The sequence below is a fragment of the Bacillus sp. XT-4 genome (genome assembly GCF_050864245.1).
In the GTDB taxonomy this organism is placed as follows: Bacteria; Bacillota; Bacilli; order Bacillales; family Bacillaceae; genus Bacillus; species Bacillus altitudinis.
In genome coordinates, this window is the sequence record NZ_JBPAFI010000012.1 from 1 (window position 1) to 55,395 (window position 55,395).

A 55,395-nucleotide genomic window follows, 5' to 3' on the forward strand; every position below is an offset into this window, starting at 1 on the left:
CTTCAGCGCCGATGGTAGTTGGGGGTTTCCCCCTGTGAGAGTAGGACGCCGCCAAGCTTTTCAAAGGATCAGTTCCAATCGGAACTGGTCTTTTTTGTGTTTTAAAAAAGGAACAAACACTCGATCTGGCATGGATACATATACTAAACTATCATCTAAAACATTCTTAATTTTGTATACAATTGAAAGCGCTAGGGCATACTGAAGCTATAAGTGGAGGTGTCACAATGAGCAAAAAAGAGCGAGAAGCAATTTGTTTGATTTGTGAAGAGAAAAAAACAAAGGGAATTTATTTATATCATCAGTTTTTATGCCGAGATTGTGAACGGAAGTTAATTTCTACATCAACCTCGGATCCTAGTTATGCTGATTATGTAAGAAAGCTTAAAAATCTTCATACGCCGCCTTTGTATTCATAGACCATTAGATGGTCTTTTTTTATGGGCAATCGGGGATTGGGCCTGTTTTTTGGAACTTAGTTTGGACATCAACCGTAATAAATAATAAGATAAACAGAGAGCCTGATTATTCATAGGAGTCGATGAACATGAAATCAATTTTTTACACATTTGTATGGGCCGTTCTCTCTACTCTTTTTTCGCTGGTGATTTTAACTGTCAGTATTGGTGTTTTCCATCATCATGTTGGATTGTCGATACTGTATGCGATGATTGGGTGGGGTGTGATGTTTGCAGGAAGCCGATGGGCTGCCTTCCAGTTGTTTTTGAAGAAACACGGACTGTCTCGCAGTGATTATGTATATATTAAACAGCACTTAAAAGAAGCTGGGCAAAAGCTGGTTCGTTTGAAAAAAGCTTTATTTGCTGTGAAGAACGTACAGACGATCAAGCATAATTATGAAATTCTTCGGCTTGCACGACGCATCTATACGATAACAAAAAAGGAACCGAACCGGTTTTATGATGCACAGCGGTTTTATTTTGAGAGTTTGGATTCTGTTGTTGAATTAACTGAGAAATATGCACTGCTGTATAATCAGCCGAATCGTAGCCATGAGCTTGAAATGACATTAAGCCAAACTCGAGTTACGCTGACTGAACTGCAAAAGCAATTGACGAATGATTTACAGCAAGTTTTAGGAAGAGATATAGAAGCACTTCATATTGAACTTGAAGTGGCCGATAAAATGATTAAAAAATAGATATGAAAGGAGTCAAACTCGATGAAACCAGAAGATCCAGTCATACCACCAGCCCCATCTACTACAGATCTTCCGTTTCGGGTGTTTGATACCTTATCTGATGAGGAAAAGCAGGAGGCGCTACAGCGAGCTGAGAAGATCCCTGACCATCCACAAAAACTGCTTTTCTATGGCACACGTGTGCAGGAACGATTGTTAGAACAATCAAAACAAATGATGCAATATGTGGAGAAAAAAGATATTGACCAAATCGGAGACGTTCTAGAAGCTTTTTTACAGCAACTGCATTTAGTGGAGCCAGAGGATTTGTTGCCAAAGAAGCGAGGCTTTTTTTTAAGGTTGTTTCAGCGAGAAAAGCGTTCAACTCAGGAGATCATATCTCGTTTTAAACAAGCAGAAGCACAGATAGAAAGATTGTCAGCAAGGCTTCGTTACGCAAGAGGCGTGCTAATTTCGGACCATAAGTTATTGGAGCGTTTATTTGAAGAAAATCAATCATACTTTCAAGAGATGACGTTACAGGTTGCAGCAGTTGAAGCAAAATTGACGCTGTTAGAGCAACATGCCCTAACAGAATCAATACAATCACATGATCGGACATTAGAGGAACAATTGATGAATCGGGAAGTCGATGAAGAAGAATATATGGAGAGATTAAAAGAACGGAAGTATGATTTGTTGTTGAGCCGTCAAATCGCACTGCAATGTAATGCCCAAATTCGAATGATTCAGCATACAAACCATACATTAGCCAATCATATTCAATCAACTGTTTCCGCATCAATTCCTTTATGGATCAACCAAATGTCGATTGCGTTCAATCATATTCAGCAGCGAGCCAATACAGCGCTTGAACAGCGTATCCAGCAAACATATGAACAGGTATCGAAGCAGCAAGGACAGTTTCTTGAAGATGCATCCTTAACGCCTATAGATACGTTGAAAAAGGTTCAGCGCCAATTGGCCGAAACATTGCAGGAAACGTTGCAGGTAAAAGAACATGGGAGCCAAGAACGAGCTCAATTAAAAAGCAGGATGCATGAGGCAGAGCAGAAGCTGGTGAATCATAAACCAATAAAGGAATGAGAATCCATCTTTCAGTTCACTTGTTTGAACGTTATAATAGATATGAGATATCGTTTAAGTGAAAAGGGTCGATTTGTTTGAAAACACCTTTATATACAGCATTATCACAACATGCGGAAAAGAAGCCCTATTCTTTTCACGTTCCGGGACATCACAATGGAGATGTCTTTTTTGATGAGGCACGGTCCTATTATGAATCCATTCTTCAGCTGGATGTGACAGAACTTGAAGGTCTAGATGATCTTCACCATCCGACTGGGGTGATTCAAGAGGCAGAGGATTTATTGGCAAAGCTATATGGAGCTAAACAAAGTTTTTTCCTTGTGAATGGCACAACCGTTGGCAATTTGGCAATGGTGATGTCTGCGTGTCAGGCTGGGGAGGGCATTTTCGTTCAGCGAAATTGTCATAAGTCTGTGTTCCATGCGATTGAGCTTGCGGGAGCGACGCCTATTATGCTAGAAACCGAGAGTGATCCGCACTTGCACGTCCCAACCCATGTGACGGAGGAAACAGTCAAACAAGTTATGGCGACACATCCTAACTGCCGGGCAATCGTTTTGACATATCCGAACTACTACGGACATGCAGCTGATTTATCAAGACTCATTCAAATGTGTCATGAAGCTGGCATCATAGTATTAGTTGATGAGGCACATGGTGCTCATTTTGTATTAGGCGGTGCCTTTCCTCCATCTGCCCTTTCCTATGGAGCAGACGTGGTGGTACAATCAGCACATAAAACCCTTCCGGCAATGACGATGGGGTCTTATCTCCATCTGCAAGGAGAACGAATTGATGTGAAGCGGATAAAGACGTTATTAACGATGCTTCAAAGCAGTTCACCTTCCTATCCAATTATGGCTTCGTTAGATGTGGCGAGAGCTTATGTGGAGGAGTTGAAGGGAAAAGGGTTAATGGACGAAATCATGAGAGACTTGGCAAAGCTGAAAGCACAGTTCAATATGATCTCCAATCTCGAAGTGGTTGAGTCTGACTCTTTACCTATGGATCCATTAAAATGTGTCATTCGTTCAACAAAAGGGCTGACAGGCTATGAACTCAAAAAGGTGCTTGAGTCGGTGGAGGTTCACCCAGAACTTGCGGATGAACATCAAGTCTTACTCGTTTTTGGTCTAAGGCAGACAAAGGACATTCCTTTTACAGCTATAGAGCAGGCTCTTCAGCAAAGTGATTCATTGCTTGTAAAAAAAGAGCCTCAAACGGGATCGCTCTTCTTAGAGGACGATCAGCAAAAGCGAGATGTAGAAGCTGTTCCATTCGAAAAAGCAGCTGGCCGGATTAGTGCAGAATCGGTCATTCCCTATCCGCCTGGCATTCCTTTGATGATTAAAGGAGAACCGATTGAATCAGATCAAATTGCGACGTTAAGCCGTTTACTTGGGCATCAAGTTCATGTGCAAGCAAGTCAGGTGATTCACCAGAGAAAATTATATGTTTATATAGAAGAGGAGACACTATGAGCGGTATGTTTATTACGTTTGAAGGGCCTGAGGGTGCTGGAAAAACGACAGTGATTCGAAAAGTGTACGAAGAAATGGAACGTCAAGGCTATGCAGTGATGGCGACACGTGAGCCCGGAGGCATTGACATTGCAGAGCAAATTCGTGAAGTGATTTTAAATGAAAAAAATACAAAAATGGACGCAAAAACAGAGGCACTGCTTTATGCAGCAGCTAGAAGGCAGCATTTGGCTGAAAAAGTAGAACCGGCATTGAAGCGGGGGGAAACTGTTTTATGTGATCGTTTTGTCGACAGCTCCCTTGCTTATCAGGGCTATGCGAGAGGGCTTGGGATTGAAGAAGTCAAATCCATTAATGATTTTGCCATTGATGGCACGATGCCACAAATGACCATTTACTTTTCCATTACACCAGAGGAAGGTCTAAAGCGAATTGATGCCAATCAAGGAAGAGAAAAAAATCGATTAGACATGGAAACACTGAATTTTCATCAAATGGTCAGAGAAGGATATGAGCTTCTGATTGCGCAATCACCAGAACGATTCCGTGTAGTAGATGCGTCTCAGCCTGTTCAGGATGTCTTTAATGAAGTGTTTCAGCTGATTCAGGACACATTAAAGAAAAATCAAATATGACCTCATTCCCAATCGTTGTTATAATATAGAGGAAGACATCGGCATGTCACCTGTGCCTAAAATGAAGGAGGCCAATCAAATGAAATTAATTGTTGCCGTTGTACAGGATCAAGATAGCAGCAAGTTATTGAAAATATTGACCGAACATCAATTCGGCGTGACAAAATTAGCTTCGACTGGTGGATTTCTAAAGTCTGGGAATACGACTTTTATCATTGGTTGCGATGATGTCCGAGTGGATAAAGCGTTACAGCTAATCAAGGAAAATTGCCGTAAACGTGATCAAATGATCGCGCCTGTATCACCAATGGGTGGAAATGCAGATTCATATGTACCATACCCTGTTGAGGTTGAAGTTGGTGGAGCTACCGTCTTTATTCTGCCAGTTGAACAATTTCATCAATTTTAAGGATGGGTTGCTGTGAAAATTAATCAAGATATGCGGCTGCTTTTAGAAAAGCGTGAACTTCAAGCGATGAAAGGAAGCCAAACTTCATCATCGTTTAAATCATCGATGGAGACACAAAGCGGTAAAATGCGTTTAGAGCAGCTGACAGTCATGCTGAGCGATATCGAAGTCTTCGGCAAGAAACTGACAAAGTCACGAAACCTTAAAGATTTGGCTAGGTTTAAAGGACTTGTGAAACGCTTTGTAAAAGAAACAGTCGATAATGGATTAAATATAGAGACATCAAGGAGCTTTGACATTTATGGCAACACGCGAACACTCGCTTTAGTCAAAGCATTAGATGAAAAGCTGATTGAGTTAACAGAGGATATGATGAATCAAGAGAAACCCTCGATTGATTTGCTTGAACGTATTGGAGAAATAAAAGGTTTATTGATTAACCTTTACACATAGAGAGTGATAACATGGCAATTAGCTGGGATGACATGAATGAGTTACAGCCGCGCGTCATGCGGCTGATTTTTAATAGTATTGATAAAGACCGACTGGCTCATGCTTATTTATTTGAAGGAAAAAAAGGGACAGGAAAGCTAGATGCTGCGATGCTTTTAGCGAAGAGCTTTTTTTGTTTGGAAGCAGGAGTGAAACCATGTGAGTCCTGTCAAAACTGCAAAAGAATTCAGTCTGGCAACCATCCAGATTTACATCTAGTGCAGCCTGACGGTCAATCAATTAAGAAGGCACAAGTGCAGGCTTTGCAGGAGGAATTTACAAAAGCAGGCGTAGAATCGCATCGGAAAATGTATATCATTCTCCATGCGGACAAAATGACGGTCAATGCTGCGAACAGTTTATTAAAGTTCCTAGAGGAGCCCAACCGGGAAACGATGGCAGTTTTAATCACTGAACAATCGCATAAAATGCTGGATACGATTATTTCAAGATGTCAGATGCTTAGCTTTCAGCCGCTACAGCCGCAATCTTTGGAGCAGCAGCTGTTACAAGAAGACGTGTCTCAGGATCTCGCAAGGCTTTTGTCGAATTTAACCAATAATTTAGCAGAAGCACTCGAATTAAGTCGAAATGATCAGTTTGCAGAGTCTAGAGCGAAAGTGATAAAATTGTATGAAGTCTTACACCAGCGAAAAGAACATGCATTTTTTTATATACAAGATCAATGGATGCCTTTTTTCAAAGAGAAAGACCTTCAAGAAACTGGTCTTGATATGCTTTTATTTATATATCGTGATGTATTGTCGATTCAAATAGGAAATGAAGATAAAGTCATTTATCAAGACTTATTCCAGACAATGAAGCAGCACGCGCTGCATTCCACACAGCAGATGGTGACGAATCAGATCCTTGCTGTATTAGAAGCGAAAAAGAGACTTCAATCCAACGTGAATGCCCAAGGGCTAATGGAGCAATTGGTGTTGATGTTGCAGGAGGGATAAGCTTGTACAACGTAATTGGTGTTCGCTTTAAAAAAGCGGGCAAAATCTATTATTTCGATCCTAATGGATTTCATATAGAAAATGATAGTTGTGTCATTGTAGAAACAGTCAGAGGTGTTGAGTACGGGCAAGTGGTCATCGCCAATAAAAAAGTAGATGAACACGATGTGGTTCTCCCTTTGCGTAAGGTGATTCGCGTCGCAGACGAACGAGACCGGCTCATCGTTGAGGAGAACAAAGAAGCAGCGATGGCAGCCTTTGACACATGTCTTCAGAAAGTAAGTGAACACGGCCTGGAAATGAAGCTGGTCGATGTCGAATTTACATTCGACCGCAACAAGGTCATCTTCTATTTTACAGCGGATGGCAGAGTAGATTTCCGTGAGCTGGTCAAGGATCTTGCATCTATTTTTAAGACGAGAATTGAACTTCGTCAAATCGGTGTAAGAGACGAGGCAAAAATGCTAGGCGGCATTGGTCCGTGTGGACGTATGCTTTGCTGTTCAACTTTCTTAGGAGATTTTGAACCTGTGTCCATTAAAATGGCAAAAGATCAAAACCTCTCGTTAAACCCTACCAAAATTTCAGGGCTTTGCGGCCGTTTAATGTGCTGCTTGAAATATGAGAATGATGAGTACGAAACAGCAAAAGAACAATTACCGGACATCGGTGAAACGATTCAGACGTCTAATGGCTCTGCAAAGGTAGTAGGGCTTAATATTTTAGAACGAATTTTGCAAGTTGAATTAACCGGGCAAGAAAAAGTGATAGAATATACTTGGGAAGAATTATTACAAGAAGGCGTTGTATCTGCACAAACAACTGAGTAACGAGGTGTGCCACCTTGGATAAAAAGGAACTATTTGATACGGTGATTAATTTAGAAGAACAAATCGGTTCTCTTTATCGCCAGCTAGGTGATTTGAAAAATCATATCGGTGAAGTGATTGAAGAAAATCATCAGCTGCAGATGGAGAATCAGCACTTGCGTGAACGTCTGGATCAATCCGGTCGAGATAAATCGTCTGAGGCAGAGCATGATTCTGCCCAGAAGCCAAGTCATTCTGATATAGGAGAAGGTCATGATAACCTCGCTCGTTTATATCAGGAGGGCTTCCATATTTGTAATGTACATTATGGGAGCATTCGGAAAGAGGGAGACTGTTTGTTCTGTCTGTCATTTTTAAATAAAAAATGAGAAAAGGCTTCCGCTGAATCGGGAGCCTTTTTCACAGGAAAAGAAAGGATACATCATGGTTTCGTTAAGAGAAGATGAACGTTTAGACTACTTGCTCGCAGAAGATATGAAAATTATTCAAAGTAAAACGGTGTTCGCCTTTTCATTGGATGCAGTGTTATTAGCAAAATTTGCGTATGTGCCGATTCAAAAAGGGGAGATTATTGATCTTTGTACGGGAAATGGCATCGTTCCATTGCTGCTTTCGACGAGATCTAAAGCCTCTATTACAGGGGTTGAAATTCAAGAACGCCTGTTTGATATGGCAAAGAGAAGTGTGGCGCATAATCAACTGGAGCAGCAGATTGAGTTGATCCATGGTGATTTAAATGATATGCCTAAACGGTACGGAAACCACAAAGTAGACGTGATTACTTGTAATCCGCCATATTTTAAGACTCCTTCTAAAGATGAAATCAATGAAAATGAGTATTTGGCGATTGCACGTCATGAGATTCATTGTACATTAGAAGATGTCATTCGTGTTTCTTCCACTTTGCTAAAGCAAGGAGGCAAACTGGCAATGGTTCACCGCCCTGGGCGTTTGCTTGAGATAATTGAAATGATGAAGAAATACCGAATTGAGCCAAAACGAATTCAATTTGTATATCCGAAACAAGGAAAAGAAGCGAATACCATTTTAGTGGAAGGGATGAAAGATGGAAAGCCGGATTTGAAAATCCTCCCGCCGCTTTTTGTTTATGGAGAAGACCAAGAGTATACAAAAGAAATCAGGACGATACTGTATGGAGAAGCATAGTCATTATTTCTATGTATTGAAATGTGCAGATGGCAGTTTGTACGCTGGGTATACAAATGACTTACAAAAAAGGCTGACTGCCCATAATAGTGGGAAGGGTGCAAAGTATACGAGAGCTAGACGGCCGGTGGAACTCTATTACCATGAATGCTTTTTAACCAAAAGAGAAGCCATGCAACAGGAATATCGTTTCAAAACATGGACACGTCGAAAAAAGGACATGTATATAGAAGAAAAGCGAATCAAAAAGGAGGCGGCACATGAAAAAGACACAGAAAAGCTTTGATGGTCAATCAGAAATGGGTATTCTTTATCTCGTACCAACCCCGATTGGAAACTTAGAAGATATGACATTTCGAGCGATACAAACGTTAAAAGATGTAGACTATATTGCCGCAGAAGATACGAGACAAACGAAAAAGCTTTGTCATGTCTATGAAATTGATACCCCATTAACGAGTTATCATGAACATAACAAAGATAGCAGTGGTCACAAGTTAATCGAATGGTTAAAAGAAGGAAAGAATATTGCACTCGTGAGCGATGCCGGTTTACCGACGATCTCTGATCCAGGAGCCGAAGTGGTTCGAGACTTTACGAACATCGGAGGCTATGTCATTCCGTTACCTGGTGCAAACGCAGCACTTACGGCGCTTATTGCGTCAGGAATCGCACCACAGCCATTTTTCTTTTACGGTTTTCTTGATCGTCAAAAAAAGGAAAAGAAAAAACAGTTGGAAGCATTGAAGAAACGCCAAGAAACAATTATTTTCTATGAAGCGCCCCATCGGTTAAAAGAAACGCTGACTGTGATGAAAGAAGTGTGGGGGAACCGGAATATTGCCATTACGAGAGAACTGACAAAGAAATTTGAAGAGTTTATTCGTGGAGATTTAGAATACGCGCTGACTTGGGTGACAGAACAACAAATCCGTGGTGAGTTCTGTCTCGTCGTACAAGGAAATGATCAGGATGAAGAAGAACTGAATGAAGAAGCTTGGTGGAATTCTTTATCTGAAAAAGAGCACGTCATCCATTACATAGAGGAAGGGTTAACGTCAAAAGAGGCTATTAAACGTACTGCGGTCGAACGTGGTGTGCCAAAGCGGACGATCTATGATGCGTATCATATTGAACAATAAAGAAAGGTTCTTGCAAACGGTGCAAGAACCTTTTTATATAAAACTTATTTTTGTGATTGAAGTTGGTTTTGGATTTCGTTAATGATTTGCTCTGCACCTTCACGGCTAAGAACTAATTTACCATTAGCAAGTTTAAGGTTATCGTCTGATACTTCACCTGTTACTTGGCAAGTCATGTTTGGTTTATATTTTTTTAGGATAATTTTTTCATCATCAACATAAATTTCCAAAGCGTCTTTTTCTGCGATTCCTAACGTACGGCGAAGCTCGATTGGAATCACCACGCGTCCTAATTCGTCAACTTTACGTACAATACCTGTAGATTTCATCTTCATTCTCCTCCCAAAAAGTTCTTATTCTTAATATAATATTATCTTCGTCATTATTCGACAAATTCCTTACATTCCTAGCATAACAAGGTTTCCATAAATCGTCAATCATTTTGTTTACTATTGTTTGTAAAATATGACTCTTAAAGTCAAAGGACCTTGAAACTACCGGTTTATAAGGATTTTTCAGAATTTATCTATAAAAATATGAAAAATGACGATAACAGATTAACAAGACTTTTGCCCTAATTTAGCCAATTGTAAATCTGGAAATAGATTTAATACGACAATATTCGACAAAATGTCGAGCGGTTTGTCGTTTTTTTCGAAAAACTCATCTTTTTCGTTCATTTCAATCTGTTCTATGTATATATGCTTGATCTTAAAGGCTAAGATGGTATCATAGAGAAAGCACAAGTGCAAAACATAATGAAATGATCTGACACATTTTAATGAAGTATGATGACCGCTCTCGTCCATTGGGCGGGAGTTTTTGACATTTACACACAAGCAGGAGGTTCCGACATGCCGGAAAAGAAAAAAACGTTTTATCTGACTACACCAATTTACTATCCGAGCGGAAAATTACATATTGGACATGCTTATACGACAGTGGCAGGGGATGCCATGGCTCGTTATAAACGTCTGCAAGGCTATGATGTGATGTATTTAACGGGTACTGATGAGCACGGACAAAAAATTCAGCAAAAAGCTGAAGAACAAAATATTACACCGATTGAGTATTTAGATCCGGTCGTTGCTGACATTAAATCATTATGGAAGAAACTCGACATTTCCAACGATGATTTCATTCGTACAACGGAAAAAAGACATACGAAAATCATTGAACAAGTCTTTCAAAAGCTGCTTGATCAAGGAGATATTTATTTAGATCAATATGAGGGCTGGTACAGTATTCCTGATGAAACATTCTATACGGAAACACAGCTTGTTGATGTTGAGCGAAATGAGAAAGGGGAAGTCATTGGAGGGAAAAGCCCAGACAGTGGACACCCTGTTGAATTGATTAAAGAGGAATCATATTTCTTCCGTATGAGTAAGTATGCTGATCGCTTACTAGACTATTACGAAAAGAACCCGTCGTTCATTCAGCCTGAATCAAGAAAGAATGAAATGATTAATAACTTCATTAAACCGGGGTTAGAGGATTTAGCTGTATCAAGAACAACCTTTGATTGGGGCATTAAAGTACCTAATAATCCGAAGCACGTCATCTATGTATGGATTGATGCGTTATTCAACTACTTAACAGCGATTGGCTACGGAACCGATCAAGATGAAAAATATAAAAAATATTGGCCTGCCAACGTACACCTAGTCGGGAAAGAAATTGTACGATTCCATACAATTTACTGGCCAATTATGCTGATGGCACTTGATCTGCCGTTGCCAAAACAAATTTTTGCACATGGCTGGCTACTCATGAAAGATGGCAAAATGTCTAAATCAAAAGGGAACGTAGTAGATCCTGTTACATTAATTGATCGCTATGGTCTTGATGCTCTTCGTTATTACCTGCTACGCGAAGTACCATTTGGTGCAGACGGTGTGTTTACACCAGAAGGATTCGTGGAACGTGTAAACTATGACCTTGCCAATGATTTAGGAAACTTGCTTAATCGTACAGTGGCGATGGTGCAAAAATACTTCGACGGTACATTAAGCAGCTATAAGGGACCAGTCAATGAGTTTGATGAGGAACTAAAAGCTGTAGCTGAACAAACGGTGAAAGCCTATGAAGAAGCGATGGAAAACCTCGAATTCTCAGTGGCTCTTTCAAATGTTTGGACATTAATCAGCAGAACGAATAAATATATTGATCAAACAGCTCCTTGGGTATTAGCGAAGGATGAAACAAAACGAAAAGAACTGCATTCTGTGATGTACCATTTAGCAGAATCACTTCGAATCACAGCTGTATTGTTAACACCATTCTTAACAAAAACACCTGAGAAAATCTTCTTCCAGCTTGGAATTGAAGAAGAGAAACTCAAAAGCTGGGAAAGCATTCTTTCTTTCGGTGCGATTCAAAAAGCGACGGTACAAAAAGGTGAGCCATTGTTCCCTCGTTTAGAAGTTGAAGAAGAAGTGGCATACATTAAAGAGAAGATGCAGGGAAGTGCGCCTAAGGTAGAAGAAGAGACAGTTGAAATAGAAGAAACTGAATTACCTGAGCTGGGTGCCGAAATCGCCTTCGATGATTTTTCGAAAGTTGACCTTCGTGTAGCACAAGTATTGGAAGCAGCACCAGTGAAAAAAGCTGATCGTCTCTTAAAGCTTCAGCTTGATTTTGGATTTGAAAAGAGACAAATTGTCTCAGGGATTGCCAAGCATTATCAACCAGAAGAATTGGTAGGGAAGAAGCTCGTCTGCGTAGCGAATCTCACACCAGTTAAACTAAGAGGGGAAATTTCCCAGGGAATGATTTTAACTGGAGAAACTGGTGGTAAATTGCAGGTTCTTGAAGTAGATCAATCTCTAGCAAATGGAACAAAAATTTTATAATTCAACAAAGGTGTTCCACGTGTAACATTTCGTCGAACACCTTTTGTTTTTCAGAAGAATTGTCGAAAGGAGCAATCAACCATGTTATTTGATACACATGCCCACTTAAATGCTGAACAATATAATGAAGACTTAGAGCAGGTGATTGAAAGAGCCAAAAGTGAAAAGGTAGAGAAGATTGTGGTGGTCGGGTTTGATCGTCCAACCATTACGAGAGCGATGGAGCTAATTGAAGCATATGATTTTATGTATGCAGCCATCGGCTGGCATCCTGTTGATGCCATTGATATGACAGATGAAGATTTGGCTTGGATCAAAGAATTATCTCAGCATGAAAAGGTTGTTGCCATTGGAGAAATGGGTCTAGATTACTATTGGGATAAGTCGCCAAAAGATGTGCAAAAAGAAGTCTTTAGACGTCAAATTGCTCTTGCAAAAGAAGTGAATCTGCCAATTATCATTCATAACCGTGACGCTACGGAAGATGTAGTGACGATCTTAAAAGAAGAAGGAGCGGCAGAAGTCGGAGGAATTATGCACTGCTTTACTGGCAGCCTCGAAATTGCAAAAGCGTGTATGGAAATGAACTTTTATATCTCATTCGGTGGACCTGTGACATTTAAAAATGCGAAAAAACCGAAAGAAGTTGTCAAGGATATTCCAAGTGATCGTCTTCTGATTGAGACAGACTGCCCGTATTTAACTCCAGCGCCATTTAGAGGGAAACGAAATGAGCCGAGCTATGTGAAATATATCGCAGAACAAATTGCTGAATTGCGAGAAATAAGCTTTGAAGAGCTTGCTGCATTGACAACAGAAAATGCGAAAAAAGTTTTCCGTATAAACTGACAGTATATGATGTCAATCCTTGTTTAAGCTTGTCCAATTGTGAAACATAACGAAAAAGTTCTACACGTTTGCGCCTCCTCATAGGATAAGTTGTCGATAAGTCTTTCTTCCCTTCCTTCCAAAAATCTCCCATAATAGGTTTACAATCGAGCATTTTTGTACAGTGGGTGGAAGGGTTGACAGGTTTTGAGATACTCTATATAATCTCTCCGAGGAGAAGGAGGCGTTTTTCATCGTACAAAAAATGAAAAATCTGTTTTCTGTCAAGCTAGGAAAAGGCAAGGTTTTATTTCTAGTCGCTTGCTTGCTTTTAGCTGGAACTGGGACGGCTTACGGTGCGCATGAGCTCACTAAGCAGTCTATTACCATTTCAATCAATGGCAAAGAGAAGACAATTCGTACACATGAAGAGACAGTAGCACAGCTGCTTTCAGATCTTGGAATAAGGACCAGGGCGGAGGATCATATCTCTCCAAGTCTAAATACAAAGATTCAAGACAACATGAACATTGTGTATGATGCGGCTATACCGGTTCATCTCACCCTAGATGGGAAAGAGAAAACGATATGGACAACAGATCAGACGGTTGGAGCATTATTGAAGAATGAGAAGATAGATATTGGGAAGCACGATCAAGTAACTCCAGGAAAGAATGACAAGATTAAAAAGAATATGGATCTTGTGGTTCAGCAGGCCTTCCAGGTCAGCTTAAACGATGGAGGAAAGGATAAGAAAGTGTGGACCACTTCGACTACGGTCGCTGACTTTTTAAAGCAACAAGAGCTGAAGCTCAAGAAGCACGATAAGATCAAACCTGCGTTACATAGTCACCTTTCTAAAAAAAGCGCAGATGTGAAGATCACTCGGGTGGAAAAAGTCACCGATGTAGTGGAAGAGAAAATTGCTTTTGATACCAAACATAAAAAGGATCGATCTCTTGAAAAAGGAAAAGAGAAGGTGCTTGAAAAAGGTGAAGAAGGTAAATTAAAGAAGCACTATGCCATTGTGAAAGAAAACGGCAAAGTGGTGTCTAAAGAATTAATTAAAGAGGTTACTGCAAAAGACAGTAAGGATCGTTTAGTGGCCGTTGGTACACAAGTGTCCAAGAAAGAACCTAAAGCGTCACCTGCGGTTTCAAGAAGTAATGAATCGTCAGGAAAAGAGTTCTATGTGACGTCTACAGCCTATACAGCGAGCTGTGCTGGATGTACAGGTAGAACGTCTACAGGCTTTAATTTAAAAGCAAATCCGGGTGCAAAGGTCATAGCAGTAGATCCGAGTGTCATTCCGCTGGGCTCTAAAGTGTATGTGGAAGGCTATGGGTATGCCGTTGCATCAGACACTGGATCTGCTATAAAAGGGAATAAAATTGATGTGTTCGTCCCAAGTAAGTCGGCAGCTTATCAATGGGGAAATAAACGAGTGAAAATTAGAGTGCTCAAATAAACACATCAAATCATTTATATGAACAGAGGGCTTTGCGCACCCTCTGTTTTTTTGGTTATAATAGAAGCACTGTTTTCTAATTAATTAGACGCAAAAACAGCATGGAAGGTTTCATTTTTTGACAAAAAAATGTAGATTGTTTTTGCAAGCGGAGGAATACATGAAAATCAAAGAAATCATTGTGGTGGAGGGTCGTGACGACACTGCTAGAGTAAAGATGGCCGTTGATGCAGATACGATTGAAACGAATGGATCTGCCATTGGCGATACAGTCATTCAACAAGTGCGTCTTGCTCAGGAGACGAGGGGGGTTATCATTTTAACTGATCCTGACTTCCCTGGGGAAAAGATCCGTAAAACCATCGCAGAGGCTGTCCCTGGCTGTAAGCACGCCTTTTTACCAAAACACCTTGCGAAAGCGAAGCGGGACAAAGGAATTGGTGTCGAGCATGCTTCCTTGGACAGTATTCGAGAATGCCTTGCACATGTCCATGAGGAAATGGAAGAATCAGAAAGCGAGATTACGTTAGACGATTTATTTGACGCAGGCCTTATCGGAGGCGAAGCATCAAAACGCCGCCGTGAACGATTAGGTGTGCTTTTAAATATAGGATATACAAATGCGAAGCAGCTGCAAAAGCGTCTTCACATGTTCCAAATAACGAAAGAGGATTTTATTGCGGCCTTAAAGACCGTCATGCAGGAGGAAGCCGATGAATAAAGATATTGCGACGCCCATCAGAACGAAGGAAATACTGAAGAAGTACGGTTTCTCTTTTAAAAAGAGCTTAGGTCAAAACTTTTTAATTGATACGAATATTTTAGATCGCATTGTCGATCATGCAGAGATTACGGATGAGACAGGTGTGATTGAAATTGGCCCTGGTATCGGTGCGTTGACTGAACAGCTCGCCAAACGGGCAAAGAAAGTCACGGCTTTTGAAATCGACCAGCGCCTATTGCCGATTTTAAACGATACGCTTTCTCCATATGATAATGTCACCATTATTCATCAAGACGTATTGAAGGCAGATGTAAGAAAGGTGATTGAAGAACAATTTGCTGACTGTAAAGAAGTAATGGTCGTAGCAAACCTTCCTTATTATGTGACGACACCAATTATTATGAAATTGCTTGAAGAAAACCTTCCATTGAAAGGAATCGTTGTCATGCTTCAAAAAGAAGTAGCAGATCGCATGGCTGCTGTTCCTTCATCAAAAGAATACAACTCTTTGTCGATTGCAGTGCAATTTTATACAGAAGCGAAGACGGTCATGGTTGTGCCGAAAACGGTTTTCGTCCCACAACCAAATGTGGATTCAGCGGTAATCAAACTAACTGTTCGTGAAACACCTGCGGTCTCAGTAGACAATGATACGTTTTTCTTTCAACTGATTCGTGCGAGTTTTGGCCAGCGCCGGAAGACATTGATGAATAACTTGATGAACAATCTGCCAGATGGCAAGAAACATAAAGCCATCATTGAAGAAGCCCTTGTAACAGCTGAGGTTGATGGGAAACGCCGTGGTGAATCATTATCAATCGATGAATTTGCCCGTTTGTCCAATGTTTTACACAAAGCCCTTTCATAAGGGCTTTTTTCTTTTGGTTTTCACCACTTCACCTGTTCAGGCATAGGCTAGAAAGAACAACACACCTGAAAGAAGAACAAGTGTAGCGTAAGACGATACCAACAGGATAAGAGCCTGATTGTGGAGTGAAAAGCATGCAATTTCAAATAGGAGATATGGTGACGAGGGCATCCTATCAGATGGATATTATGTTTCGTATCATTCGAATTGATGAGACAGACCAGCACGAAGCCACCGCCATTTTGCATGGGAATGAAGTGAGGCTGATTGCCGATGCGAAGATGTCAGATTTGGTCTTGATTCAAAAAGAGGAGCAGCTGACAAGAGAGAAGGACGATGAACGGAAAATTAACGAATCGCTCGACTTACTCAGGCAAGATTATCAGCTGCTTCGTGAAAAACAAGAGTATTATACGTCTGGACAATATCAGCATCAGGAGCAGTATTTTCATATGCCCGGAAAGGTTCTGCATTTAGATGGAGATGCTTCATACTTAAAGAAATGCTTAGATGTATATGAAAGAATCGGTGTACCTGTGTATGGTGTGCATTGCCACGAGAAGAAAATGCCAAGCATGATTGATTCATTAATTGATCAATACCGGCCTGATATTTTGGTCATCACAGGACATGATGCGTATTCTAAACAAAAGGGCGGTGTACACGATATCGGTGCATATCGTCATTCTCGTCATTTCGTTGAAACGGTTCAAAAGGCAAGAAGGAAGGTTCCGCATTTAGATCAGCTCGTGATCTTTGCAGGTGCCTGCCAATCTCATTTTGAATCATTAATTCAAGCAGGTGCTAATTTTGCAAGCTCACCCTCACGTGTCAACATTCATGCACTTGACCCCGTCTATATTGTTGCCAAGATCAGCTTCACTCCATTTGTAGATCGAATCAACGTGTGGGATGTGCTCCGAAATACGCTGACGAGAGAAAAAGGTCTCGGAGGGATTGAAACAAGGGGCGTTTTAAGGGTAGGTATGCCATATAAAAGAGACCATGAATCGACATAACCCGACTGATTTCAGTCTGGTTTTTTTTATGCTCAAAAAGAAATTTCATATGAATACATAATTCACCGGAATTTGAGAAAAATAGGGAGGAGAAAAGGTAGAAGTTTGTCAAAATTATTTTGTTGACAATGGCTCGTGTTGGTTGATATAATTTAATTTTTATTTGACAAAAATGGGCCGTTGTTGTATAATTATCTCAGTGAGGTGGATGCAATGGCGAAGACTTTGTCCGACATCAAAAGATCGCTTGATGGTAACTTAGGTAAACGTTTGACGTTAAAGGCTAACGGAGGCCGCCGAAAAACAATTGAGCGTTCGGGCATTTTAGCTGAAACGTACCCTTCTGTTTTTGTGATTCAATTAGATCAAGATGAGAATTCGTTTGAAAGAGTTTCTTACAGTTATGCAGATATACTGACTGAGACGGTCGAATTAACGTTCGATGATACCGCTAGCTCAGTCGCCTATTAATGGGCAGTGAACTTTTTGTTTACTGCTTTTTGTTTTGCCTTTTTTTCTGTATGGGAGGCTGTCCATTATTTGAAAGGGGTAAAAGGCAGGAATCGATGCAAAATAAGAAAGCCACAAATGAGTGGCGATGATTCGAATTCTCGACCAAAGGGGCTGTTTCGTTTGGGTAGACGCCGAGGCATTATGTCAGATGAGTTCAAATACGAGCTGGCGAAGGATCTTGGATTTTATGATACCGTCAAAAATGGAGGCTGGGGAGAGATTCGTGCGCGTGACGCAGGAAATATGGTCAAGCGTGCCATTGAATTAGCTCAACAGCACATGGCTCAAGAAGAGAATCAACGATAAAGAAATGATCAGGGATACCTCGGGTGTCTCTGGTCTTTTTTGCTTGAAAAAGTGAGTGTGCTGGGGGCAAAAGCCAATATTCATCAGATCCATCAAATGTGATACAATATTGATACTTATGTTTAGATGGAGAAGTAGGTGAAATGTTTGCGTATTTTAGAAAAAGCACCGGCAAAAATTAATCTCTCACTTGATGTTCATGGAAAAAGACCGGATGGATATCACGAAGTGGAGATGGTGATGACAACAATAGATCTTGCAGATCGACTAGAGCTGACGGAGCTGGACAAAGACGAAATCCGTGTATCATCTCATAATCGTTTTGTGCCAGATGATCAACGGAATTTGGCTTATCAGGCAGCTAAATTATTAAAAACAAGATTCGGTATTCAAAAAGGTGTATCGATTGTCATCACAAAAGCAATTCCCGTCGCAGCAGGTTTAGCTGGAGGCAGCAGTGATGCCGCAGCAGCGCTTCGCGGCTTAAACCGTTTGTGGAAGTTAAATCTCACGTTAGATGAACTAGCTGAGCTTGGAGCGGAGATCGGCTCAGATGTCTCTTTTTGTGTACACGGAGGGACAGCGCTAGCGACAGGACGTGGAGAGAAACTAAAGCATATTGCGACACCGCCGCATTGCTGGGTGATTTTAGCGAAGCCGGTGATTGGGGTATCTACAGCTGAGGTCTACAGACAATATGACGCAAGCAAAGTAGAACACCCAAATGTACAGCGTATGATTGAAGCAATTGAAGCGAAAGATTATAAAGAGATGTGCGGCTCACTCGGTAACGTGTTGGAATCTGTGACATTAAAAATGTATCCGGAAGTCGATATGATTAAGAGACAGATGAAGCGTTTCGGAGCAGATGCTGTATTAATGAGCGGCAGCGGGCCAACTGTATTTGGCTTGATTCAATATGAATCGAAGGTACAAAGAATATATAACGGACTGAGAGGATTTTGTGATCAGGTTTACGCTGTCCGCATGATCGGCGAACAAAATACCCTTGATTAAATCCGTATATTAAGTTATATTATTCATAAATTATTCGGGTTCTGGGGGTAAGTTCATGAAGTTTCGTCGAAGCGGCAGATTGGTGGACTTAACAAATTATTTGTTAACCCACCCGCACGTACTAGTACCTTTAACTTTTTTTGCAGAGCGATATCAATCTGCAAAGTCCTCTATTAGTGAAGACTTAACGATTATCAAACAGACCTTCGAACAGCAGGGAATAGGGACTTTACTTACTGTACCTGGCGCTGCTGGCGGAGTGAAATATATTCCAAAGATTCATTTAAAAGAAGCAGACGAAGTGGTCAACGATATCGGAGAGGCATTATCAACTCCTGAACGTGTGCTTCCTGGCGGCTATTTATATTTAACTGATGTTTTAGGCAATCCATCGATTCTTGCGAAAATCGGTAAGCTTTTTGCGACCATTTTTTCGGATCGACCGATTGATGTTGTCATGACTGTTGCGACGAAAGGTATTCCGATTGCCTATTCTGTTGCAGGGTATTTAAATGTGCCTGTTGTGATCGTTAGAAAAGATAATAAGGTAACTGAAGGATCAACTGTGAGTATTAATTATGCATCAGGTTCTTCTAACCGAATTCAAACCATGTCACTTGCAAAGCGGAGCTTAGATAAAGGATCCAATGTGTTGATTATTGATGACTTTATGAAAGCAGGCGGAACCATTAATGGCATGATGAATCTTCTAGAGGAATTTAATGCAAATGTTGCAGGGATCGGTGTTTTATTAGAAGATGAAGGCGTAGATGAACGTCTTGTCGATGAATATGTATCACTTTTAAAGCTTTCAACCATTGATATGAAGCAGAAAATCATTGAGATTAATGAAGGTAATTTCCACGAGTTTTTTCATTCGAAAGCTTAAGCTTTGATCAAACATGTATTTGAATGGGAGAGATTGATATGACAAAAGTTGTTCAAACCAAAAACGCGCCAGCAGCCATTGGACCTTACTCTCAAGGGATTATCGTCAATAACATGTTTTACAGCTCAGGGCAGATTCCATTAACGCCAGCTGGAGATTTTGTGAATGGAGATATTAAAGAACAAACACATCAAGTGTTTCATAATCTTAAAGCCGTTCTTGAAGCAGCGGGTGCTTCCTTTGAAACAGTCGTGAAAGCAACGGTTTTCATTAAAGATATGGAACAATTCGCTGAAGTGAATGAAGTGTACGGTGAATACTTCCATACACATAAGCCAGCTCGTTCGTGTGTAGAAGTAGCCAGACTTCCAAAAGATGCACTTGTAGAAATTGAAGTTGTGGCATTAGTGAAATAAACAGGCCATCTCTTTGGAGGCCGTTTGGTTTCATTATATGTATGAAAAGGCATCGTCATGATGTCTTTTTTCACGTAACGGATGTAAGCGCCGTCATTAAAATGACAAAAAATGTATAAATATCCCGATATTTCAAAAAAAGTTTAAAAAAAGAGCAGGAGAATCACCACAATCGTTGAATACCTAATTAATGCTTTTATATTGGGAAAAGGTGGTGAACTACTGTGGAAGTTACTGACGTAAGATTACGCCGCGTGAATACCGATGGTCGCATGAGGGCGATTGCATCCATCACGCTGGACCACGAATTTGTTGTTCATGATATTCGTGTGATTGATGGAAACAATGGCTTGTTTGTTGCAATGCCTAGCAAACGTACGCCTGATGGAGAGTTTCGCGACATTGCACATCCAATTAATTCAAGCACTCGGGGTAAAATCCAAGATGCTGTTTTAAATGAGTATCATCGCTTAGGCGAAGAGGAAGAGACAATTGAATATGAAGAAGCTGGAGCTTCTTAAAGATATGTGAACCTAAAAAGACAGCTTTAAGAGAAAATGAATGTTTTCTTTTAAATGCTGTCTTTTTTGCGTTTTTCCTCATGATTCTTCTAGGTTTCAACCATTAGAAAATTAATGTACTTCCTCTTGTATCCTTGAAATCAGTCCTTATTTAGGATATATTTTTCTATGGATAATAGGGATATTGGAGGCCAATCAATGGATAAGCGGTTCGCAGTGATTTTAGCAGCGGGAAAAGGAACAAGAATGAAGTCAAAGTTATACAAAGTACTTCATCCAGTTTGCGGAAAGCCAATGGTCGAGCATGTGGCAGATCAAGCGTTAAAGCTATCTTTAGCCAAGCTTGTGACGATTGTCGGTCATGGAGCAGAGGACGTCAAGAAGCAGCTTGGGGACAGAAGTGAATATGCACTTCAAGAAGAACAGCTGGGAACAGCACATGCCGTCAAACAAGCTAAATCGTTCCTCGCGCAGGAAAAGGGAACAACCATTGTCATTTGTGGAGATACACCATTATTGACAGCGGAAACAATGGAAGCCATGTTAAGCGAGCATCAAAAACAACAAGCGAAAGTGACGATTTTGACAGCACACGCGGATGATCCAACAGGTTATGGACGTATTCTTCGTGATGAAACAGGTGCTGTAGTAAAAATCGTCGAGCATAAAGATGCAAGTGATGCTGAACGTCAAGTGAATGAAATTAATACTGGAACCTATTGCTTTTCAAATGAAGATCTCTTCCGTGTGATTGAGCAAGTGTCAAATGAAAATGCACAAGGTGAATACTATTTGCCGGATGTCATTGAAATTCTAAAGAATGAAGGACAGACGGTTGCAGCGTATCAAACACCGCATTTTGAAGAAACACTTGGAGTTAATGATCGTATCGCTCTATCACAAGCAGAGCAATTCATGAAGCGACGTATTAATCATCAGCATATGAAGAATGGTGTAACCTTGATTGATCCTGAGAACACGTATATCTCGCCAGATGCAGTCATTGGTGAAGATACAATGATTTATCCTGGGACGGTCATCAAAGGGAATGTAAAGATTGGTGCAGATGCCACAATCGGTCCGAACACTGAAATTGTTGATAGCGTAATTGGAGATCGGACAGTCATTAAGCAGTCTGTTGTCTGCGATAGTGAAGTTGGGGTAGATGTGACAATTGGACCGTTTGCTCATATTCGCCCGTTGTCGAAAATTGGCGATGAAGTGAAGATCGGAAATTTTGTCGAAATCAAGAAAACAGTTTTCGGTGACCGAAGCAAAGCGTCTCATCTAAGTTATATTGGAGATGCAGAGGTCGGAACGGATGTAAACCTTGGTTGTGGATCCATTACAGTTAATTATGATGGGAAGAACAAATTCTTAACGAAGATTGAAGATGGCGCATTTATTGGCTGCAATTCAAATCTCGTTGCACCAGTCACTGTCGGAAAAGGGGCATATGTTGCAGCCGGTTCAACGGTTACAGAAGATGTACCGCAGGATGCATTGTCTATTGCTAGAGCAAGACAAGTCAATAAAGAAGATTATGTGAAAAATATTCATAAAAAATAATCCAAATACCCGGAGGTTTACCATGTCTAATCGTTATGCTGATGCGAATTTAAAGATATTCTCTTTGAATTCAAACCCTGAACTTGCCAAAGAAATTGCCGATCGTATCGGAGTTGATGTAGGAAAGAGCTCTGTTAAACGTTTTAGTGACGGTGAAGTCCAAATCAATATTGAAGAAAGTATCCGCGGCTGTGATTGTTATGTCATTCAATCTACTAGTGCGCCAGTCAATGAGCACATTATGGAGCTACTCATTATGGTAGATGCACTAAAACGCGCTTCTGCGAAAACGGTCAATATTGTCATCCCTTATTACGGATATGCACGTCAAGATCGTAAGGCGAAACCTCGTGAGCCAATCACAGCGAAGCTGTTTGCGAACTTACTTGAAACAGCAGGTGCTACACGTGTCATTGCACTTGATCTTCATGCGCCGCAAATCCAAGGTTTCTTTGATATTCCAATCGATAACTTAATGGCTGTGCCAATCTTAACAAACTATTTCGAACAGAAAAACTTGAATGATATCGTTGTTGTGTCTCCTGACCACGGTGGTGTTACGCGTGCGCGCAAAATGGCGGACCGCCTGAAAGCACCAATCGCAATTATCGACAAACGTCGTCCGAAGCCGAACGTGGCTGAAGTGATGAACATCATTGGGAACATTGAAGGCAAAACGGCGATTCTCATCGATGATATCATTGATACAGCTGGTACGATTACACTTGCTGCAAATGCACTTGTGGAAAATGGGGCGGCTGAAGTCTATGCTTGTTGTACTCACCCAGTATTGTCTGGACCAGCAGTAGAACGTATTACAAACTCTAAAATTAAAGAATTAGTTGTGACAAACAGTATTCACTTAACAGATGACAAGAAAGTTGGAAAATTCATTCCGCTTTCAGTTGGGCCTTTGCTTGCAGAAGCCATCATCCGTGTACATGAAGAAGAATCTGTGAGCTACCTTTTCAGCTAATTTTCTGATTGGAAAAGGCCCTAGGCATCAGCTTGGGGTCTTTTTGCTGTGATAAATGAAAGGCAAACATGTTTAAAATGATTCAGTTATGGGTATTTATGAAAGTAGTGACAAAAAAGAAATAGGATGGTGCTGAATATGGCAACTTTAAAAGCAAATAAAAGAACTGATTTCAAACGTTCCACACTGCAAAAAATCCGTCATTCAGGACACGTTCCTGGTGTCATATACGGAAAAAATACAGACAACCTTGCTGTTTCATTAGACAGTATTGATTTATTAAAGACATTACGTGATGAAGGAAAAAACACAATCATCACATTAGACGTTGGCGGTGAAACAAAATCTGTGATGGTAACAGAACTGCAAACAGATCCGTTGAAAAATGAGCTAGTCCACGCTGATTTCCAAGTGGTCGACTTACAGCGAGAAATTGACGCAGATGTACCTGTACAACTCATTGGCGAATCCAAAGGTGTAAAGGATGGCGGTGTGCTTCAGCAGCCACTATTTGAGCTATCCATTACAGCGAAACCAAAGGATATCCCGCAAAATATTGAAGCTGATATTACAAACTTAGAAGTAAATGACGTACTAACAGTTGGTGATCTGTCTGTTCAGTCTACGTATCAAATTAATAATGATCCAGAAGAAGTTGTTGCTTCGATCTTACCGCCTCAGCAATCAGAGGTTCCAGAGCCAGATAGTGAAGAGGAAACGCAAGAGCCTGAGGCCATTAAAGAAAAAGATGACAGCGAAGAATAACTGGTCAATTAGAGACGTAACCCTCCCGCGGTTACGTCTTTTGTGCTAGAATGAAAAGAATTCATACGTTTTGCATGAGGCAATCACATTGGCTCATTTTTTAGGCGTGTGCATGTGCGACAAAGGAGGTTATTGGTTTCATGATTGCGTTCGTTGGATTGGGTAATCCAGGAAAAGAATATGAAAAAACAAGACATAACGTCGGGTTTATGACAATAGATGAACTATCAAAAAAATGGGACATCCCATTAAATCAATCAAAATTCCATGGACAATATGGAACTGGGTTTGTTTCGGGGCAAAAGGTTCTACTTGTGAAGCCTCTTACATATATGAACTTATCAGGGGAATGTGTGCGTCCGCTGATGGATTACTATGATATTCCCCTTGAACATTTGAAGGTCATTTATGATGATCTTGATTTGCCAACGGGCCGGATTCGTTTGCGTACTAAAGGAAGTGCAGGCGGACATAACGGAATCAAATCGTTGATTCAGCATTTAGGTTCACCTGAGTTTGACCGATTCCGTATCGGCATCGGCCGTCCACAAAACGGCATGAAGGTCGTCGATTACGTACTAGGACGCTTCTCAGAGGAAGAACAGCCTGATATCTCATCTGCTATTCAAGCATCTGTTGAAGCTTGTGAAGCGGCTTTAACAAAGCCATTTTTAGAAGTGATGAATGATTTTAACAAGAAGGTATAAGAATGATAAGCAAAGCACATACTGATCATAAAATCTCAGCATGGGAGGATCACGTATGGCTTTGCACTATTACTGCCGGCACTGTGGTGTAAAGGTTGGCAGTCTAGATGAATCCGCTGTCCAAAGTGAAGCACTTGGATTTCATCACTTAACAAATGAGGAAAGAAACGATATGATTTCTTATAGGGAAAATGGTGATTTACATGTACAAACCATTTGTGAGGATTGCCAAGAGGCGCTCGAAAGAAATCCTGATTACCATCAGTATCATACCTTTATTCAATAAAAAGCTTTGGTGTAGATAATAGACCAAAGCGTTTTTCTGTTTTAAACAAGCAGGGAGGAGGAGCCAAATGAAAAATATACAATCATTTATCAAACAAAGTGATGATTTTCAGTCCATTTTTAATGGGCTAAAGGAAGGTTTAAAAGAACAACTGCTCGCCGGACTATCAGGCTCCGTCAGATCTTTATTTACAGCCGCCATATCAGACGAATTAAAGCGGCCGATGTTTATTGTGACACACAACTTATATCAAGCGCAGAAGGTCACAGATGATCTAGCAAGTGTGATGCCAGATCGCTCGGTTCTTCTTTATCCTGTCAATGAACTCATTGCATCTGAAATTGCTGTGGCAAGCCCGGAGCTTAGAGCGCAGCGTCTTGATGTATTGAATCGTCTCGCGAATGGAGAAAATCCGATTGTCGTGACCCCAGCAGCTGCAGTGCGTAGAATGCTTCCTCCTGTTGAGCTCTGGAAGGAGAGTCAGATCCATTTAAAGGTTGGTGAAGAAATTGATTTGGAGGCGTTTTCAAAACAACTCGTGCAAATCGGTTATGACCGGACGTCCATGGTCGCTGCGCCCGGAGACTTTAGTGTGCGCGGAGGCATCATTGACATTTATGCGTTAACGGAAGACCACCCGATCCGTATTGAGCTGTTTGATACAGAAGTGGATTCTATTCGGTCCTTCCACTCTGACACGCAGCGTTCATTGGAAACACTTCAAGAAATCAAGATTGGCCCGGCGAAAGAGCTGATTGTAAGAGGGCCTGAACGAGTGAGAGCGATTGAACAGCTTGACGAAGGTCTTGCCAGCAGCTTAAAGAAATTCAACTCGGATAAACAAAAAGAACTGCTCCATCAGAATATTTCTGCTGATCGTGAGAAGCTGCTAGAAGGTATTGTGACACAAGAAATGACGAAGTATCTGTCCTATTTCTATGAAAAGCCTGCTAGTTTGCTAGATTATACATCGCAGGATACGATTATCATTCTAGATGAAATCAGCAGAATTCAGGAGATGGAAGAACAGCTTGAACAGGAAGAAGCAGATTGGACAATTAGTCTGCTGGAAGAAGGGAATATCCTGCATGATCTAGCCCTTTCCTTCCCATTTCAAGAGCTATTCAATCAGCAATCGAGATTGATTCTGTACTATTCCTTATTTTTAAGACATGTTCAGCAGACCAATCCGCAAAATATCGTCAATGTATCTAGTAAGCAAATGCAGAATTTCCATGGGCAGATGAATGTGCTTGCAAGTGAAATTGAACGCTACAAAAAGCAGAATTATACGGTTGTCTTTTTAGGTGCGGATGAAGAGCGGACAGAGAAGCTGTCATCTGTCTTGCATGATTATGACATTGAAGCAGCTCTTGCTAAACCTGATGCTGAGCTTGTCAGTGGGCAAGTATATATTTTACAAGGTGAGCTGCAAACCGGTTTTGAACTGCCTTTATCCAAAATTGCTGTCATTACAGAGGGTGAACTTTTCAAGAAACGTGTGAAGAAGCAGGCACGTAAGCAAAAGCTGACGAACGCAGAGCGAATCAAAAGCTATTCAGAGCTGCAAGTGGGCGATTATGTGGTGCACATTAACCACGGGATCGGTAAGTATTTAGGAATTGAAACGCTTGAAATTGGCGGCATTCATAAAGATTATTTAAATATTCATTATCAAGGAAGCGATAAGCTTTATGTCCCTGTTGAACAAATTGATCAGGTGCAGAAGTATGTTGGGTCAGAAGGAAAAGAACCAAAGCTATACAAACTAGGCGGTAGCGACTGGAAGCGCGTGAAGAAAAAAGTAGAATCATCTGTGCAGGACATTGCAGATGATCTAATTAAGCTGTACGCAGAACGTGAAGCAAGCAAAGGGTATGCCTTCTCGCCTGACCATGAGATGCAGCGCCAGTTTGAATCTGCATTCCCTTACCAAGAAACAGACGATCAAATTCGCTCGATTCATGAAATCAAGCAAGACATGGAGCGGGAGCGCCCGATGGATCGTCTGCTTTGTGGAGATGTGGGCTATGGAAAAACAGAGGTGGCGATTCGAGCGGCCTTCAAAGCCATTGCTGACGGGAAACAGGTGGCACTGCTTGTACCAACAACGATCTTAGCGCAGCAGCATTTTGACACGATTATGGACAGATTCCAAGACTATCCTGTTAAAATTGCTCAGCTTAGCCGCTTCCGTACACGAAAAGAAACAACAGAAACATTAAAAGGGCTGAAAAACGGAACGATTGATATGGTCATCGGGACGCATCGTCTTCTTTCAAAAGACATTGTGTACAAGGATTTAGGACTGTTAATTATCGATGAAGAGCAGCGCTTCGGTGTGACGCATAAAGAGAAAATTAAACAAATGAAAGCCAATATTGATGTGCTGACGTTAACGGCAACGCCAATTCCTCGTACGCTTCATATGTCGATGCTTGGCGTACGTGACTTATCTGTTATTGAAACGCCACCTGAGAACCGTTTCCCAGTTCAAACCTATGTTGTCGAGTACAATGGTGCGTTAGTTAGAGAAGCCATTGAGCGAGAACTGGCAAGAGGCGGTCAAGTGTACTTCCTTTATAACCGAGTGGAGGATATTGAACGAAAAGCAGATGAAATCTCGATGCTTGTTCCAGACGCAAAAGTAAGCTACGCACATGGGAAAATGAGTGAGAACGAGCTGGAATCCGTGATGATTAATTTCCTAGAAGGTGAATCGGATGTACTCGTCAGTACAACCATTATCGAAACGGGCGTAGACATTCCAAATGTGAACACGCTCATTGTTCACGATGCTGATAAAATGGGGCTTTCGCAACTGTACCAGTTAAGAGGACGAGTTGGGCGCTCGAATCGTGTGGCCTATGCTTATTTCACTTATCGAAAAGATAAAGTGCTTTCTGAAGTAGCTGAGAAAAGACTTCAAGCTATTAAAGAATTCACTGAGCTCGGATCAGGCTTTAAGATTGCGATGCGTGACTTAACGATTCGAGGAGCAGGAAATTTACTTGGTGCACAGCAACATGGATTTATTGATTCTGTTGGATTCGACCTTTACTCTCAAATGCTGAAAGAAGCCATTGAAGAAAGAAGAGGCGATACGACTGCTCAAGAAAAATTTGAGCCGGAAATTGATCTCCAAATTGATGCCTACATTCCAGATAGCTATATTTCTGATGGCAAACAAAAGATCGAGATGTATAAACAGTTTAGAGCGATTGGATCTATAGAAGAGCGGAAAGAGCTTCAAGATGAAATGATTGACCGATTCGGAGAATATCCGCAAGAAGTGGCTGATTTGTTCACGATTGCGACGATGAAGGTGTACGCTGTGCAGGAACGTGTCGAGTTGATCAAGATGGAGAAAGGCATTGTCAGACTCACTCTCGATGAAAAAGCTAGCAGCGACATCGATGGTCAAAAATTATTTGAGCTTGGCAGTCAATATGGCCGTGATATCGGTCTTGGCATGGAAGGTAGCAAGCTGATTATTTCTGTCCAAACAAAAGGCAAGAAAACGGAGGAGTGGCTTGAAGTCGTTCTTCGTATGCTTCGAGGTCTTCAAGATGTGAAAAAAGAAACCATTCCATCTTCATAAAATTTTGTTGGTCTCTCGTGTATATTACGTTTGATGTGACGGATACTAATCTCAGGGTCAAGTGGTGAATGTTGCATAAAGTGGACGCTTTTGTTCCATTCACCCAACACATCATCAAACGAAAGAGAGGCAGCAGTGAATGAAAGCAACTGGAATTGTACGCCGCATCGATGATCTAGGTAGAGTGGTTATACCGAAGGAGATTCGCAGAACATTGCGCATCCGAGAAGGAGATCCACTTGAGATTTTTGTCGACCGCGATGGAGAAGTCATTTTGAAGAAGTATTCACCGATTAGTGAGCTAGGAGACTTTGCGAAGGAATATGCTGATGCTTTATTCGACAGTTTGGGTCATTCTATCCTCATCTGTGATCGTGATACGTATATTGCTGTATCCGGCAGTTCAAAAAAAGAGTACTTAAACAAATCCATTAGTGATTTACTTGAACGAACAATGGATCAGCGTAATTCTGTATTAGAGGACAGCAAGAAAGAAATTCAGCTTGTGGATGGTATTGATGATGATGTATCAGCTTATACCATTGCACCTATTGTTGCAAACGGAGATCCAATTGGCGCCGTCGTCTTATTTTCTAAAGAGCGTTCAATGGGAGAAGTGGAGCATAAAGCGGCAGAAACGGCAGCTGGCTTCTTAGCCCGTCAAATGGAACATTAGGTCTAATAAATCTATATCATTTTGATAAAACGAAAGAATGCCGATGAAATCATCTGATTTTGTCGGCGTTTTTTATATGGAATGAAACAAAATAATGAATGTATCGTCTACTCCTTAGAAAGAAAGGGCTCGCCAGTCACGTATGATATAATGAGTGCGTTTGAATGCAGGTATATTTTTTGATTGAACATAAAGGAGTCATCCATGAAAAATGCTGTGAATCAGCCGCATTGGCTTTTCCAAGGTGCGGTGATTTTAACCATCGCAGGCTTGTTATCAAAGGTACTGAGTGCCGTATATCGTGTCCCTTTTCAAAATATCGTAGGAGACACAGGTTTTTATATTTATCAGCAGGTCTATCCCTTTCTTGGCATTGCGATCATGCTCGGCACCACTGGTTTCCCTGTGATGGTGTCCAAGCTCCTGAGCGAGCATGGTGAGGAGAATCGCCGAATCATTACAAAGGTATCCTTGGTGTATATCACTTTGCTGAGCTTGGTCTTATTTCTTTGTTTATATATAGGAGCAGGCACAATTGCGAATCTCATGGCAGACAGTCAATTAATGCTGCTCATCCAGATGAGTTCGTTTGTGTTTCTATTTCTGCCGCTTACCGTGATGCTGAGGGGTGTTTTTCAGAGTGATGGGCTGATGCTCCCCACCGCGGTCTCTCAATTGGCTGAGCAGCTCATCAGAGTAGGCGTCCTGCTTGTTTTATCTTTCTATTTTGTGAGACATGGCTATTCGCTTTATGAAACAGGAGCGGGTGCGGTGTTCTCTTCTATAGCTGGAAGTGCGGCTTCACTCATATTGCTTCTTTTCCTTTGGCTGAACTATCGGAAGCGGTCGTCAGCGAGCAAGACATTAAAACAGGCTACACTGCGGAAAAAAGATGTGCTGAAGAGTTTGGTGCTGTATACATTGACGATTTGTGTGAGTGGATTGCTGATCCTATGGATGCAAATGATCGATGCTTTTCACTTGTATGCGCTACTGCGCAGTGAGGGACTGAGTGAAGCAGCTGCAAAGGCGGCGAAAGGCGTATATGACCGAGGTCAGCCGTTCCTGCAGCTCGGGACGGTGTTTGCAATTAGTATCGGGACGTCTCTTGTTCCGTTTTTGTCGTCGGCCTTAAGAAAAGGGCAGCATGGAGCAATTCGTGAAAAAGTACGTACATCGTTTAAGGCAACATCGGTGCTGGGGATTGGTTCAGCTGTCGGTCTTATATGTATTTTATCGTCTGTGAACATTATGCTTTTTCGTAATGACTTAGGGACAGATGCGCTGCAAATATTTTGCATATCCATTGCCTTTACATCAATGGCGATTACGCAAACCGCTTTACTTCAGGGTCTGGGACATACCGTGTATCCGGCTGTCGTAGTCCTGATTAGTGTACTGGTGAAATGGGGTCTGACGCTGGCTCTTGTCCCGTTATTCGGCATTTATGGAGCCGCATGGTCGACTGTTTGTGGGTTTCTCGCCGCCGCTGCGCTCAATGCGGTGTATTTGAAGCATAAAGGGTGGATTTCAATAAGAGAGCTATTCCCAGTGAAAATTCTTTTATCAGCAGCATTCATGGCTGTCGTTTTAATTGGATATCAGGCATTGTTTTCTTGGGTCATTCCCTTTGAGAAACGTCCGTTTTCTGTTTTAGAGAGCCTGACTTCAGTTTTTATTGGTGGTTTCGCCTTTTTATATAGTATTCTTAAGCTAGACGTATTTACGGAAGAGGAATGGAGACTCATTCCATTAGGAGAAAAGATTTTATATTTTAAACAGATGAGAGGGAATCGAAATGGCAGGTAAGATTACAGTCGTTGGTCTTGGGGCAGGCGACATGGATCAGCTGACGCTCGGTGTATATAAGCAGCTGAAGCAGGCGAAAGAAGTATACATGAGAACGCAGGATCATCCACTCACCGCAGAATTGATGCAGGAGGTCCCGTCTCTGACCTTTTTTGATGAGATTTATGAAAAGCATGATCAGTTTGATGCAGTGTATGAGGAAATCACAGACATTCTCTTCCGAGAGGCTGAGGAGAAAGATATTGTGTATGCAGTACCAGGTCACCCGTTTGTGGCGGAAAAGACAGTGCAGCTTCTTGTTTCACAACAGAAGAAGCGCGGGGTTGAGGTGTACGTGGCTGGTGGACAAAGCTTTTTGGATGCGACGTTTAATTCCTTACAGATTGACCCAATCGAAGGGCTTCAATTCGTTGACGCAGGGGATATGAGAGCGGATGATCTGAAGTTGACCCAGCATGTGCTGATCTGTCAGGTATATGATCAGATGACAGCCTCGAATGTGAAGCTGACCCTCATGGAAAAGCTACCTGACGATTATGAAGTCTTTATCGTAACGGCAGCTGGAAGCAGTCAGGAGCAGATTACAGGTGTTCCTTTATTTGAACTTGATCGAGATGTGTCGATAAATAACTTAACGAGTGTTTATGTACCTCCCATTCAAGATGAAAAGCTGCTCTATCAGCAATTTGACACTTTCCGCGAAGTCATTCGTACATTAAGAGGTCCTGGCGGCTGTCCTTGGGATCAAAAACAAACGAATGAGTCGCTCAAACCATATTTAATTGAAGAATGTTATGAGCTGCTGGAAGCCATAGATGAAGACGATCCAGATCATATGGTTGAAGAACTCGGAGATGTACTGCTGCAAGTTTTACTCCATGCCCAAATTGGTGAAGATGATGGTTATTTCTCAATGGATGACGTCATCCAGCATGTCACAGAAAAAATGATTCGACGACATCCGCATGTGTTTGGTGATACGGATGTGTCTGAAGCATCAGATGTCGTCGCCAACTGGGAAAAAATCAAGCAGCAGGAAAAACCGGAGCGTGCAGCTTCTATTTTGCAATCCATTCCAACGACTCTTCCAGCTTTAACAAAAGCCTATAAGCTCCAAAAGAAAGCAGCAAAAGTGGGCTTCGACTGGACAGAAGTAGAGGATATTTGGAACAAATACGAAGAAGAAAAGCAGGAATTCCTTGTGGAAGTGGCAGATAAGACGGATGAAGGTGCAACAAAGCAGATGAAGGATGAATTTGGGGATCTTTTGTTTGTTCTCGTCAACATTGGTAGATTTTATCATCTAGAGCCTGAAACCGCCCTCTCTTCTGCAAACACAAAATTCATGCGGCGCTTTCAGCATATTGAACAAAAAGCAAAGGACATAGGGCGTTCACTAGAGGACTTGACCCTAGAAGAAATGGACGATCTGTGGAACGATGCCAAACGCATAGAAAGAGGTGAACTTACATGAGACTAGATAAATTCTTAAAAGTGTCTCGTTTAATAAAAAGAAGAACATTGGCAAAAGAAGTAGCTGATCAAGGGAGAATTTCCATTAATGGCACGCAGGCGAAAGCCAGCTCTGACGTGAAAGAAGGGGACGAGCTTCAAATTCGCTTTGGCCAAAAGCTTGTGACTGTTCAAGTCAACGAGTTAAAAGACACAACGAAAAAAGAAGAAGCTGCTGGCATGTATACCGTGCTAAAAGAAGAGAAAACAGCAGAATAGGGCTTGTTCTAAATGTCCCGCCTGTCACATACAATGCAGTAACAATGCAAGTATGAGATATGGGGGATGTATAAATGAATCAATATTATAATCAACCTCAAGGCACGAAGTTGTCATCAGAAGCCGAGCATCATGTCACAATGCGCAACAGAAAGCATTTAGATATTACCGGGGTCAAACAGGTCGAGAGCTTTGATAATGAAGAATTTCTGCTTGAGACTGTCATGGGAGTCCTCGCCATTCGCGGAGAAAATCTGCAAATGAAAAACTTAGATGTAGAAAAGGGCGTTGTGTCCATTAAAGGGCGTGTCTTTGACTTAATCTATGTAGATGAGCAGCACGGGGAGAAAGCTAAAGGATTTTTTAGCAAGCTGTTTAAATGACACTGACGGTCCAGTTTTATACGATGCTTTCGATGGCGGCGATGGGCATCTGGCTGGGCGCATCGCTGGATACGTACAAGCTGTTTGTGAACCGGGAAAAAACAGCAAAATGGCTGCTGGTCATTCACGACCTCCTTTTTTGGGTGGTGCAGGGTCTGTTGTTCTTTTATGTCCTGCTGCTAACCAATGAGGGAGAATTCAGACTTTATATTTTTCTAGCTGTTGCTCTAGGTTTCTCGATGTACCAGGCATTGATGAAACAGCTGTATTTGAACATCCTCAAGTTTGTGATGAGGTGTATTTATCAGACTGTTCTCTTCCTGAAAAGGCTGATCATGTCGATGGTTTTCCAGCCCATTCGCTGGATCGTCGGTTTGATCATAAGTGCTCTTCTGTTCTTGTTCCACTCGCTCTTACGCCTTGTTCGTTTTGCGTTTCGACTCGTGTGGAAGGTGCTGTATATTGTTTGTTATCCGCTTATTTGGTTACTCAATGTGACCATTATTCATCGAATTCCCGAAAAATGGCGAACATCAATGAGGTTGTTTTTCTCAAAAGGAGCAGGAATTTTACAAGGGATCAAGAAATTATCTCGTACCATGAAAACGAAATGGAAACAATTCTGGACAAAGTAAGAGAGGAGGCCTTCATCCTTGAACGAGAGAAAAAGAAATATCGCACAAATTCAAAATGATTATCAAAAACAAATGGAACAGCAAGCGCAGCGCCTAAAACGCAAACGCCGGGGACTCCTTAGAAGGCTTACCGTGTTTGGAGTCATTGTGCTCATGTTTGCTGTTTTGGTAACAAGTGCCCTATGGTCGCAATCGTCTGCATTGAAAGAAAAAGAAGAGAAGAAGGTTGCGCTTGAAAAAGAATTGAAGCAATTACAAACAAAGCAGGAAGATATTTCTGATGAAATCAAAAAGCTGAAAAGCAAAGAATACGTACTCGAACTGGCACGACGGGACTATTATATGTCTAAAAAAGGCGAAAAAATCTTTGATGTGGGCAATAAGAGCGATTAGCCTTGTTGACACTTAAAATTCAGTTTATGTATAATTGAACAAATGAGATTTTTTTATAAGTCTAAGGAGGAGCACTTTTTTTATGTCGATTGAAGTTGGCAGCAAGTTACAAGGGAAAGTTACGGGCATTACAAATTTTGGAGCTTTTGTGGAGTTGCCAGGCGGTTCAACTGGTCTCGTTCATATCAGTGAGGTAGCCGATAACTATGTAAAAGATATTAATGAGCATTTAAAAGTCGGTGAACAAGTTGAAGTGAAAGTGATTAACGTTGAAAAAGACGGTAAAATCGGCTTGTCCATTAAAAAAGCAAAAGATCGTCCTCAACAACAACAATCAAGACCGAGCAGAAATGATTTCCGTCCGAAGGAATCGTTTGAGCAAAAAATGAACAAATTCTTAAAAGATAGCGAAGATCGCTTAACATCTTTAAAACGTAACACGGAATCAAAACGTGGGGGGCGCGGAGCAAGAAGAGGTTAACTTGTTGCTGCTTTCTATATATTTTTCACAACAAAGCATCTGCTGTTTAGCGGGTGCTTTTTTTAATACAAATTCAACGTTTTTTGTGCATTTGCCATTTAATTTAAAACTTTCTATTGACGGACAAGCGAATCCTTTGTATTATAGTTCTTGTGCTTCTTAGCGCATTTTACATTATGGCGGTGTAGCTCAGCTGGCTAGAGCGTACGGTTCATACCCGTGAGGTCGGGGGTTCGATCCCCTCCGCCGCTATCCTTTTAAAAAGAACAATAAGCAAGGCCCGTTGGTCAAGCGGTTAAGACACCGCCCTTTCACGGCGGTAACACGGGTTCGAATCCCGTACGGGTCATCTTCAAAACAGCTTTCTATAGGAAAGCTGTTTTTTTGTGCTTTCGTAAAATTCTGATGAAAGACATCGACTTTCAAGAAAGTATGCCTTTTTGGCAAATAAAGCGTCGAACGTTTTATGGAAACGACAACTTCTTTTGACAAAATTTCTTTTTCACCTTCGCTATAATGACAAGCAACGAATATCAGGTGGGGGATGAAAAGATGGAAAAACTAGAAAGAAGAACTGATTTAACGGGAGCCGGGTTTGAAAGAATCAGTGCAGGGTTAAAAAAGATGAAAAACCTGTTTCTTCATCATACGCATTCTCTTTTTTTCTATAAAGGGTTTATTTATGTTGTTCTGGGCTTTTTATTGGGACGAGCCTTTATCTTATCTGAAATTATGCCGTTTGCATTGCCTTTCTTTGGGTCCATGCTGCTCATTAAAAGGGATAAAGCGATGCTTGCTTGTCTTGCTTTACTCGCTGGAGCGATGACGATATCACCTCAAAATGCATTATTCGTGTTTGCGTCATTGATCGTGTTCCTCCTCATGTCAAAGGTCGTTTCATTTATCATCAAAGACCCAGTGAAAACATTACCGGTTGTGATTGTGCTCTCAATGCTGATGACCAGGGGAGCTTTTGTATACCTCGAGCAGGGTGCGGTTCAAAGCTATGACTATGTGATGGCAGGGGTTGAAGCTGGACTTGCCTTCATTTTGACACTGATTTTTCTTCAAAGTTTGCCGATTTTTACAGTCAGGAAAATCAAACACTCCTTAAAGGTTGAAGAAATTATTTGCTTTATGATATTAATCGCTTCAGTTTTAACAGGTCTGGCTGGGATCACATTTCAAGGAATGCAGGCAGAGCATATTTTGTCACGATATGTAGTGCTGAGCTTTGCCTTTATTGGAGGAGCGAGTATTGGTTGTACAGTGGGTGTTGTAACTGGATTAATTCTTGGTCTCGCCAACATCGGCAACCTTTATCAGATGAGTCTGCTTGCCTTTTCGGGCTTATTAGGCGGATTACTAAAAGAGGGGAAAAAAGCAGGAGCCGCCATAGGCTTGATTGTGGGTTCTTTACTAATCTCCCTCTACGGTGAAGGGTCAGCAGGGCTAATGACAACGCTATATGAATCACTCATCGCAGTTGCACTGTTTTTGCTCACGCCACAGTCAGTAACGTCCAAGGTGGCAAAATATATTCCTGGTACGGTAGAGCATGTACAGGAACAGCAGCAATATGCCAGAAAAGTACGAGACGTGACAGCAAAAAAGGTAGATCAATTCTCTAATGTATTTCATGCGCTGTCTGAGAGTTTTGCGACATTTTACGAATCCATTCCTGAGGAGAAGAAGCAGGAAGAGGATGTAGATCTTTTTTTAAGTACGATCACAGAACGTTCCTGTCAAACGTGCTATAAGAAAAATAAATGCTGGGTGCAGAACTTTGATACAACCTATGAACTCATGAAACAAGTTATGCATGAATCTGATGAAAAAACGTACGAGCATAACCGGAAGTTGAAAAAGAAATTCAGTCAGCACTGCTCAAAATCAAAGCATGTAGAAGAATTGATTGAAGAGGAGATAGCTTACTATAAAGCAAATCAGACCTTAAAGAAAAAGGTCCAAGACAGCAGGCGCCTTGTGGCCGAACAACTTATGGGTGTCTCACAAGTCATGGAGGATTTTTCCCGGGAAATAAAACGAGAAAGAGAGCAGCATTTTATTCAGGAAGAGCAGTTGATAGAAGCACTTCAGAACTTTGGAATTGAAATTCAGCAAGTTGAAATTTATAGCTTAGAACAGGGAAATGTTGATATAGAGATGAGAATTCCCTATTGCCAAGGTCATGGGGAATGCGAAAAAATCATCGCTCCAATGCTCTCGGATATTTTAGAAGAACAAGTTTTAGTCAAAGCAGAGCAGTGTGCGGAGCATCCAACAGGTTATTGTCATGTTGTATTCGGTTCTGCAAAATCGTATCGAGTGTCTACAGGTGTAGCACATGCAGCGAAAGGTGGAGGATTAGTATCTGGAGACAGCTACAGCATGATGGAGCTGGGTGCAGGTAAATATGCCGCAGCTATTAGTGATGGGATGGGAAATGGAGCAAGAGCCCATTTTGAAAGCAATGAAACGATCAAGCTGTTAGAAAAAATCTTGGCATCTGGTATTGATGAAAAAGTAGCGATTAAAACGATTAATAGCATTTTATCTCTACGGACAACGGATGAAGTCTACTCTACATTAGACTTATCCATTATTGATTTACAGGATGCGAGCTGTAAATTCCTCAAGATTGGCTCCACCCCAAGTTTTATTAAACGTGGTGATCAAGTGATGAAGGTACAGGCCAGCAACTTGCCTATTGGCATTATTGATGAATTTGAAGTAGAAGTGGTGAGTGAACAGATGAAGGCAGGAGATCTCCTTATCATGATGAGCGACGGTATCTTTGAAGGACCAAAGCATATCGAAAATCATGATTTGTGGGTCAAACGAAAAATGAAGAGCTTTAAAACAGAAGATCCGCAAGAGATTGCTGATTTATTAATGGAGGAGGTCATTCGCACAAGAGCAGGTCAAATCGATGACGATATGACGGTTGTCGTCATTAGGCTCGACCACAATACACCAAAATGGGCATCCATTCCGACCGGTACATTCTATCTTCAGAAACAAGAGATTTCTTGAAATATCGTATAATATGAATTTCTTCTGGCGATGATGGGGATATAAGCATTCAGTTACAATCCCAGGAGGAATGAAGATGCGAAAAGGTCACGTAAACCAAATCTTACTGATTACAGATGGCTGCTCAAATCATGGGGAAGACCCACTTGCGATTGCCGCATTGGCAAAGGAGCAAGGGATCACAGTCAATGTCATTGGCATTATGGAAGAGAACAGACACGATCATGAAGCGATGAAAGAAGTAGAGGGGATTGCTCTAGCAGGCGGAGGCATTCATCAGGTTGTCTACGTTCAGCAATTGTCTCAAACCGTACAAATGGTGACAAAAAAGGCGATGACGCAAACGTTACAAGGTGTTGTGAATAAAGAATTGCAGCAAATTCTTGGCAAAGATACTGAAATTGAAGAACTTCCCCCAGATAAGCGTGGAGAAGTGATGGAGGTTGTGGACGAGCTCGGTGAGACGGTTCATCTTCAAGTGCTTGTGCTTGTGGATACGAGTGCAAGTATGAAACCGAAGCTGCCAACGGTCAAAGAAGCACTCATCGATCTCTCTATTAGTCTAAATTCGAGAATTGGTGAAAATCAGTTTGGGATGTGTGTATTTCCCGGGAAAAACTCAGATGCAGAAATTGTGTTGAACTGGACGCCACGGTTCGATTCGTTATCATCGATTTTCCCGAAGCTGACAACAGGAGGAATTACACCGACAGGACCAGCAATTCGAGAAGCACTCCAGCATTTCAAATCAGTTCGTTCACGAAAAGGGCTGCTTGAAGCGAAGGAAGAACATGATGAATTCGGCTTCTAACATCCCATTAGGTACAATGATAAAAGGAAAGTGGCATCACCAACATTACCGCATTGTAAAAGAGCTGGGAAAAGGGGCGAACGGTGTGGTCTATCTGGCCGAATCGCCAAAGGGGCAAGTGGCCCTTAAAGTGAGTGATGACAGTATGCTCATTGCATCTGAAGTCAATGTATTAAAATCCTTTTCAAAGGCTCCTGTGAAAACCATGGGGCCTTCTTTTTATGATATGGATGATGCTCTTTATCCTGGTATGTCAGAGAAACGGTCGTTTTATGTCATGGAGTATGTCAGAGGACCATTGCTGCTTGAATTTGTGAAACAAAAAGGCGATGAATGGATCGTCGTTCTCATGATTCAACTGTTGTCTAACCTTGCTCACTTACATAAGGAAGGCTGGATCTTCGGTGACTTGAAGCCTGATAATCTCATCGTTTCAGGCCCCCCAGCTACGATTCGATGTATTGATGTTGGAGGAACAACGAAGGCGGGAAGGGCGATTAAGGAATACACCGAGTTTTTTGACCGCGGCTACTGGGGCTTCGGTACAAGAAAAGCAGAACCTTCTTATGATCTATTTGCTTTAAGTATGGTCATGGTGAACTGTGCCTATAAAAAAGAATTTAAAAAAGGGGCAGAACCAGAAAAGCAGCTTTATCGGGCGATTGAAGGACATCCTTTATTAAAGCGATATGAGAGGGTGTTAAAAGCGGCTCTCCAAGGCAAATATCAATCAGCGGCAGACATGAAAAGCGCGATGCTGAAAGAAGGACAATTGCTTGCTTCAAGAAAATCACAACAAAAGAAGCCATCACAGCAAAATAGGCAAAAGCCAGCTGTTCCCCAACATCAACAGGCCGCACCTTCACGATCAAGAGTTGCTGCTGCGAAAAGAACATCAGTACGCAAAAAATCAGGCGGTCTTTTTGAAACCATTCTCATCTTATGCAGTGTGCTCGCTCTTTACTGTGCTTATGTGGTTTTATTCCTATTATAGAGCTGTAAAAAAGCAGGCTTCTTCTTTGCTTGGAGCTAATGAAAGTGATAGGATATGTATATCTTTAAATTACCTGCTCTTTGTGAGGAGGAAGTTGTGAATAGAATTGAATCTTTTTTGAAAAAACATGATGTTTTCCTTGAAAATACGACAGTCATTGTCGGGGTTTCTGGCGGACCAGATTCTATGCTCTTGCTGCATGAACTAAACAAACGTCGAAAAGGTTCCTTTCAGCTGATTGCAGCCCATGTAGATCACATGTTCAGAGGAGAAGAATCCTTTGCTGATTTGGCATTTGTTGAAGCGTACTGTAAAGAGCATGAGATCCTTTTTGAATCGGCTCGTATACAGGTCACCCAATATGCAAAAGAAAACCGCTTAAACAAACAGGCAGCTGCAAGAGAGTGCAGATATGCTTTCTTTCGTCAATTGATGGAACAGTACAACGCTCAATTTATAGCGCTTGCACATCATGGAGACGATCAAGTAGAAACAATGGTGATGAGGCTGACAAGAGGGACTGTTGGAATAGGACTCGCAGGTATGCAAGCAAAGCGCCCTTTTCAAGAAGGGTGGCTGATTCGTCCGCTGATTGGATATTCTAAGGATGATGTACTCACTTCTTGCGAAAAAGAACAAGTTCCTTATGTCATTGATCAAAGCAATCACACCGATGACTACTTGAGAAACCGGATCAGAAGACACGTTCTTCCCGTGTTAAAAGAAGAGGCACCTCATGTGCATGAAAGCTTTCAGTTTGTAAGTGACATGCTGACTGAGGATGAGCAGTACTTGCAGGCATTAACAAAGGATCAAATGCATCAAGTCATTACGAATCAAACGCCTAAGCAAATTGAGATCAAAACGAAGCCTTTGCTTGACCTGCCTTTGCCTTTACAAAGAAGAGGCATTCAACTAATATTAAACTATCTTTATGAAAACACTCAATCAGCGTTTTCAAACCAGCATATTCTAGGGACTTTGGACTGGTTATCTCATACTGATCAACCGTCTGGATCATTAGATTTGCCAAAAGGTTTACAAGCTGTCAAATCTTATGATCACTGTATGTTTACCTTTGAACGATCGCTTGTCATAGATCAGTCATATACTCATCATTTAAAAGGTGAGCTTGGCGAGGAACTTTTTCTCCCGAATGGACAGTCTATCTTGGTATCAAATCATGTTCCGAAGGATGCACGGAACGGAAACCATTTTTTCTTGCTTCAAAAAGATCATGTTCGTCTTCCTTTGATCATTCGCTCACGAAAAAACGGTGATCGAATCAAACTAAAAGGGATGAATGGATCAAAAAAGGTGAAAGATATATTTATTGATAAAAAAGTGCCTCTTGCAGAAAGAGACAGCTGGCCGATCGTCACTGACTCGGATCATCAAATCATCTGGATCCCAGGTCTGAAAAAATCCGTTTTTGAAGAAATTGATATGACAAACAGCGATCTCATTGTATTACAATATAGACAGCACGAAAATTTGTAGGGGGCAAGCAAAAGCATGAAACAAGATATTGAAAAGATTTTGATCTCAGAAGAAGAGATCCAGCTAAAAGTGAAGGAACTGGGTGCAACATTAACCAGCGATTATGATGGTAAATTTCCCCTGGCTATTGGTGTTTTGAAAGGGGCTCTTCCATTCATGGCAGACCTGATCAAACACATTGATACATATTTAGAGCTTGATTTTATGGATGTATCTAGCTACGGAAAGTCTACCGTATCTTCTGGAGAAGTGAAGATCATCAAAGATCTAGATACTTCTGTTGAAGGAAGAGATATTCTAATTATGGAAGATATCATCGACAGTGGGTTAACTTTGAGTTATCTGGTAGAGCTTTTCCGATACCGTAAAGCAAACTCCATTAAAATTGTGACATTGCTTGATAAACCAAGCGGCCGCAAAGCAGACATCAAAGCAGATTATGTTGGGTTTGAAGTACCAGATGCATTTGTTGTTGGCTATGGATTGGATTTTGCCGAACGTTACCGAAACCTCCCGTATATTGGAGTGTTAAAACCATCTGTTTACGAAGGCTAATGAGCACACGTTTACATGAGGTTATTGGTTGTGTTGGAATGATTTTCTATGATACTATTGAACATAGTTGTGCTTACTGTGGGAGGAGGTAAGGAATGAATCGGGTTTTTCGTAATACGATTTTTTATATACTTATTTTATTACTTGTGATAGGGGTTGTCAGTTGGTTAGGATCCCCTAATCAAAAGCCTGAGAACATGTCTTACAGCAAATTTTCGCAAAATTTAAGTGCGGGAAAAGTGGAGAGTATCTCCATCCAGCCTGTAAGAGGGGTTTATGAAATTCGTGGTCAATTAGATGGCGCGAAGAAAGATGAATACTTCATTACCCACGTTCCAGACGGTCAAGGAGTTGACCAAATTTACAGTGCACTGAAGAATACAGATGTAAAAGTAGAACCAGCACCTGAAACAAATGGATGGCTGCAAGTTCTGACAACCATCATTCCATTCATCATCATCTTTATCCTGTTCTTCTTCTTATTGAACCAAGCTCAAGGCGGTGGAAGCCGTGTCATGAACTTTGGTAAGAGTAAGGCGAAGCTTTACACAGAAGAGAAGAAACGTGTGAAATTTAAAGATGTTGCCGGTGCGGATGAAGAAAAACAAGAGCTCGTAGAAGTGGTTGAATTCTTAAAAGATCCACGTAAATTTGCGGAGCTTGGCGCAAGAATCCCTAAAGGGGTTTTACTAGTAGGACCTCCAGGTACAGGTAAAACATTGCTTGCGAGAGCATCTGCAGGAGAAGCAGGCGTTCCTTTCTTCAGCATCAGTGGTTCTGACTTCGTCGAGATGTTCGTCGGTGTCGGTGCATCACGTGTACGTGATTTGTTTGAAAATGCGAAAAAGAATGCACCTTGCTTAATCTTTATTGATGAGATTGATGCAGTGGGTCGTCAGCGTGGAGCAGGTCTTGGCGGTGGTCATGATGAGCGTGAACAAACGCTTAACCAGCTTCTTGTTGAAATGGATGGTTTTAGTGCCAACGAAGGGATTATTATCATTGCTGCAACGAACCGTGCAGATATCCTAGATCCTGCATTGCTGCGTCCGGGACGTTTTGACCGTCAAATTACGGTTGACCGCCCAGATGTCATTGGCCGTGAAGAAGTACTGAAGGTTCATGCGAAAAACAAACCGCTTGATGATACAGTCAACCTGAAAGCCATTGCAAGCAGAACACCAGGTTTCTCAGGGGCAGATCTTGAGAACTTACTAAACGAAGCAGCACTTGTTGCTGCCCGTCAAAACAAAAAGAAAATTGATATGCGTGATATCGACGAAGCAACTGACCGTGTCATTGCTGGACCGGCTAAGAAAAGCCGTGTCATTTCTAAGAAAGAACGCAATATCGTGGCGTACCACGAAGCAGGTCATACCGTCATTGGACTTGTCCTTGACGAAGCTGACATGGTGCATAAAGTAACGATCGTTCCTCGTGGTCAGGCAGGCGGATATGCGGTCATGCTTCCAAGAGAAGACCGTTATTTCCAAACGAAGCCAGAGCTTCTTGATAAAATCGTCGGCTTGCTCGGCGGTCGTGTTGCAGAGGAAATTACGTTTGGTGAAGTAAGTACAGGCGCTCACAACGACTTCCAGCGTGCAACAGGCATTGCAAGAAGAATGGTCACAGAGTTCGGTATGTCTGATAAACTTGGTCCTCTACAATTCGGTCAAGCACAAGGAGGTCAAGTATTCCTTGGCCGTGATTTCAACAACGAGCCGAATTATAGTGAAGCGATCGCTTATGAAATTGACCAAGAAGTTCAGCGCTTCATCAAAGAAAGCTACGAACGTGCGAAACAAATTCTCACTGAGAATAAAGATAAGCTAGAAATCATCGCACAAGCTCTTCTAGAAGTGGAAACATTAGATGCTGAACAAATTAAATCTCTTTACGATACTGGAAAGCTTCCAGAGCGTGTATACGCAGATGACGAAGAGAAAAACGATGATGTGAAAGTGAACATCAAGAAAAAAGAAGAAGACGAGGAGATTTAATCTCCTTCTATAAAAAGCTGTCGGGCTCACCGGCAGCTTTTTTTATTTCGATTCATGAATGGATCGGTTTCGAATTGTTTACAAATGGAACTCAATTCGTGTATGGTATGATAGAAAGTCGAAAAATGCTCTTTTTGAGACACTATTCAAAGTGGTGATGAAGTTGTTACTCGTGATAGATGTAGGAAACACAAATACCGTTTTAGGTGTTTATCATAATGGCGATTTGAACTACCATTGGCGGATTGAAACAAGCCGTCATAAAACAGAAGATGAATTTGGTATGGCAATCCGATCCTTATTTGACTATGTAGGGCTGATGTTTGACCAGATAGAAGGGATTATCATTTCTTCTGTTGTCCCGCCAATGATGTTTGCTCTGGAAAGAATGTGCGAAAAGTATTTTCACATTACTCCTCAAATCGTTGGGCCTGGCATGAAGACTGGATTAAACATTATGTGTGACAATCCAAAGGAAGTCGGCGCTGATCGAATTGTGAACGCAGTGGCGGCCATTCACCTGTATGGGGCACCTCTCATTGTGGTAGACTTTGGAACAGCCACAACCTACTGCTATATCAATGAACAAAAACAATACATGGGTGGCGCAATTGCACCGGGTATTACCATCTCAACAGAGGCTTTATATACAAGAGCGGCTAAGCTGCCAAGGATTGAAATTGTTCGTCCAGATCATATCGTAGGGAAAAACACGATCAGTGCGATGCAATCAGGTATCCTGTATGGATATGTTGGTCAAGTCGAGGGAATAGTGAAACGGATGAAGCAGCAAGCCAAACAAACACCGAAAGTCATTGCAACAGGCGGTTTGTCTACATTGATTGGAAATGAATCAGACTGTATTGATATTGTCGATCCGTTCCTCACATTAAAAGGACTCCAATTAATTTATGAACGCAATCGTGTCGGTGTATTATAGGAGGGTTTAATCAAAATGGATTATTTAGTTAAAGCGTTAGCATATGACGGGAAAGTCCGTGCGTATGCTGCGAACACAACAGATACAATCAACGAAGCGCAGAGAAGACACCATACGTGGCCAACTGCTTCAGCTGCAATCGGCAGAACCATGACAGCGACTGTCATGATGGGAGCCATGCTGAAAGGCGAGAATAAATTAACTGTCAAAATTGAAGGCGGTGGGCCGATTGGAGCCATCATTGCAGATGGAAACGCAAAAGGTCAGGTGCGCGGATATGTCTCAAACCCACAAGTTCACTTTGATTTAAATGAACATGGGAAGCTGGACGTTAGACGTGCTGTTGGCACATCTGGAACGTTAAGTGTTGTCAAAGATATCGGACTGAAAGACCACTTTACAGGGCAAACGGAAATTGTCTCAGGTGAAATTGGAGATGACTTTACTTATTACCTGGTCTCCTCTGAACAAGTGCCATCCTCTGTAGGTGTGGGTGTTCTTGTCAATCCAGATAACTCGATCCTTGCAGCAGGCGGTTTCATCATTCAATTGCTGCCTGGAACAGAAGATGCAGTCATCGAAAGACTCGAAAAGAGATTATCAACCATTGAACCGATCTCTAAACTGATTGAAAAAGGGATGACTCCTGAAGAAATTTTAGAAGAAGTGCTCGGTGAAAAACCTCAAATTTTAGAAACTGTACCTGTCGAATTTTCTTGTAACTGCTCAAAAGAACGGTTTGCCAACGGTATTATCAGCCTAGGGAAAGCCGAAATTGAGGATATGATTGAACAAGACGGACAAGCAGAAGCTCAATGCCATTTTTGTAACGAAACGTATGTATTTACAAAAGAAGAGCTAGAAGAGCTACGTGAAGAAATAACCCGCTAAGCTCTAAGCAGCGGGTTTTCTTTTTAGAATGGAAAGGAGACGAAAGATGAGACTGAAAGCAAGAGTGGTATGGACATTTATCCTCGTTCTGCTCATGATTAATGCCGTTGTCATTGCATATGTATTAACAAAGTCACAAATGTCGCAAGCTTCTTCAAATGGGAAGAGCGGTGAAGAAATTGCTTCTATTGGGAAAGAGAAAGTCACACGTCAAGAATGGTTAAAGAAAATGGAAGACCGCTACGGAAAGGCAACACTTGAACAAATGATCAATCAGAAGGTAGTCAATCAGCTTGCGAAAGAAAACAAGCTGGAGGTATCTTCAAAAGAGATCAATCGTGAGCTGCTGATGCTGAAAGCGGTATCTAATAATTTCTACGAAGACGGTCATACAAGTGAAAAGGAATGGAAAGAGCAGATTCGTTATCAAATTTTATTGGAACAGCTTCTAACGAGAGATGCGGTCGTTTCTGAAAAAGAAGCCAAATCCTTTTATGAAAAAAACAAAGACTTGTATCAATATGATGACTCATACCGAATTCGACACATTGTTGTGAAAACAAAAGACGAGGCACAAAGTGTATTAAAAGATTTAAAGGGCGGATCTAGTTTCGAAGCTGTAGCAGCTGAACGATCCACCGATCGATATACCTCTCCTTACGGCGGAGATCTTGGATTTGTCACAGAAGAACAAGAAAGCATCCCAGCCCTATACATACAAGAAGCCCAAAAGCTTCAGCCAGATGAATGGACGAAAGAGCCGATCGAGATCAAAAATGGTTATGCCATCATACAATTAAAAGAAAAATTAAATGGCCGCTCCTTCTCTTATGAAGAAGTCAAAGATCAGATCAAAAGGCAGATCGCCATGGAAGATCTGGGTGAAAAGGCGAATGTCAAAACCCTGTGGAAAGAAGCAAAAGTCACATGGTTTTACGATGGAGAGCAGGACTAAAAGCATTGACAAAATTTTTCGAAATTGATAATTTAATATTAATACAATAAAATTACTCGGAGATAGAGGTGTTAGTGATGGCTCGTATTGCAAATTCAGTTTTTGAACTAATAGGAAATACACCAGTCGTTAAATTAAACCGTTTAGTAGATGAAGACAGTGCGGATGTCTACTTGAAACTTGAATATATGAACCCAGGCAGCAGTGTAAAAGATCGTATTGCGTTAGCGATGATCGAAGATGCTGAAGCAAAAGGTACATTAAAAGCTGGTGACACACTCATTGAGCCAACAAGTGGAAACACAGGAATCGGTCTTGCGATGGTCGCGGCTGCAAAAGGAATCAATGCGATTTTAGTTATGCCGGATACAATGAGTCAGGAGCGCCGCAACCTTTTACGCGCTTACGGTGCAGAGCTTGTATTAACACCGGGTGCAGAAGGAATGAAAGGTGCCATCAAAAAAGCAGAAGAATTAGCAGAAGAGCACGGATACTTCATGCCTCAGCAGTTCAGCAATGAAGCCAATGCTGAGATTCACCGCCGCACAACAGGGAAAGAGATTCTTGAACAGTTTGACGGCGACCTTGATGCATTTATTGCAGGAGTTGGTACGGGCGGTACGATTACAGGTGCTGGTGAAGTCCTGAAAGAAGCCATCCCATCTATTCAGCTTTATGCGGTAGAACCAACAGATTCTCCTGTACTATCAGGCGGGAAACCAGGTCCGCATAAAATTCAAGGCATCGGAGCAGGGTTTGTTCCATCTATCTTGAACACAGAAGTATATGACGGCATTATCCAAGTGAAAAACGAAGATGCATTTGAACTTGCAAGAAAGGCAGCGAAAGAAGAAGGAATCCTTGGTGGTATATCTTCAGGAGCAGCCATTTATGCAGCGCTACAAACAGCGAAGAAGCTTGGTAAAGGGAAAAAGGTTCTAGCGATTATTCCAAGTAACGGTGAACGATACCTTAGTACGCCGCTTTATCAATTTGATTAAACAATACACCCCAGCATTTGCTGGGGTTTTTTCATGAATTCTGAAGATGGAAAGCAAATACTATTTTCTAAATAAATTGGATTGCATTACAATAAGATTAATGAAAATGAAAAAGGATGATAACATGACACAACGTAGGCCGATGGGCATCAAAATTCCTTTTACGAAAGATGCATTCTTGAAACGATACGAACAATTAACGGCTCATGAATCACATCACGTCCTTCTTGAAAGTGCACGTGGCGGAGAATACAGTATTGCCGGCATTCATCCGATCGCTAAAGCGAAAGGGAAGGACGGGATGACCACCATCCATTATCAGGGTGAGGTGTTTTTCAAAGAGGGAGATCCTTTCAGGGCATTTGCTGATTGGTTTCAAACCCTTCAAACCGAAACGAGCGACGAATATCCTGACTTTCAAGGTGGAGCGATTGGATTTTTAAGCTATGATTATGCGAGATATATCGAGCATTTTAAAATGCTTTCCATTGATGATTTGAAGACGCCCGACTTGTATTTCCTCGTATTCAATGATGTCGCTGTCTTTGATCATAAAGAAGACGTCCTCTGGCTGATGACTCATACAGAAGGAGACGAACCTGTCAGTGAAGTTCATCAAAGACTCGAAGAATTAAAGCAAAGCTGGACAAGCAAATCAGAAGAATCAGCACATTCACCTGTCAATGTGTCTTCTTCGGAATGTGTACCTGCTGCACCTTTTACTGAAGAAGCTTTCGGGGAAGCTGTAGAAACGATTAAACAATATATCGCCAGCGGTGACGTGTTCCAAGTGAACCTATCCATTAGACAAGATGAACAGCTTCATACCCACCCATATCATTTATACAAAACATTACGTCACGTGAATCCATCTCCATATATGTCATATCTGCACACGCCAGATTTCCAAATTGTCTGTGGATCTCCAGAGCTGCTTATTAAGAAAAAAGGCATTCAGCTCGAAACAAGACCGATCGCTGGCACAAGATCAAGAGGCAAGGATGATGCGGAAGATCAAGCGCTGGCAAAAGAACTCATTGAAGATGAAAAAGAACGCGCAGAACATGTGATGCTCGTTGATCTTGAGCGGAATGATCTTGGACGAGTGTCTACTTATGGCTCAGTCAAGGTGAACGAGTTTATGGCCATTGAGAAATATTCACACGTGATGCACATTGTATCAAATGTCCAAGGGGAGCTGCGTGATGATTGTGATGCAGTAGATGTCATGAGAGCTGTATTCCCAGGCGGCACAATTACAGGTGCGCCAAAAGTGAGAACAATGGAAATCATAGAAGAGCTTGAGCCGACAAGGCGTGGGCTTTATACTGGATCTATAGGCTGGTTTGGATTCAATCAAGATATGCATTTTAATATCGTCATTCGTACGGCTTATTGTACAGGAGGGAGAGCCTTCATGCAGTCAGGTGCAGGCATTGTCATCGATTCTGTACCAAAGCACGAATACAAAGAATCAATTAAAAAAGCCTATGCAGTGAAAAAAGCATTACAGTTGAGCAAAGAAGAGACTATTTTGAGTTAGAGGTGAGCAGAGTATGATATTAATGATTGATAATTACGATTCATTTACGTACAACCTGGTCCAGTATTTAGGTGAGCTTGGGGAAGAACTGATTGTAAAACGAAACGATCAAGTCACTATTCAAGAAATCGAAGAGCTCAAGCCAGACTTTCTGATGATTTCTCCAGGACCTTGCAGTCCGGATGAAGCAGGAATTAGTATGGAAGCGATCAAACATTTTGCTGGGAAGATTCCGATCTTCGGTGTCTGTTTAGGTCATCAATCCATTGCACAAGTATTTGGTGGAGATGTCATTCGTGCGGAGCGGTTAATGCATGGGAAAACATCAGAGATTGAACATGACGGCAAAGGTGTCTTCACGGGACTCCAAAATCCGCTCGTCGCAACGAGATATCATTCATTAATTGTTAAAGACGAGACGCTGCCGGAGTGCTTTGTCAGAACAGCGAGCACAAAAGAAGGCGAACTCATGGCCATTCGCCATAAAGAACTTCCGATTGAAAGTGTTCAATTCCATCCAGAATCGATTATGACATCCTTCGGTAAAGAAATGCTCAGAAATTTCATTGAAACCTATCGTAAAAAGGGGAATGAAGTAAACGCATGATCATTTACCTGAACGGTCAGTATATAGAGGAGAAAGACGCGACTCTTTCTCCTTTTGATCATGGTTTTCTATATGGCATCGGTGTATTCGAAACATTTACCTCTCTAGCAGGACAAGTCTTCTTGTTAGACTGGCATCTTGAAAGGCTCAATCAATCATTGCGTGACCTTTGCATCGAATCCACAATAGAGAAACCATTTGTACTCGACATCATTCATACATTATTCAATCAAAACCAAATAACGGACGGTTATGCGAGGATCCGCTTCAATGTTTCTGCGGGCAGAGGTAATGGATTTTCTGCAGACCCTTATGAGGAGCCTGTTGTTTTTGTGATGATCTCCCCATTCCGGCCAGAATCAATAGTAGATGAAAAACAGGGAATCATTCTTGATACAAGAAGAAACACACCGGAAGGTCCAAGACGGCTCAAGTCGCATCATTACATGAACAACCTGCTGGCGAAAAGAGAAGTAGGGAACGATCCGTCTGTAGAAGGGATCTTTTTAACAAAAGAAGACGATGTGGCAGAAGGAATTACGTCAAATCTATTTTGGCGAAAAAAAGATGTGATCTATACACCTTCACTTGATACCGGCATTTTAAACGGGGTTACCCGTCGATATTGTATTGAAACGCTGCAAGCTTCGGGGATCCCACTAATAGAAGGAAGATATCCACTCTCGCACTTGCTCTCAGCTGATGAGGCGTGGATGACCAATTCGGTTCAGGGAATTGTGCCTTTTAAAAATATCGGAGACACCGTCCTGCAAAACCACAACCGAACGATTTCGACCAAGTTGAGAACAGAATATACAAAAGAACGTCTAGAACATAAAGAGTAGGTGGACACAATGACACAACAATTGATAAAACAGCCTAAAATCATACAAGCCAAGCACCATACCCTTAGTTATGAAGAAAAGACATTGGTCATGGGCATTTTAAATGTCACACCGGACTCTTTTTCAGATGGAGGAAAATTCAATCAAATTGATAAAGCGTTGGCTCATGCAACGCAGCTCATAGAAGATGGGGCGCATATTATTGATATTGGCGGTGAATCGACTCGGCCGGGGGCGGCACTTGTCTCAGAGCAAGAGGAGCTTTCAAGGGTCATTCCTGTCATTGAGAAGATCACAAAAGAGTTGGACATACCTATTTCTATTGATACGTATAAAGCCCATGTCGCAGATGAGGCAGTGAAAGCGGGAGCCTCAATCATTAATGATGTATGGGGGGCGAAAGCTGATCCTCAAATGGCGCATGTGGCAGCGAAGCACAACGTGCCAATTATCTTAATGCACAATCGACCAGAGCGGAAGTACACCCATCTGATTTCAGATATGATTGCAGATCTGAAAGAAAGTGTTCAAATTGTAAAACAAGCGGGTGTCCGTGATGACATGATTATATTAGACCCTGGTGTAGGATTTGCGAAAAATAAAACTGACAACCTCATGGTCATGAATGAACTTGAACATTTTTGCCACCTTGGATATCCGCTGCTTCTAGCAACATCCCGCAAACGATTCATCGGTGCAGTTTTAGACCTGCCGCCTGAAGAACGTACTGAAGGAACGGGTGCGACGGTCTGTCTTGGGATTCAAAAGGGCAGCGCGATGGTCCGAGTGCACGATGTAAAAGAAATCGCAAGAATGGCAAAAATGATGGATGCCATGCTGAATAAAGGAGGCGCTTATCATCGATAAAGTATATGTAAACGGAATGGAATTTTACGGCTATCACGGTGTATTTGCAGAAGAGAATAAACTAGGCCAGCGCTTTCGTGTGGACCTAACAGCTTCACTTGATTTAAGTAAGGCAGGACAAACGGATGACCTAAATGAGACCATCAACTATGCTGAGCTCTACAACATCTGCAAAAATATTGTAGAAGGGAACCCAGTGAACCTCGTTGAAACGCTGACAGAAAGAATTGCAAACCAAGTGTTAAAGGACTTTCCGACAGTTCAAGAATGTACAGTAAAAGTAATCAAACCAGATCCGCCAATTCCAGGACACTATCAGTCCGTTGCCATTGAAATGACGAGATCACGCGCATGAACAATACAGCATATATCGCTTTAGGTTCAAACATAGGAAAAAAGGAAACCTACTTAAAAGAAGCTGTCAAAAAACTTCACGAACATCCAGGTGTTCAAGTTGAATCCATTTCATCTATATATGAGACAACACCTGTAGGCTACGAGAATCAGGATGACTTCTTGAACATGGCTGTGAAGATTTCCACCTCGCTTCGTCCTGAAGAACTTCTATCACTGACTCAGAACATTGAGCAGGAGTTAGGCAGAACAAGAGAAGTCAGGTGGGGTCCACGGACAGCTGACCTTGACATTTTACTTTATAATCGTGAAAATATTGAAACAGAACAACTTGTAGTGCCGCATCCTAGAATGTACGAACGTTTATTCGTTCTTGTTCCGATGAGTGAGATTTGCCCAGAAATCGGCGAAGCCCAGATAAATGCCGTAACAGACCAAGAAGGTGTAAGCATATGGAAAAAGACATGTGGGGTAGAAGAATTCGTGCATACCGAAAGCTAAAAGGGTATACTCAGGAAGGGTTCGCCAAAAGACTGGGCATCTCTGTCTCTGTCTTAGGGGAAATTGAGCGAGGCAATCGATTACCAACAAACCAAATGGTTGGTCAAATAGCAGATGCTTTAAATATAACGGTGGAAGAACTTTCACCAATTCTTGAAGAAGAAAGGAGGGGACATGATGTTTAAAATCGGAGATATCGAAATTAAAAACAAAGTAGTGCTCGCACCAATGGCTGGTGTGTGTAACTCTGCTTTCAGACTCACGGTGAAAGAGTTTGGAGCAGGCTTAGTCTGCGCTGAAATGGTCAGTGACAAAGCGATCTTGATTAATAATGCCAGAACGATGGGCATGCTGTACATTGATGAACGTGAAAAACCGTTGAGCCTTCAGATATTTGGGGGAGAAAAGGATACGCTCGTAGAAGCGGCCAAGTTTGTAGACCAGAATACAACGGCGGACATTATTGATATTAATATGGGATGTCCTGTACCAAAGATCACGAAATGTGACGCAGGAGCGAAATGGCTGCTGGATCCAAACAAGATTTACGAAATGGTATCCGCAGTCGTAGAAGCTGTAGATAAACCTGTTACGGTGAAAATGAGAATGGGTTGGGACGAAGACCATATTTTCGCTATCGAAAATGCCCGTGCTGTTGAACGAGCAGGTGGCCAAGCGGTTGCGCTTCACGGACGGACACGAGTGCAGATGTACGAAGGAACAGCGAATTGGGATATTATAAAAGAGGTCAAACAATCTGTTTCCATTCCAGTCATCGGCAATGGAGATGTCAAAACCCCTCAGGATGCAAAACGTATGCTTGATGAAACAGGTGCAGATGCTGTCATGATCGGAAGAGCCGCACTAGGAAACCCGTGGATGATTTACCGGACGGTTCATTATTTAGAAACGGGTGAACTAAAAGAAGAGCCTAATGTGCGTGAGAAAATGTCTGTGTGCAAACTTCACTTAGACAGACTCATAGACCTGAAAGGCGAGCATGTGGCTGTCAGAGAGATGAGAAAACATGCAGCATGGTACTTAAAAGGTGTCCGAGGCAATGCAGATGTAAGGAACCAAATCAATCAAAGTGAAACGAGAGCGGAGCTTGTAAAAGTTCTAGATGACTTTACGATCGAAGCCGAGGCAAAAGAGCTTCAAAGAATAAAAGTAGGATAAGACTATCTTTCTTTTTGTAGCTCACTGCTAGTGCACGTACTGGCAGTTTTTCTGCTTTTCTCTGCAAAATACATTATTGGAGTGATATAAATGAGTAATGAAGGGCTTAATAACGAAGAATTAAATGATCAATTCCAAGTAAGACGTGACAAAATGAATAAAATGAGAGAAGAGGGTATCGATCCATTCGGTGAACGATATGACCGTTCTCATCAATCCGCACAAATTATTGCTGAATATGACGAGTTTTCAAAAGAAGACTTAGAAGAAAAAGCAGCTCAAGTAACAATTGCTGGCCGCATGATGACAAAACGCGGAAAAGGGAAAGCTGGCTTTGCACACATTCAAGACTTAGAAGGACAAATTCAAATCTATGTACGTAAAGATAGTGTAGGAGAAGAAGCTTACGAATTATTCAAAAGCTCGGACCTAGGCGATATTATCGGTGTGACGGGAACCGTATTTAAAACGAATGTAGGAGAACTTTCAATTAAAGCGACTAGCTTTGAGGTTCTTACAAAAGCACTTCGCCCGCTCCCTGATAAATATCACGGACTAAAAGATGTAGAACAACGCTATCGTCAGCGTTACCTTGACCTGATTGTCAATCCAGAAAGTAAGCAGACGTTCATCATGCGAAGCAAAATCATTCAATCAATGAGAAGATACTTAGATTCAAAAGGATACCTAGAAGTTGAAACACCAACAATGCATAGCATCCCTGGTGGTGCATCAGCTCGTCCTTTCATTACTCATCACAATGCACTTGATATGCCGCTTTATATGCGTATTGCGATCGAGCTGCATTTAAAACGTCTAATTGTCGGTGGTCTAGAGAAAGTATACGAGATTGGTCGCGTATTCCGTAATGAAGGAGTCTCAACTCGTCATAACCCGGAATTTACTATGATTGAGCTGTATGAAGCATATGCAGACTATAAAGACATCATGAACCTAACGGAAAACTTGATTGCTCATATTGCCCAAGAGGTGCTGGGAACAACAACAATTCAATATGGAGAAGATGAAATTGATCTAAAACCTGAATGGAAGAGACTCCATATGGTTGAAGCAGTCAAAGAAGCAACAGGTGTAGACTTCTGGCAGGAGATGTCTGTAGAAGAAGCAAAACAGCATGCTGCTGATCACGATGTTGAAATCACAAAAAACATGACAGTAGGTCATATTATCAATGAGTTCTTCGAGCAAAAAGTAGAAGAAACACTGGTTCAGCCTACTTTTATTTACGGGCACCCAGTTGAGATTTCTCCATTAGCTAAGAAAAATCCTGAAGACCCGCGCTTCACGGACCGCTTTGAGCTATTCATCGTGCGCCGCGAGCATGCAAATGCATTCACCGAGCTGAATGATCCAATCGACCAAAGAGAACGTTTTGAAGCTCAATTAAAAGAACGTGAAGAAGGAAATGACGAAGCGCATCTCATGGATGACGATTTTGTTGAAGCTTTAGAATATGGCATGCCGCCAACAGGTGGACTAGGAATCGGTATCGACCGATTAATCATGCTGCTAACAAATTCTCCATCAATCAGAGATGTACTGCTTTTCCCGCAAATGAGAAACCGTTAATACATCAACAAAAGCGCCATTTGATCTGTGGCGCTTTTTATTTTTCATAAAATGAAACTTTTTTCAAAAAAACTATTGCAAGAAAAGAATCCAGATGGTATATTATTATTCGTTGCCGCAAAACAGCAACGAGGTTGAAAAAAGAAAATGAAAAAAGTTCTTGACTTCAACCAAAGCAAAATGTTAAGATGTTAAAGTCGCTTACGAGCGATAACGAAGATGATCTTTGAAAACTAAACAAGACAAAACGTACCTGTTAATTCGAGTTTTTATAAAAAATCCTATGATACATCATAGGTAGTCAGTCAAACTGGCGAAAAGCAAAACTTCGGTTTTGTACTTTTTCGGAGAGTTTGATCCTGGCTCAGGACGAACGCTGGCGGCGTGCCTAATACATGCAAGTCGAGCGGACAGAAGGGAG

The 55,395-nt window shown here is 41.6% G+C and carries 58 protein-coding genes, 2 tRNA genes, 1 rRNA gene and 1 pseudogene; 61 read left to right on the forward strand and 1 reads right to left on the reverse strand.

Features of this window, described 5'->3' with window-relative positions; translation table 11 throughout:
- Positions 1-227: 227 nt before the first annotated feature.
- From ACRRMM_RS18585 to rsmI, 13 genes are all read left to right on the forward strand, one after another.
- Entirely contained in the window at positions 228-419 is a 192-nt protein-coding gene (locus tag ACRRMM_RS18585; protein ID WP_017359334.1) for a sigma factor G inhibitor Gin, read from the forward strand.
- Between the two features lie 128 nt (positions 420-547).
- Positions 548-1,162, forward strand: coding sequence for a 5-bromo-4-chloroindolyl phosphate hydrolysis family protein (locus tag ACRRMM_RS18590; RefSeq protein WP_017359333.1), 615 nt, complete (start codon positions 548-550; stop codon positions 1,160-1,162).
- Positions 1,163-1,183: 21 nt separating this feature from the next.
- Complete coding sequence (locus ACRRMM_RS18595; RefSeq protein WP_241511673.1) at positions 1,184-2,248, forward strand: toxic anion resistance protein; 1,065 nt, start codon at positions 1,184-1,186, stop codon at positions 2,246-2,248.
- Positions 2,249-2,325: 77 nt separating this feature from the next.
- The gene (locus ACRRMM_RS18600; RefSeq protein WP_241511674.1) at positions 2,326-3,732 is read left to right on the forward strand and encodes an aminotransferase class I/II-fold pyridoxal phosphate-dependent enzyme; all 1,407 of its coding nucleotides are present in this window, start codon (positions 2,326-2,328) and stop codon (positions 3,730-3,732) included.
- Positions 3,729-4,367, forward strand: a complete 639-nt coding sequence (tmk, locus tag ACRRMM_RS18605) for a dTMP kinase (protein WP_007496237.1) — start codon at positions 3,729-3,731, stop codon at positions 4,365-4,367. Before ACRRMM_RS18600 ends, tmk begins: the two co-directional genes overlap by 4 nt.
- 79 nt (positions 4,368-4,446) lie before the next feature.
- Entirely contained in the window at positions 4,447-4,776 is a 330-nt protein-coding gene (locus ACRRMM_RS18610) for a cyclic-di-AMP receptor (RefSeq protein WP_012008640.1), read from the forward strand.
- A 12-nt stretch (positions 4,777-4,788) separates the two neighbouring features.
- A complete protein-coding gene (locus ACRRMM_RS18615) occupies positions 4,789-5,229 on the forward strand; it encodes a YaaR family protein (protein ID WP_342493236.1) in 441 nt (146 codons plus the stop codon).
- An 11-nt stretch (positions 5,230-5,240) separates the two neighbouring features.
- Entirely contained in the window at positions 5,241-6,230 is a 990-nt protein-coding gene (gene holB, locus ACRRMM_RS18620; protein ID WP_057078756.1) for a DNA polymerase III subunit delta', read from the forward strand.
- Between the two features lie 2 nt (positions 6,231-6,232).
- Positions 6,233-7,060, forward strand: a complete 828-nt coding sequence (locus ACRRMM_RS18625; protein WP_007496230.1) for a PSP1 domain-containing protein — start codon at positions 6,233-6,235, stop codon at positions 7,058-7,060.
- 14 nt (positions 7,061-7,074) lie between these two features.
- Positions 7,075-7,428 carry a DNA replication initiation control protein YabA gene (gene yabA, locus ACRRMM_RS18630; protein WP_129548018.1) on the forward strand — a complete coding sequence of 118 codons (354 nt, stop codon included), beginning with the start codon at positions 7,075-7,077 and terminating at the stop codon, positions 7,426-7,428.
- A 55-nt stretch (positions 7,429-7,483) separates the two neighbouring features.
- Positions 7,484-8,227 carry a tRNA1(Val) (adenine(37)-N6)-methyltransferase gene (locus tag ACRRMM_RS18635; RefSeq protein WP_039962495.1) on the forward strand — a complete coding sequence of 248 codons (744 nt, stop codon included), beginning with the start codon at positions 7,484-7,486 and terminating at the stop codon, positions 8,225-8,227.
- Entirely contained in the window at positions 8,214-8,513 is a 300-nt protein-coding gene (locus ACRRMM_RS18640; RefSeq protein ID WP_019744059.1) for a GIY-YIG nuclease family protein, read from the forward strand. Before ACRRMM_RS18635 ends, ACRRMM_RS18640 begins: the two co-directional genes overlap by 14 nt.
- The gene (gene rsmI / locus ACRRMM_RS18645; protein WP_008341890.1) at positions 8,488-9,369 is read left to right on the forward strand and encodes a 16S rRNA (cytidine(1402)-2'-O)-methyltransferase; all 882 of its coding nucleotides are present in this window, start codon (positions 8,488-8,490) and stop codon (positions 9,367-9,369) included. Before ACRRMM_RS18640 ends, rsmI begins: the two co-directional genes overlap by 26 nt.
- A gap of 44 nt (positions 9,370-9,413) precedes the next feature.
- On the opposite strand, the gene ACRRMM_RS18650 is transcribed toward rsmI, so the two are convergent.
- Positions 9,414-9,704, reverse strand: coding sequence for an AbrB/MazE/SpoVT family DNA-binding domain-containing protein (locus ACRRMM_RS18650; protein WP_087975202.1), 291 nt, complete (start codon positions 9,702-9,704; stop codon positions 9,414-9,416).
- 519 nt (positions 9,705-10,223) lie between these two features.
- Between ACRRMM_RS18650 and metG the strand changes: the two genes are divergently transcribed.
- The 48 genes and pseudogenes from metG to ACRRMM_RS18890 all read left to right on the forward strand — a co-directional run.
- Entirely contained in the window at positions 10,224-12,224 is a 2,001-nt protein-coding gene (metG, locus tag ACRRMM_RS18655) for a methionine--tRNA ligase (protein ID WP_008341884.1), read from the forward strand.
- 81 nt (positions 12,225-12,305) lie between these two features.
- Positions 12,306-13,073 carry a TatD family hydrolase gene (locus ACRRMM_RS18660; protein WP_017359325.1) on the forward strand — a complete coding sequence of 256 codons (768 nt, stop codon included), beginning with the start codon at positions 12,306-12,308 and terminating at the stop codon, positions 13,071-13,073.
- Between the two features lie 244 nt (positions 13,074-13,317).
- Positions 13,318-14,520 (forward strand): G5 and 3D domain-containing protein, encoded by a 1,203-nt coding sequence (locus ACRRMM_RS18665; protein WP_017359324.1) that lies wholly within the window; start codon positions 13,318-13,320, stop codon positions 14,518-14,520.
- A gap of 160 nt (positions 14,521-14,680) precedes the next feature.
- Positions 14,681-15,241, forward strand: coding sequence for a ribonuclease M5 (gene rnmV, locus ACRRMM_RS18670; RefSeq protein ID WP_008341876.1), 561 nt, complete (start codon positions 14,681-14,683; stop codon positions 15,239-15,241).
- The gene (gene rsmA, locus ACRRMM_RS18675; protein ID WP_008341873.1) at positions 15,234-16,112 is read left to right on the forward strand and encodes a 16S rRNA (adenine(1518)-N(6)/adenine(1519)-N(6))-dimethyltransferase RsmA; all 879 of its coding nucleotides are present in this window, start codon (positions 15,234-15,236) and stop codon (positions 16,110-16,112) included. Before rnmV ends, rsmA begins: the two co-directional genes overlap by 8 nt.
- A gap of 134 nt (positions 16,113-16,246) precedes the next feature.
- Complete coding sequence (yabG, locus tag ACRRMM_RS18680; protein ID WP_007496216.1) at positions 16,247-17,131, forward strand: sporulation peptidase YabG; 885 nt, start codon at positions 16,247-16,249, stop codon at positions 17,129-17,131.
- 213 nt (positions 17,132-17,344) lie between these two features.
- Entirely contained in the window at positions 17,345-17,602 is a 258-nt protein-coding gene (gene veg, locus ACRRMM_RS18685; RefSeq protein ID WP_003217979.1) for a biofilm formation stimulator Veg, read from the forward strand.
- A 162-nt stretch (positions 17,603-17,764) separates the two neighbouring features.
- Positions 17,765-17,950 carry a small, acid-soluble spore protein, alpha/beta type gene (locus ACRRMM_RS18690; protein WP_017366434.1) on the forward strand — a complete coding sequence of 62 codons (186 nt, stop codon included), beginning with the start codon at positions 17,765-17,767 and terminating at the stop codon, positions 17,948-17,950.
- Between the two features lie 147 nt (positions 17,951-18,097).
- Complete coding sequence (gene ispE, locus ACRRMM_RS18695) at positions 18,098-18,967, forward strand: 4-(cytidine 5'-diphospho)-2-C-methyl-D-erythritol kinase (RefSeq protein WP_017359321.1); 870 nt, start codon at positions 18,098-18,100, stop codon at positions 18,965-18,967.
- Positions 18,968-19,022: 55 nt separating this feature from the next.
- On the forward strand, positions 19,023-19,856 hold the full coding sequence (gene purR / locus ACRRMM_RS18700; RefSeq protein ID WP_007496210.1) for a pur operon repressor: 834 nt from the start codon (positions 19,023-19,025) through the stop codon (positions 19,854-19,856).
- 38 nt (positions 19,857-19,894) lie between these two features.
- A complete protein-coding gene (gene ridA / locus ACRRMM_RS18705; protein ID WP_008341860.1) occupies positions 19,895-20,272 on the forward strand; it encodes a 2-iminobutanoate/2-iminopropanoate deaminase in 378 nt (125 codons plus the stop codon).
- 224 nt (positions 20,273-20,496) lie between these two features.
- Positions 20,497-20,793, forward strand: coding sequence for a septation regulator SpoVG (gene spoVG, locus ACRRMM_RS18710; RefSeq protein WP_008357439.1), 297 nt, complete (start codon positions 20,497-20,499; stop codon positions 20,791-20,793).
- A 198-nt stretch (positions 20,794-20,991) separates the two neighbouring features.
- On the forward strand, positions 20,992-22,362 hold the full coding sequence (gene glmU / locus ACRRMM_RS18715; protein ID WP_428828733.1) for a bifunctional UDP-N-acetylglucosamine diphosphorylase/glucosamine-1-phosphate N-acetyltransferase GlmU: 1,371 nt from the start codon (positions 20,992-20,994) through the stop codon (positions 22,360-22,362).
- Between the two features lie 22 nt (positions 22,363-22,384).
- Positions 22,385-23,338: a ribose-phosphate diphosphokinase gene (locus ACRRMM_RS18720; protein WP_003217907.1), complete on the forward strand. Its 954-nt coding sequence runs from the start codon at positions 22,385-22,387 to the stop codon at positions 23,336-23,338.
- A 138-nt stretch (positions 23,339-23,476) separates the two neighbouring features.
- The gene (locus tag ACRRMM_RS18725) at positions 23,477-24,103 is read left to right on the forward strand and encodes a 50S ribosomal protein L25/general stress protein Ctc (protein ID WP_008341853.1); all 627 of its coding nucleotides are present in this window, start codon (positions 23,477-23,479) and stop codon (positions 24,101-24,103) included.
- A gap of 140 nt (positions 24,104-24,243) precedes the next feature.
- Positions 24,244-24,810: an aminoacyl-tRNA hydrolase gene (gene pth, locus ACRRMM_RS18730; RefSeq protein WP_007496201.1), complete on the forward strand. Its 567-nt coding sequence runs from the start codon at positions 24,244-24,246 to the stop codon at positions 24,808-24,810.
- Between the two features lie 55 nt (positions 24,811-24,865).
- Complete coding sequence (locus ACRRMM_RS18735; RefSeq protein ID WP_003217967.1) at positions 24,866-25,096, forward strand: anti-sigma-F factor Fin family protein; 231 nt, start codon at positions 24,866-24,868, stop codon at positions 25,094-25,096.
- A 67-nt stretch (positions 25,097-25,163) separates the two neighbouring features.
- Positions 25,164-28,697, forward strand: coding sequence for a transcription-repair coupling factor (gene mfd / locus ACRRMM_RS18740; protein ID WP_108611676.1), 3,534 nt, complete (start codon positions 25,164-25,166; stop codon positions 28,695-28,697).
- Positions 28,698-28,836: 139 nt separating this feature from the next.
- Positions 28,837-29,373 carry a stage V sporulation protein T gene (gene spoVT / locus ACRRMM_RS18745; protein ID WP_007496196.1) on the forward strand — a complete coding sequence of 179 codons (537 nt, stop codon included), beginning with the start codon at positions 28,837-28,839 and terminating at the stop codon, positions 29,371-29,373.
- Between the two features lie 204 nt (positions 29,374-29,577).
- The gene (locus ACRRMM_RS18750) at positions 29,578-31,182 is read left to right on the forward strand and encodes a putative polysaccharide biosynthesis protein (protein ID WP_099496227.1); all 1,605 of its coding nucleotides are present in this window, start codon (positions 29,578-29,580) and stop codon (positions 31,180-31,182) included.
- Entirely contained in the window at positions 31,172-32,656 is a 1,485-nt protein-coding gene (gene mazG / locus ACRRMM_RS18755; RefSeq protein ID WP_366964852.1) for a nucleoside triphosphate pyrophosphohydrolase, read from the forward strand. The genes ACRRMM_RS18750 and mazG overlap by 11 nt, the downstream gene beginning before the upstream one ends.
- A complete protein-coding gene (locus ACRRMM_RS18760) occupies positions 32,653-32,913 on the forward strand; it encodes an RNA-binding S4 domain-containing protein (RefSeq protein WP_008341839.1) in 261 nt (86 codons plus the stop codon). Before mazG ends, ACRRMM_RS18760 begins: the two co-directional genes overlap by 4 nt.
- Before the next feature lie 74 nt (positions 32,914-32,987).
- The gene (yabP, locus tag ACRRMM_RS18765; RefSeq protein WP_007496190.1) at positions 32,988-33,296 is read left to right on the forward strand and encodes a sporulation protein YabP; all 309 of its coding nucleotides are present in this window, start codon (positions 32,988-32,990) and stop codon (positions 33,294-33,296) included.
- On the forward strand, positions 33,293-33,931 hold the full coding sequence (gene yabQ, locus ACRRMM_RS18770) for a spore cortex biosynthesis protein YabQ (RefSeq protein WP_249670784.1): 639 nt from the start codon (positions 33,293-33,295) through the stop codon (positions 33,929-33,931). Before yabP ends, yabQ begins: the two co-directional genes overlap by 4 nt.
- 18 nt (positions 33,932-33,949) lie before the next feature.
- Positions 33,950-34,324 (forward strand): FtsB family cell division protein, encoded by a 375-nt coding sequence (locus ACRRMM_RS18775; protein WP_007496186.1) that lies wholly within the window; start codon positions 33,950-33,952, stop codon positions 34,322-34,324.
- 82 nt (positions 34,325-34,406) lie between these two features.
- The gene (locus ACRRMM_RS18780; protein ID WP_003217901.1) at positions 34,407-34,805 is read left to right on the forward strand and encodes a S1 domain-containing RNA-binding protein; all 399 of its coding nucleotides are present in this window, start codon (positions 34,407-34,409) and stop codon (positions 34,803-34,805) included.
- Positions 34,806-34,983: 178 nt separating this feature from the next.
- A tRNA-Met gene (locus ACRRMM_RS18785) sits at positions 34,984-35,057 on the forward strand.
- Between the two features lie 25 nt (positions 35,058-35,082).
- A tRNA-Glu gene (locus ACRRMM_RS18790) sits at positions 35,083-35,154 on the forward strand.
- Between the two features lie 203 nt (positions 35,155-35,357).
- Positions 35,358-37,841, forward strand: a complete 2,484-nt coding sequence (gene spoIIE / locus ACRRMM_RS18795; RefSeq protein ID WP_017366440.1) for a stage II sporulation protein E — start codon at positions 35,358-35,360, stop codon at positions 37,839-37,841.
- A gap of 76 nt (positions 37,842-37,917) precedes the next feature.
- Positions 37,918-38,652 carry a vWA domain-containing protein gene (locus tag ACRRMM_RS18800; RefSeq protein ID WP_008341829.1) on the forward strand — a complete coding sequence of 245 codons (735 nt, stop codon included), beginning with the start codon at positions 37,918-37,920 and terminating at the stop codon, positions 38,650-38,652.
- On the forward strand, positions 38,636-39,646 hold the full coding sequence (locus ACRRMM_RS18805; protein WP_270110036.1) for a protein kinase domain-containing protein: 1,011 nt from the start codon (positions 38,636-38,638) through the stop codon (positions 39,644-39,646). The genes ACRRMM_RS18800 and ACRRMM_RS18805 overlap by 17 nt, the downstream gene beginning before the upstream one ends.
- Positions 39,647-39,742: 96 nt before the next feature.
- Positions 39,743-41,165, forward strand: a pseudogene (tilS, locus tag ACRRMM_RS18810) (tRNA lysidine(34) synthetase TilS).
- Positions 41,162-41,701 carry a hypoxanthine phosphoribosyltransferase gene (hpt, locus tag ACRRMM_RS18815; RefSeq protein ID WP_007496175.1) on the forward strand — a complete coding sequence of 180 codons (540 nt, stop codon included), beginning with the start codon at positions 41,162-41,164 and terminating at the stop codon, positions 41,699-41,701. Before tilS ends, hpt begins: the two are co-directional and overlap by 4 nt.
- Before the next feature lie 95 nt (positions 41,702-41,796).
- Positions 41,797-43,701 (forward strand): ATP-dependent zinc metalloprotease FtsH, encoded by a 1,905-nt coding sequence (ftsH, locus tag ACRRMM_RS18820; RefSeq protein WP_007496173.1) that lies wholly within the window; start codon positions 41,797-41,799, stop codon positions 43,699-43,701.
- 163 nt (positions 43,702-43,864) lie between these two features.
- Positions 43,865-44,641, forward strand: coding sequence for a type III pantothenate kinase (locus tag ACRRMM_RS18825; protein WP_008341820.1), 777 nt, complete (start codon positions 43,865-43,867; stop codon positions 44,639-44,641).
- Positions 44,642-44,656: 15 nt separating this feature from the next.
- Positions 44,657-45,532, forward strand: coding sequence for an Hsp33 family molecular chaperone HslO (gene hslO, locus ACRRMM_RS18830; protein WP_007496169.1), 876 nt, complete (start codon positions 44,657-44,659; stop codon positions 45,530-45,532).
- A gap of 52 nt (positions 45,533-45,584) precedes the next feature.
- Complete coding sequence (locus ACRRMM_RS18835) at positions 45,585-46,487, forward strand: peptidyl-prolyl cis-trans isomerase (RefSeq protein ID WP_025206605.1); 903 nt, start codon at positions 45,585-45,587, stop codon at positions 46,485-46,487.
- A 77-nt stretch (positions 46,488-46,564) separates the two neighbouring features.
- On the forward strand, positions 46,565-47,488 hold the full coding sequence (cysK, locus tag ACRRMM_RS18840; protein ID WP_008341814.1) for a cysteine synthase A: 924 nt from the start codon (positions 46,565-46,567) through the stop codon (positions 47,486-47,488).
- A 124-nt stretch (positions 47,489-47,612) separates the two neighbouring features.
- Entirely contained in the window at positions 47,613-49,031 is a 1,419-nt protein-coding gene (locus ACRRMM_RS18845; RefSeq protein WP_428828734.1) for an anthranilate synthase component I family protein, read from the forward strand.
- A gap of 13 nt (positions 49,032-49,044) precedes the next feature.
- On the forward strand, positions 49,045-49,638 hold the full coding sequence (pabA, locus tag ACRRMM_RS18850; protein WP_008341810.1) for an aminodeoxychorismate/anthranilate synthase component II: 594 nt from the start codon (positions 49,045-49,047) through the stop codon (positions 49,636-49,638).
- Positions 49,635-50,483: an aminodeoxychorismate lyase gene (gene pabC / locus ACRRMM_RS18855; RefSeq protein ID WP_024719370.1), complete on the forward strand. Its 849-nt coding sequence runs from the start codon at positions 49,635-49,637 to the stop codon at positions 50,481-50,483. Before pabA ends, pabC begins: the two co-directional genes overlap by 4 nt.
- A 9-nt stretch (positions 50,484-50,492) precedes the next feature.
- Entirely contained in the window at positions 50,493-51,350 is an 858-nt protein-coding gene (gene folP, locus ACRRMM_RS18860; RefSeq protein ID WP_341019054.1) for a dihydropteroate synthase, read from the forward strand.
- Positions 51,343-51,705 (forward strand): dihydroneopterin aldolase, encoded by a 363-nt coding sequence (folB, locus tag ACRRMM_RS18865; RefSeq protein ID WP_216099589.1) that lies wholly within the window; start codon positions 51,343-51,345, stop codon positions 51,703-51,705. Before folP ends, folB begins: the two co-directional genes overlap by 8 nt.
- Positions 51,702-52,205 (forward strand): 2-amino-4-hydroxy-6-hydroxymethyldihydropteridine diphosphokinase, encoded by a 504-nt coding sequence (folK, locus tag ACRRMM_RS18870; RefSeq protein WP_007496156.1) that lies wholly within the window; start codon positions 51,702-51,704, stop codon positions 52,203-52,205. Before folB ends, folK begins: the two co-directional genes overlap by 4 nt.
- The gene (locus tag ACRRMM_RS18875) at positions 52,157-52,390 is read left to right on the forward strand and encodes a helix-turn-helix domain-containing protein (RefSeq protein ID WP_008341798.1); all 234 of its coding nucleotides are present in this window, start codon (positions 52,157-52,159) and stop codon (positions 52,388-52,390) included. The genes folK and ACRRMM_RS18875 overlap by 49 nt, the downstream gene beginning before the upstream one ends.
- Positions 52,383-53,384 (forward strand): tRNA dihydrouridine synthase DusB, encoded by a 1,002-nt coding sequence (gene dusB, locus ACRRMM_RS18880; protein ID WP_035704043.1) that lies wholly within the window; start codon positions 52,383-52,385, stop codon positions 53,382-53,384. Before ACRRMM_RS18875 ends, dusB begins: the two co-directional genes overlap by 8 nt.
- Positions 53,385-53,474: 90 nt before the next feature.
- Positions 53,475-54,974, forward strand: a complete 1,500-nt coding sequence (lysS, locus tag ACRRMM_RS18885) for a lysine--tRNA ligase (protein WP_057078729.1) — start codon at positions 53,475-53,477, stop codon at positions 54,972-54,974.
- A 341-nt stretch (positions 54,975-55,315) separates the two neighbouring features.
- Positions 55,316-55,395, forward strand: a 16S ribosomal RNA gene (locus ACRRMM_RS18890); the annotation flags it as partial.

Bases quoted from the DNA above. Each gene is read 5' to 3' on its own strand.
- ACRRMM_RS18610 (WP_012008640.1), top strand. From the start codon at position 4,447: ATGAAATTAATTGTTGCCGTTGTACAGGATCAAGATAGCAGCAAGTTA.
- hslO (WP_007496169.1), top strand. From the start codon at position 44,657: ATGGATTATTTAGTTAAAGCGTTAGCATATGACGGGAAAGTCCGTGCG.
- ACRRMM_RS18650 (WP_087975202.1), bottom strand. From the start codon at position 9,704: ATGAAGATGAAATCTACAGGTATTGTACGTAAAGTTGACGAATTAGGA.
- folK (WP_007496156.1), top strand. From the start codon at position 51,702: ATGAACAATACAGCATATATCGCTTTAGGTTCAAACATAGGAAAAAAG.
- purR (WP_007496210.1), top strand. From the start codon at position 19,023: ATGAAGTTTCGTCGAAGCGGCAGATTGGTGGACTTAACAAATTATTTG.
- ACRRMM_RS18640 (WP_019744059.1), top strand. From the start codon at position 8,214: ATGGAGAAGCATAGTCATTATTTCTATGTATTGAAATGTGCAGATGGC.
- folP (WP_341019054.1), top strand. From the start codon at position 50,493: ATGACACAACAATTGATAAAACAGCCTAAAATCATACAAGCCAAGCAC.
- ACRRMM_RS18805 (WP_270110036.1), top strand. From the start codon at position 38,636: ATGAATTCGGCTTCTAACATCCCATTAGGTACAATGATAAAAGGAAAG.
- veg (WP_003217979.1), top strand. From the start codon at position 17,345: ATGGCGAAGACTTTGTCCGACATCAAAAGATCGCTTGATGGTAACTTA.
- ACRRMM_RS18635 (WP_039962495.1), top strand. From the start codon at position 7,484: ATGGTTTCGTTAAGAGAAGATGAACGTTTAGACTACTTGCTCGCAGAA.
- ACRRMM_RS18845 (WP_428828734.1), top strand. From the start codon at position 47,613: ATGACACAACGTAGGCCGATGGGCATCAAAATTCCTTTTACGAAAGAT.
- hpt (WP_007496175.1), top strand. From the start codon at position 41,162: ATGAAACAAGATATTGAAAAGATTTTGATCTCAGAAGAAGAGATCCAG.
- rnmV (WP_008341876.1), top strand. From the start codon at position 14,681: ATGAAAATCAAAGAAATCATTGTGGTGGAGGGTCGTGACGACACTGCT.
- ftsH (WP_007496173.1), top strand. From the start codon at position 41,797: ATGAATCGGGTTTTTCGTAATACGATTTTTTATATACTTATTTTATTA.
- ACRRMM_RS18875 (WP_008341798.1), top strand. From the start codon at position 52,157: ATGGAAAAAGACATGTGGGGTAGAAGAATTCGTGCATACCGAAAGCTA.
- spoIIE (WP_017366440.1), top strand. From the start codon at position 35,358: ATGGAAAAACTAGAAAGAAGAACTGATTTAACGGGAGCCGGGTTTGAA.
- yabQ (WP_249670784.1), top strand. From the start codon at position 33,293: ATGACACTGACGGTCCAGTTTTATACGATGCTTTCGATGGCGGCGATG.
- spoVT (WP_007496196.1), top strand. From the start codon at position 28,837: ATGAAAGCAACTGGAATTGTACGCCGCATCGATGATCTAGGTAGAGTG.
- ACRRMM_RS18780 (WP_003217901.1), top strand. From the start codon at position 34,407: ATGTCGATTGAAGTTGGCAGCAAGTTACAAGGGAAAGTTACGGGCATT.
- mazG (WP_366964852.1), top strand. From the start codon at position 31,172: ATGGCAGGTAAGATTACAGTCGTTGGTCTTGGGGCAGGCGACATGGAT.
- ACRRMM_RS18720 (WP_003217907.1), top strand. From the start codon at position 22,385: ATGTCTAATCGTTATGCTGATGCGAATTTAAAGATATTCTCTTTGAAT.
- ACRRMM_RS18595 (WP_241511673.1), top strand. From the start codon at position 1,184: ATGAAACCAGAAGATCCAGTCATACCACCAGCCCCATCTACTACAGAT.
- ridA (WP_008341860.1), top strand. From the start codon at position 19,895: ATGACAAAAGTTGTTCAAACCAAAAACGCGCCAGCAGCCATTGGACCT.
- ACRRMM_RS18735 (WP_003217967.1), top strand. From the start codon at position 24,866: ATGGCTTTGCACTATTACTGCCGGCACTGTGGTGTAAAGGTTGGCAGT.
- ACRRMM_RS18750 (WP_099496227.1), top strand. From the start codon at position 29,578: ATGAAAAATGCTGTGAATCAGCCGCATTGGCTTTTCCAAGGTGCGGTG.
- mfd (WP_108611676.1), top strand. From the start codon at position 25,164: ATGAAAAATATACAATCATTTATCAAACAAAGTGATGATTTTCAGTCC.
- ACRRMM_RS18585 (WP_017359334.1), top strand. From the start codon at position 228: ATGAGCAAAAAAGAGCGAGAAGCAATTTGTTTGATTTGTGAAGAGAAA.
- cysK (WP_008341814.1), top strand. From the start codon at position 46,565: ATGGCTCGTATTGCAAATTCAGTTTTTGAACTAATAGGAAATACACCA.
- lysS (WP_057078729.1), top strand. From the start codon at position 53,475: ATGAGTAATGAAGGGCTTAATAACGAAGAATTAAATGATCAATTCCAA.
- ACRRMM_RS18760 (WP_008341839.1), top strand. From the start codon at position 32,653: ATGAGACTAGATAAATTCTTAAAAGTGTCTCGTTTAATAAAAAGAAGA.
- pabA (WP_008341810.1), top strand. From the start codon at position 49,045: ATGATATTAATGATTGATAATTACGATTCATTTACGTACAACCTGGTC.
- pabC (WP_024719370.1), top strand. From the start codon at position 49,635: ATGATCATTTACCTGAACGGTCAGTATATAGAGGAGAAAGACGCGACT.
- yabG (WP_007496216.1), top strand. From the start codon at position 16,247: ATGCAATTTCAAATAGGAGATATGGTGACGAGGGCATCCTATCAGATG.
- tmk (WP_007496237.1), top strand. From the start codon at position 3,729: ATGAGCGGTATGTTTATTACGTTTGAAGGGCCTGAGGGTGCTGGAAAA.
- ACRRMM_RS18800 (WP_008341829.1), top strand. From the start codon at position 37,918: ATGCGAAAAGGTCACGTAAACCAAATCTTACTGATTACAGATGGCTGC.
- pth (WP_007496201.1), top strand. From the start codon at position 24,244: ATGATTGCGTTCGTTGGATTGGGTAATCCAGGAAAAGAATATGAAAAA.
- metG (WP_008341884.1), top strand. From the start codon at position 10,224: ATGCCGGAAAAGAAAAAAACGTTTTATCTGACTACACCAATTTACTAT.
- holB (WP_057078756.1), top strand. From the start codon at position 5,241: ATGGCAATTAGCTGGGATGACATGAATGAGTTACAGCCGCGCGTCATG.
- rsmA (WP_008341873.1), top strand. From the start codon at position 15,234: ATGAATAAAGATATTGCGACGCCCATCAGAACGAAGGAAATACTGAAG.
- ACRRMM_RS18725 (WP_008341853.1), top strand. From the start codon at position 23,477: ATGGCAACTTTAAAAGCAAATAAAAGAACTGATTTCAAACGTTCCACA.
- ACRRMM_RS18590 (WP_017359333.1), top strand. From the start codon at position 548: ATGAAATCAATTTTTTACACATTTGTATGGGCCGTTCTCTCTACTCTT.
- glmU (WP_428828733.1), top strand. From the start codon at position 20,992: ATGGATAAGCGGTTCGCAGTGATTTTAGCAGCGGGAAAAGGAACAAGA.
- rsmI (WP_008341890.1), top strand. From the start codon at position 8,488: ATGAAAAAGACACAGAAAAGCTTTGATGGTCAATCAGAAATGGGTATT.
- dusB (WP_035704043.1), top strand. From the start codon at position 52,383: ATGTTTAAAATCGGAGATATCGAAATTAAAAACAAAGTAGTGCTCGCA.
- ACRRMM_RS18665 (WP_017359324.1), top strand. From the start codon at position 13,318: ATGAAAAATCTGTTTTCTGTCAAGCTAGGAAAAGGCAAGGTTTTATTT.
- yabP (WP_007496190.1), top strand. From the start codon at position 32,988: ATGAATCAATATTATAATCAACCTCAAGGCACGAAGTTGTCATCAGAA.
- ACRRMM_RS18660 (WP_017359325.1), top strand. From the start codon at position 12,306: ATGTTATTTGATACACATGCCCACTTAAATGCTGAACAATATAATGAA.